This is a genomic window from Kitasatospora sp. NEAU-CNBT7 (genome assembly GCF_057220535.1).
Genome location: NZ_JBXQQB010000009.1, coordinates 170,817 through 227,504, shown reverse-complemented (window position 1 = coordinate 227,504; position 56,688 = coordinate 170,817). Strand labels below are relative to the sequence as shown.

Genomic DNA, 56,688 nt, shown 5'->3' with positions numbered 1-56,688 from the left:
AGCAGGTGGTGCGGGGTGACCTCGGCGGTGACGTCCCAGCCCTTGGCCTTGGCCCAGCGGACGATCTCCACCGAGCCGGCCGTGGACAGGTGGCAGACGTGCAGCCGGGAGCCGACGTGCGCGGCGAGCAGCACGTCGCGGGCGATGATCGCCTCCTCGGCGACGGCCGGCCAGCCGCCGAGGCCGAGCTCGCCGGAGACCTGGCCCTCGTTCATCTGGGCGCCCTCGGTGAGCCGGGGCTCCTGGGCGTGCTGGGCGACGACGCCGTCGAAGGCCTTCACGTACTCCAGCGCGCGGCGCATGATCACCGCGTCGTCGACGCACTTGCCGTCGTCGGAGAAGACCCGCACGCCCGCGGCGGAGTCGTGCATGGCACCGAGCTCGGCGAGCTTCTTGCCCTCCAGGCCGACCGTGACGGCGCCGACCGGCTGCACGTCGCAGTAGCCGGACTCCTGGCCGAGCCGCCAGACCTGCTCGACCACGCCGGCGGTGTCGGCGACCGGGAAGGTGTTGGCCATCGCGTGGACGGCGGTGTAGCCGCCCTTGGCCGCCGCCTGGGTGCCGGTGAGCACCGTCTCGGCGTCCTCGCGGCCGGGCTCGCGCAGGTGGGTGTGCAGGTCGACCAGGCCGGGCAGGGCGATCAGCCCGTGGCCGTCGATGTCGATGTCGGCCTCGGCGGTCAGGCCGGTGCCGATCTCCCGGAACACGCCGTCGGCGATGAGGATGTCCTGGGGCGCACCGCCGAGGATCTGGACGTTGCGGATCAGGTAGCTCGTCACTTGGCGGCCTCCGGGGAGTCGGTACGGGGTGCGTCGGCGGGGGCGTCGGCGAAGACCGCCCCGCCGAGCAGGAGGTAGAGCACGGCCATCCGGACGGAGACGCCGTTGGCGACCTGCTCGACCGCGGTGCAGCGCGGGGAGTCGGCGACCTCGGCGGTGATCTCCATGCCGCGGACCATCGGGCCGGGGTGCATCACGATGGCGTGCTCGGGCAGCTGGGCCATCCGGATGCCGTTCATGCCGTAGCGGCGGGAGTACTCGCGCTCGGTGGGGAAGAACGCGGCGTTCATCCGCTCCCGCTGGACCCGCAGCATCATCAGTGCGTCGGTCTTGGGCAGTACCGCGTCGAGGTCGTAGCTGACCTGGCAGGGCCAGTTCTCGATGCCGATCGGCAGCAGGGTCGGCGGGGCGACGAAGGTGACCTCGGCGCCGAGCGTGGTCAGCAGGTGGACGTTGGAGCGGGCGACCCGGCTGTGCAGGACGTCGCCGACGACGGTGACCCGGCGGCCGGCCAGGTCGTGCCCGGTGCCCGGGTTGAGGTGGCGGCGGATGGTGAAGGCGTCGAGCAGCGCCTGGGTGGGGTGCTCGTGGGTGCCGTCACCGGCGTTGATCACGCTGCCGTGCAGCCAGTCGGAGCCGGCCAGCCGGGCCGGCGCGCCGGAGGCGTGGTGGCGGATGACGACGGCGTCGGCGCCCATCGCCTGCAGGGTGAGTGCGGTGTCCTTGAGGCTCTCGCCCTTGGAGACCGAGGAGCCCTTGGCGGAGAAGTTGATGACGTCGGCGGACAGCCGCTTCTCGGCGACCTCGAAGGAGGTCTTGGTGCGGGTGGAGTCCTCGAAGAAGAGGTTGACGACGGTCCGCCCGCGCAGCGTGGGCAGCTTCTTGACGGAGCGTCCGGAGAGGTGGGCCAGCTCCTCGGCGGTGTCCAGGATGAGCAGGGCGTCGTCGCGGCTGAGGTCTGCGGTGGAGACGAGATGGCGCTTCACGCGGTCACTCCGGGAGGTGCGGGTCGGACGGCTGGGCGGCGAGCGCCTGGGAGGACCGGGCGGCGTAGTCGCGGTCGCCGACCAGGACGGCGTCGCGGCCGTCGGTGTCGGCGAGCTGGACCTGGACGGCCTCGCGCAGCGAGGTGGGCAGGTTCTTGCCCACGTAGTCGGCGCGGATCGGCAGCTCCCGGTGGCCGCGGTCGACCAGGACCGCGAGCTGGACGGCGCGCGGCCGGCCGATGTCGCTCAGGGCGTCCAGCGCGGCCCGGATGGTGCGGCCGGAGAACAGCACGTCGTCGACCAGGATGACCAGCTTGCCGTCGATGCCCTCGGCGGGGATCTCGGTGTGCTCCAGCGCCCGGGCGGGCTTCAGGCGCAGGTCGTCCCGGTACATGGTGATGTCGAGGGTGCCGAGCGGGATCTCGCGGCCGGCCACCTGGTTGAGCCGGGCCTGGAGCCTGCGGGCGAGGTGGACACCGCGGGTGTGGATGCCGAGCAGCACCACGTCGTCGGCGCCCTTGGCGCGTTCGACGATCTCGTGGGCGATCCGGGTGACGATCCGGGTGATGTCCCCGGCGTCGAGCACCTGGTGCGGCGGGCGCGGTGCGGATGCTGAGATGGGCGTGGTCATGCCGAAGCGGACCTCCTTCCCCGCCTCACTGGACGGGCCTTAAAGGATGTCTGGAATAGGGCTCCCGACCGTGGCGGAAGCCTCGCCCATGGTAGCAGTGCGCTCACCCGCGCCGAGGACCGACCCGTTCCGCTTCCCCCTTTCGCGCGTACCGCGGCGGCGCACGGACCGGCCGGGAGCTATTCGCACGACTGCCCCATTCGGCTTGACGCGACTACCTCACTCTACGTAACCTCACAGTGAGTTACGAGACCGCCGCTGTACCCACCGGTACCGTCGGCCGGATCCGCGGTCATCACCCGCCCGCTCGTGGCTCACCACTGAACGCGAAGCAATCTCGTCCGGGGAGATCTATGTCCAGCGACTACGCGAAGCAACTCGGGGCCAAGCTCCGGGCGATCCGCACTCAGCAGGGTCTCTCCCTGCACGGCGTCGAGGAGAAGTCCCAGGGTCGCTGGAAGGCAGTCGTCGTCGGCTCCTACGAGCGCGGCGACCGCGCGGTGACGGTGCAGCGCCTGGCCGAGCTGGCCGAGTTCTACGGCGTCCCGGTGCAGGAACTGCTCCCCGGCGGTACCCCGGGCGGCGCGGCCGAGCCGCCGCCGCGCCTGGTCCTCGACCTGGAGAGACTGACTCAGGTGCCGTCCGAGAAGGCCGGCCCGCTCCAGCGCTATGCGGCCACCATCCAGAGCCAGCGCGGCGACTACAACGGCAAGGTGCTCTCGATCCGCCAGGACGACCTGCGCACCCTCGCCGTGATCTACGACCAGTCGCCGTCGATCCTCACCGAGCAGCTGATCAGCTGGGGCGTGCTCAACCCGGACGCCCGTCGCGCGGTGCGCGAGGAGGACGCCGGCTGACGCTCCCCCGTCAGCAGAAACGTCACGGCGGGGTGTGTGGCCCCCGCCGCACACCCCACCGTCCCGCTTTCCGGAGCCGGGCACCGAGAACTGCGTTTACCTCCCCCCCGAAAAAGAAATTGTGGGGGGGGTGGTTCCCCCCCCCCCCCCCCCCCCCGCCGTCGCGCTGTCCGGGCCGGGGCCCGGAGCCGCCGTCAGCACACCGAGCCCAGGCTGAACCCCGGCCGCGCCTCCACCCCGTCCAGCTCGACCGCGGCCGGGGCGTAGCCGAAGCCGGTGCTCTGCCAGGCCCAGGCCACCTGCCGGTACTCCCCGCAGGAGCCCGCCGAGCCCTGCGAGCCGTGCAGCAGCGCCGCCCCCGGCAGCTCCCGGGCCAGGCCCACGCAGAGCACCGCGCACACCAGGTCGAGGTCCTCGTCGTGGATCCGCACCACGCCGTCGTCCCAGTGCAGCACCCGCGCGTCCGCCTGCAGCCGCCCGCCGGGCGCGTCGACCACCAGGTGGAACTGGAACGTCCCGGCGCCCGCGCCCACCAGCATCCGGCGGAAGATCTCCGAGGCCTGGTCGTGGGCCTGCCGCACCCGCGGTGGCAGCTGCTCCTGCGGCCCGCACAGCGCACCGTCCAGCAGCAGGTCGGCGTGGCGCAGCGTCAGCCCGTTCTCCCGGGCCCGGACCAGCCGCGGCAGGAAGTCGTCGGCCAGCTCCTCGCCCTGGTAGGGCAGCAGCTGGGTCTGCAGCGGCGGGTTGACCAGGTAGCGGTCGCGGGCCTGCTGCTCGGCCGGGTCGAGACCGTGCAGCAGGCAGAAGTCGGCGAAGTCCCCGGGGTGGAACATCCGGGCCTGGACGGTGCCGAAGACCCGCCGGGCCTCGGCCAGCAGGGCCGCGGTGTCCACCAGGTACGCCGCGTGGTCGGCCGCGTCGGTCAGGCCCCACGGGCGGGCCCGCTCGAAGTCCTCCGGGCAGGCCAGGATCCCGGTGACGAACGCCTCCTCGGGCCGGCGGGCGCTCCCGGGAGAGGTGCAGCGGGAGGACCGGGGGGTGCGGCTGTTCCGGGGCATCGCGGGCTCCTGGGGGACGGGGCTCGAAGGGGGCGGCCGGGGGTGGCCGCTGCCCCTGTTACTCCCCACCCCCACGCGCCGCACACGCACGCGGTGTCACAGACCTGTAACCGAGGGCAACACTCGCGCGCCCGGTGCTCACTGCGGGCGCGGCGCCCGGGCCAGCTGGCGGGACTGGGCGACCAGGCGGCCGGCGGAGTCCCAGATCTCGGCGTCCTCCTCGAAGTAGCCGCCGGCCAGGTTCCGGGTGGCGTGGCTGACCCGCAGCCAGCCCGGCGCCGGCTTCGCCCGCAGGTGGACCGTCAGTTCGACGGTGGGCGCCCAGCCGGGCAGGCCCAGGTCGAAGGTGACCGGCGGCAGCGCGTCGGCCACCAGCAGGAGCAGCAGCGGGTCCGGCTCCCGGCCGTCGGCCAGCTTGAACCAGCCCTGGATCCGGCCCTGCTTCGACGGCTCGCCGAGCGCCCAGCCGATGGTGGCCGGGTCGAGTCTCAGGTCGAAGCGCTCCAGCAGGGCGGCCTGCTCGACCAGCGACGGCGGCGCGTGCTCGACGCCGATGCACTGCTCCGGAGGCGGCATGACGGGCGGCTGCGCACTGGTGTGCACCTCGTCCCCGAACGCGGCCAGGTCGCCGTAGGTGGCGAGCACCCGCAGCCGCTCCTCGCCGTCCTGGACCAGCGAGGCGGTACCGGTGGACAGCGAGCGGCCCTCGCGGATCAGCTCGGTGCTGACGGTGGCGGGCCCCGGCCGGGCGGCGGAGAGGTAGTAGCCGCTGATGGAGACCGGGTCGGGGTGGGCCGGGCTGCGCAGCGACAGCGCGTGGCCGGCCACCGCGAGCAGCAGGCCCCCGTTGACCCCGCCGCCGATCTGCCAGCCGGCGCCGAGCTCGGCCCCGTGGCGGCCGGGCTCCCCGGGGTGCGGGGTCAGGGCGATGCCCCGGTCGAACTCACTGCGGACGGCGGTGGTCATGGCGGTGTCCTTCGCTGCGGCGGTCCTCGGCCCACTCTTGCTACTCGCCAGTAGCTTACGCTGCGGGCCGGGCCGGGGGCCAGGGACGCGTGAAGGCCGCCGGACCAGGGGTCCGGCGGCCTTCACGAGCGGGACGTCAGTCCCGGCGAATGGTCGGCTTCAGCTCCATGAAGCGGGCCAGCAGGCCGTTCACGAAGGCGGGCGACTCGTCCGTGGAGTACTCCTTGGCGATCTCGACGGCCTCGTCGACCACGACCGCGTCCGGGACACCGTCCTCCCAGATCAGCTCGTAGGCACCGAGGCGCAGGACGTTGCGGTCCGCGACCGGCATCCGGTCGATCGTCCAGCCGATCGCGTAGGTGGCGATCAGCTCGTCGATCCGGCGGGCGTACTGGGTGTAGCCCTCGACCAGCTGCATGGTGTACTCGGCCACCTGCGGGATGCCCTCGTCGGGCTTCGGGTCGCGGGCGCGGGCCACCCAGTCGGCGAGCACCTGCTCCGGGGAGACACCGCGGTGGTCGGCCTCGAAGAGGATCTGGAAGGCCCTGGTGCGGGCCTTGCTGCGTGCAGCCGCCACGGTTACTTGTTCACCCGGCCGAGGTAGCTGCCGTCGCGGGTGTCGACCTTGATCTTCTCACCGGTGACGATGAAGAGCGGGACCTGGATCTCGGCGCCGGTCTCCAGGGTGGCCGGCTTGGAGCCGCCGGTGGAGCGGTCGCCCTGCACGCCGGGCTCGGTGTGCTCGATCAGCAGCTCGACCGAGGCCGGGAGCTCGATGTACAGCGGGGCGCCCTCGTAGACGGCGACCAGGGCCTCGAAGCCCTCCAGCAGGTACTTGGCGGCGTCGCCGACGACCGCGGGGTCGATCGGGAGCTGGTCGTAGGTGTCCGTGTCCATGAACACGAACTGCTCGCCGTCCTTGTAGGAGAACTGCATGCCGCGCTTGTCGACGTTGGCGGTCTCCACCTTGGTGCCCGCGTTGAAGGTCTTGTCGACGACCTTGCCGGTCAGGACCTCCTTCAGCTTGGTGCGCACGAAGGCCGGGCCCTTGCCGGGCTTGACGTGCTGGAACTCGACGACGGACCAGAGCTTGCCGCCGTCAAGCTTGAGGACCATGCCGTTCTTGAGATCGTTCGTGGAAGCCACGGGCGCACTAACTCCTGGATATAGCTGTCAAGGAACCAAGAAGGGGCGCGTCCCGCCGTCCGCGGCCTGGGCCGCCGACTACAGGGCGAGGAGCTCCTTGGTCGTTATGGTGAGCAGCTCGGGCCCGCCCTCCTCAGGGGGGCGCACCACGAGCGTGTCCTCGATCCGGACCCCGCCCTTGCCCGGGAGATGGACCCCCGGACCGACGGTGACCGGCACGCGACTGTCCAGTTTACCCATGTCGGCGGGGCCCAGACGCGGCGCCTCCCGGATCTCCAGGCCGATTCCGTGTCCGACCGGATGTGCGGCGCGTTCGGCGTGACCGGCCGCCTGGAGGATCGAACGGGCCGCGTCGTCCGGCACGTGCTGCGGCACGCCCGGGCCCAGCGCCTCGCGGCCCGCCCGCTGGGCGTGGAACACCAGCCGGTGCAGTTCCACCTGCCAGGGCGCCGGGGCCGCGCCGATCACGAAGGTCCGGGCGGTGCAGATGCCGTACCCGCGGTACTGCGCGCCGAGCACCACGGTGAGGAAGTCGCCCTCCTCGACCCGGTGGTCGGTGGGCTGGTGGTGCTCCAGGCCGGAGTGCGCGCCGGTGCCGACGGAGACCGGGAAGGCGGCCCGGTCCGCACCGTGGTCGATCATGCGGCGTTCCAGCTCCATCGCCAGGTGCCGCTCGGTCCGGCCGACCAGGATCGACTCCAGCAGCTCGCCGAGCGCCTGGTCGGCGATCTCGGCGGCGATCCGCAGGTCGGCGATCTCGTGCTCGTCCTTGACCACCCGCAGCCGCTCGACCGCGAGGTCGAGGTCGAGCAGGCGGACCCCGGCCGCGGTCTGCGCCAGGGTGCGGTGCCGGCTGACCGTGAGGTCGTGCTCCTCCACCGCCAGGTCGCCGACCTTCAGCCGGACCGCCGCCTCGGCGAGGGCCGGCGCGGTGTCGGTCTGCGACAGCACCGGCAGCCGGGCGACGTCCTCGTCGATCAGGTGCTCACCGCTGTCGTCCGGCGGCAGGTCGTCCGGTACGGCCAGCAGCACCCGGTCCCGGGTGAGCAGCAGGCTCGCACCGCACGGCGGGCAGCCGGTGAGGTAGCGGACGTTGGCGGCGCGGGTGATCAGTGCGGCATCGGCGCCGGAGGCACTGCAGTACTCCCGGAGGCGTTCCCGTCGGGCCGCGTGCGCATCGGACATGGGTCGAGCGTACGGAGCCGGGCGGCCGGGCGCCCGTCGAGCACGCTCGGCCGGGGCCCGGCCCGGACCGGGGGCGGTGCTACTCGTGCCGCAGGGCGCCGGTCGCGGTGGTCCGGAGCAGCACCGGGAGGGTGAGCGCGGCGACGGCCAGGACCCCGGCCCCGGCGGCGCCCGCCATCGCGAGGACCCCGTCCCAGGCGATCCGCAGCGGCAGACCGGCCATCCGCAGCAGCATCCGGCCGACCACGCCGCCGACGCCGACCGCCAGCAGCAGCCCGATCCCGGTCGGCAGTGCACTCTGCCACAGCAGCGACAGGCCGAGCGTGCGCCGCGGTGTACCGAAGGCCAGCAGGCAGGCCAGCGACCGGCGGCGTTCGCGCAGCTGCTCCAGCAGGCTCACCAGCATGCTCAGCGCGATGAGCACCAAGGTGGCCACCACGGCGGCGGTGAGCGACCGGCGGACGCCGTCGAAGGCGCGGTCCGGGGCGAAGGCCCGTTCGTCGGAGAGCAGCAGCCGGGCCTGCGGGTCGATCCGCTGGACGGCGGTGCGCAGGACCTCCCGGGCGTCCGGCACCGCGGTGTCGAGCTCCAGGTCGATCCGGGCGTCCTGGCCGGCCGTCAGGGCGGCGGGGACGGCTGCGGGGGTCAGCAGCAGGTCCCCGGCCGGGCCGTCGGCCGGGGAGTGCGGACGCTGCACCGCGGGCAGCAGCGCCACCGGGAGCCGCCAGAGCAGTGCGGAGCCGTCGGCGGCCACCCGGTCCGCCGTCACCTCGGCGCCGGGTCGCAGGCCGGCACCGGCGGCCGCCGGGCCCGTCCCGGTGACCAGGAAGCCGTCGCCGTCGGTGCAGGAGGGCAGCTCGGCGAGCTCCTTGAGGTCGGCGCAGGAGCCGACCAGCGCCAGCGAGATCCGGTTCGGGTCCTGCGCGCCGCCGCGCAGGTAGACCGGGACGTAGCCGACGGCGGAGCGGGCGCCGTGGGCGGCCCGCAGCCGGGCGGCCAGCTCCGCCGCGGACCCGTCGGCGCCGGGGAAGGCGGCCCGGGCCTGGACGGCCCCGGCCCGGGGCCCGTCGGGGTCCGTGTAGCGGGCCCGGTGCTGCGCGGCGACGGCCCCGAACAGGCTCTGCAGCACGACGGCGCCCGCGACCGCGACCAGCGTGCCGGACGTGGCCCGGGCGGCCGCGCCGCCACTGAGCCGCAGGCGGCCGAGGGCGAGCTGCACCGACGGCGGCCCGAACGACAGGTCGCGGACGCTCAGTTCGAGCAGCGCCGGGAGGACCGCGGCGACACCGCTGAGCAGCAGCACCAGCCCGGCCACCACGACCGCCAGGTCGAACGGCGAGGCACCGAGGTCGACCCCGGGCGAGGTCTGGGAGAGCAGCAGGCCGCCGGTGACGGGCAGGGCCAGACGCCACCACAGCCGGCGGCGGGTGCGGTCGCTGCCGCGCACCACGCCGAGGGGCTCCGCGGTGATCCGCCGCATGGCGAGCAGGGCGGCCGCCACCGCGAGCAGCGGCACGGCCGCCATCACGGCGGCCGCCTGCCACGGGTCGGGGTCGATGTCGGCCGCGAAGACGCTGAGGCCCTCGATGGTCACCGACTCCACGAGCCGGCCGGCGAGCAGGAAGAGCAGCCAGCCGACCGCCAGCCCGGTCAGCGCGCCGGCCAGCGCCTCCCCGGCGGCGATCCGGGCGGTCATCGCCCGGTCGGCGCCGACCAGCCGCAGCGCGGCCAGCCTGCGGTCGCGGGCCTCGCCGCCGAACCGGGTCGCCGCGGCGACGAACACCGCGACCGGGGTCAGCAGCACCACGATGCCGGTCACGCTGAGCAGCACCAGTTCGGGTTCCAGTGCGCGCGGCGGGTAGGAGTCGCCGATGGAGTCGATCCGGACGGCGCCCCGCTCGGGGCTCAGATCGTCGGCGCCGAGGACGAAGGAGAGGTCGCCGGGGCCGACCAGGCCGCGGTCGGCGATCCGCCCGGCCACCGGGTGGCCGATCCGCTCCCGGAGCAGCCGGCCGTCCGGGGAGTCGAGCAGTTCCGCCAGGGCCGGGGAGACAGCCATCGTGCCCGGTGCCGGAAAGGCGGCCAGCCCGGGCGGCAGCGGGGCCCGCGGGCCTTCCGGCTGCACGATCCGGCCGCGCACCTCGGCTCCGTGGTAGGTGGTGGAGGCGTCGACCAGCAGGAGGGTGCCGGGGCCGGCGGCGAGGCCGTCGTCGGCGTGCATGGTGTCGACCAGGGCGTGGATCCGGTCGTCCCGGTGGTGCTTCATGGTCTGGAACGAGGACGCGAAGAGCAGCGTGGCGACGCCGAGGCCGACCCCGACGGCGGTCAGCAGGGTACGAGCCAGGCTGCCCCGGCCCCCGGTGAAGGCGAGCCGCAGGCCGATGCCGACCTGGCCCAGGCGGCGCAGCCGTACGGTCGGGGCCGGCCGGTCGGCGGGGGTGGGCGGGGCGGTCTGGTTCACGGTGCCCTCTCCGGGAATCGGGGGCCGCCTGCGGCGGGGCCGGGTGCGGTGGCGCGGTCGGGCGCGGTGTGGGGACCGGGCGCCGGTCCGCCGGCCCGGAGGGCGGTGGCGACCAGCACCAGGACGGCGGCCAGTCCGAGGAGGGGTCCGGCCACGGCGGGCCGCGCCGCCGCCGGCCGGTCGGCGGGGGTCACCGGCCCGCCTCCCGGCCGCCGGCGCGGCCGTCGCGCAGGACGACCTCGCGGTCGGTGTAGGCGGCGACCCGGGGTTCGTGGGTGACCAGCACCACGGCGGTGCCGGACTCCTGGACGGCGGCCCGCAGCAGTTGCAGCACGCGCTCGCCGTTGAGCGAGTCGAGCGCGCCGGTCGGCTCGTCGGCGAAGACCACCCGCGGGGCGGTGACCAGCGCCCGGGCGACCGCCACCCGCTGTCCCTGGCCGCCGGATATCTCGCCGGGTCGCTGGGCGGCGGTGTCGCCGACCTCCAGCTGGTCGAGCCAGGTACGGGCGTGCGCCTCGGCGACCCGGCGGCGCACGCCGTTCAGCCGCAGCGGCAGTGCGACGTTCTCCAGGCAGGACAGTTCGGGGACGAGCTGGCCGAACTGGAACAGGAAGCCGAAGTCGGTGCGGCGCAGCGCGCTCAGCCGGGAGTCCGAGAGGTCGGCAAGGTCCTGGCCGCGGTAGGTCACCGTCCCGGCGTCGGGGCGGACGATCCCGGCCAGGCACTGCAGCAGGGTGGACTTCCCGGAGCCGGAGGCGCCCATCACGGCGAGCAGTTCGCCCGGCATCAGGGAGAGCGTGACGCCGTCCAGGGCGCTGGTCGGTCCGTACCGCTTGACCAGGCCGGTGGCGGTGAGCAGTGCGCCGGGGCGGCCCGGGGGCTGCTCGGCGGGTTCGGCGCGGTGGTCGGCGCCGTCGGCGAGCTCGTCGGCGGCTTCGACGGGTGAGACGCTCATCGCTCGCCCACCTCCCGGGCCAGCTCGTCCAGGCGGGCGCCGGTCAGCTCCAGCCAGCGCAGGTCCGCCTCCAGGTGGAACAGCGCGTGGTCGCAGATCAGCTGGTCGGCGAGGTCCCCGGTGGCCTTGCGGCGGGTCAGCTCGCGCATCTGCCGCAGGTGCTCGGCGCGCTGCACGTCCAGCACCTCGTACGGCCGGCGGCCGGTCAGGACGGCCAGCACGACCTTGGTGTACAGGGTGTTCTGCAGGTACGGCTCCGGGCTCTCCGGCCGGGCGAGCCAGTCGGCGACGTCGGTCACGCCGGCTTCGGTGATGGCGTACCGCTTGCGCTCGGGGCCGTCGCCGGGCTCCACGCCCTCGACCTCGACCAGGCCGTTCTTCAGCAGCCGCGACAGGGTCGAGTAGACCTGGCCGTAGGCGAGCGAGCGGGTGCGGCCGAACCGGTCGTCGTAGGCGCGTTTGAGGTCGTAGCCGTGGCTGGGGTGGGACTCGAGGAGCCCGAGGATGGTGTGTCCGAGTGACATGCCGGTGACTACACCCCGCAGGTATACACCGAGTGCATAGCGCCCCGGAGGCGAAGGGCCCGGGTCCGCACGGCGGGCCGGGAATGAATCCCCCGGGGTGCCGGTTGTGATGCCATGACAATGACTTCCATTGCCACCTTGAGGAGGATCCGATGGCCCGCAGCGACCTGCGCCCGATCGTCACCCTGCGGTCGACGGCCGGCACCGGCTACACCTACGTGACCCGCAAGAGCCGCCGCAACGACCCGGACCGGCTGGAGATCCGCAAGTTCGACCCGGTCGCCGGGGCGCACGTGGTCTTCCGCGAACAGCGCTGACGCCCACCCCGCACCCGGCAGGACCCGCCCGGCAGTAGACCCGCACGCCAGCAGAGGAGATGCGAGAGATGAAGCACGCCATCCACCCCGAGTACCGCCCCGTGGTCTTCCGCGACCGCACCGGCGAGTTCGCCTTCCTCACCCGCTCGACGCTCGGCAGCGACCGGACCGTCGAGTGGGAGGACGGGCGCAGCTACCCCGTCATCGACGTCGAGACCTCCTCGGCCACCCACCCGGTGTACACCGGCAAGGCCCGGGTGCTGGACACCGCCGGACGGGTCGAGCTCTACCGGCGCCGCTACGGCCTGTCCTGACCGGGCGGCCGACTGCCCCGTCACCCGCACCCCGGGTGGCGGGGCAGTCGGCCGTTCCGGGCAGTCGGCCGTTCCGGGGCGGGCCGCCGGGAGCGGCCGCGGAGACGGTCGCGGGACCGGCCTGGAATTGGTCAACTCTCCCTGAGCAGAGCCTGGTTGACCGGAAATCGTCGCCGCGGCCGACCGGGCTCAACTACGCTCCCGCTCCGGGCCCGCCCACGCCGGGCAGCCTGGCACACCACCGCGCCCCGGGTACCGCCCGGCCCGGCGCGGCCGTGCCGTGCCGTGCACCACCGAGCCGCGGAGGCCGCCGTGCTGAACGGGACGACCGGATGAGCGCCGTGTTCGCCCTCACCGCCAGCCTGCTGTGGGGCGTGGCCGACTACGGCGGCGGCGCGATCACCCGGCGGCTGCCCGCCCTCACGGTGGTGGTCGTGTCGCAGAGCGCCGCCGCCACCCTGCTCGCGGTCGCGGTGACGGCCACCGGCGGCTGGTCCGGCGGCTCGGCGGCGCTCTGGTTCGCGGTGGCGGGCGGCGTGGTCGGGCCGTTCGCCCTGCTGGCGTTCTACCGGGCGCTGGCGCTCGGGCCGATGGGCGTGGTCTCGCCGCTGGCCACCGTCGGGGTGGCGGTACCGGTCGGCGTCGGGCTGGTGCTCGGCGAACGGCCCGGGCTCGCCCAGAGCGCGGGCATCGCGGTGGCCGTCGCCGGGGTGGCGCTGGCCGGCGGCCCGAAGCGCGGCGGGCAGGCGGTCGGCCGCCAGGCCGTCCTGCTGGCCCTCGGCGCGGCGCTCGGATTCGGTACCGTCCTCACCCTGACCGCACACGCGGCGGGCGGCGCCGGGCTGCTGCTCACCCTGTTCGTCCTGCGCGGCTGCAACGCGCTGGTCGGCGGCTGCCTGCTGCTGCGCGCCTCCCGGCGGCGGCCGGCCCGGCTGGCAGCCGCCGCCCGCAGTCTGCCCGTACTCGCCGCCGTGGGTCTGGCCGACGTCGGCGCCAACGGGATGTACGCCACCGCCGCCAACGCCGGTTCGCAGGCGGTGGCGGCGGTGCTGGCCTCGCTGTACCCCGTGGTCACCGCGCTGATGGCGCGCGGGCTGCTCAAGGAACGGCTGCTGCGGGTCCAGCTGCTCGGCGCGGGACTCGCGGTCCTCGGCACCCTGCTGCTCGCGGCCGGCGGGTAGGGCCCGGGGGCGCGGCGCCCTGGGCCCGGGGGCGCGAGAGCGCGGCCGAGGCGGCCCCCGGCGATCTGGTGCGCGGAGCCCTGGGCCCGGGGGCGCGAGGCCCTGGGCCCGCCCGGCGTACCTCAGGAGTGCGGGGTGCCTCAGGAGTGCGGGGTGCCTCAGGAGTAGCGGGTGACCAGGCCGCGGCGGCGGAAGGAGCGGAGCAGCCGGCCGAGCGCGAGGAGTCCGGCCGCCAGCACCACCGCCGTCCCGCCGGCGGCCAGCGTCAACTCCCGCCAGGGCATGGGGTGTCCGGCCGCGAGGGCGCGGCCCGCCGCGAACACGTGGGTGGTCGGCAGCAGTTCGGCGACCGGGCGCAGCGGCGCGGGCAGGGTGGCCACCGGGTAGAAGACACCGGACAGCGGCATGACCACCGACAGCGCGCCCCAGACCAGCGCCTCGGCGCCGCTGCCGTAGCGCAGGACCAGACCGACCACCGTCAGCGCGACCGCCCAGCCGCAGGCGAGCAGCAGGGCGGCGACCGGGACCAGCCCGAGGCCGAGCGCGGTGACGTCGAAGGCGTAGGCGGCGAACGCCAGCCCGGCGACCGCGGTGGTGCTCAGCGCCGTCCGCAGCAGGGCGAACAGGCCGACCCCGGCGAGGTACTCCCAGCCTCTCAGCGGGGTGGTGAGCAGGCCGAGGACGTTGCGCGACCAGGTCTCCTCCAGGAAACCGGTGGCCAGCGAGATCTGGGTCTGGTGCACCAGGTGCCACAGCACGGTCCCGCTGAGCAGGAACACCGCCAACTCGGCCGCGGGCCCGCCGGCCGGGTCGGCGGTGCCCGCCGCGAACAACCCGATCGAGCCGTACAGCAGGGTGTCGACGACCGGCCAGACCAGGACGTCGAAGAGGCGGTGCGGGCTGCGGCGCAGCACCAGCCAGTGGCGGCGGGCGACGGCACGGATCCGGTACAGGGACGCCTGGACGGGCGGACGGCGGGCGACCGCGGCGCGGGGGGCGGGGGCGGCGCCGGGGGCGGAGCCGGGGAACGAGGGCGGTGCTGCGGCGGTCATGCGGCGCTCCCCCGCGGCCGGTCGTCGGCGAGGTCCCGGCCCCGGGCCGCGGCGTCGCGTTCGGCGGCGAGGTGCAGGAAGACACCCTCCAGGTCGGCGCGGCGGTAGCGGCGGGCGATCTCGGCGGGCGCGCCGTCGGCCACCACCCGGCCGGCGGCGAGGAACACCACGCGCGGGCAGAGCCGTTCGACCTCCACCATGTCGTGGCTGGTGACCAGCAGCGCGGTGCCGTGCCCGGTCGAGAGCTCGAGCAGCGCGGTGCGCACCCGCAGGGCGATGTCGGGGTCGAGCGAGGCGGTCGGCTCGTCCAGCACCAGCAGCGCCGGGGCGTGCAGAGCGGCCTTGGCGATGCCGACCAGGGTGCGCTGGCCGCTGGAGAGTTCGGTGCCGATCGCGGCGGCGAGCCGGGTCAGGCCGAACCGTTCCAGGGCGGCGTCGACGGCCGCCCCGGCGCGCCGCAGGCCGTACAGGTCGGCGTAGAGCCGCAGGTACTCCCGGACCCGCAGGCGGTCCGGGAGCGGGAGGTAGCCGGCCACGAACCCGACCTCCTGCATCGCGGCGGAGCGGGCGGCGGGCAGGCGGTGGCCGAGGATGTCGACGGTGCCGGCGTCCGGTTCGACGGCGCCGAGGCACATCAGCAGCGTGGTGGTCTTCCCCGCGCCGTTCGGCCCGAGCAGGCCGACCCGCTCCCCCGCGTGCACGGTGAGATCCACCCCGTCGACGGCCCGGCCCCGGCGGAACTCCTTCACCAGGCCGCGGGCGGTGAGGATCCGGGCGGGACCGCTCATGCCGACGCCTCCAGCGACCAGACCAGCTCGGCGCGCAGCGGGCCGGTACGGGCCAGCAGGCTGCCGTGGTCCGCCGCGAGCGGGGCGAGCTGGGAGGCGTGGCAGAGCACGGCCTCGCGCTTGGCGGCCCACTGCTCGTCGGTCAGCCGCAAGTCGTGGCGGACCGCCGTGCGGTGGGTGAGCCTGAGGTCCTGATACGCGAGGCCGCACATCGGGCTGCGGGCGAGCGCCCGGTCGGCCTCGTCGGTGCCCCACTCCGGGAGGTGGCCGGTGTACGGGAGGTCGGCGTAGACGAGCGGCGGTGGCGCCCCCAGTGCGGCAAGGGCGGCCAGCGCCCGGTCCCGGACCCGCTGGTGGTCGGGCTGGTTCGACCCGACCGGGACCAGGACGGTCGCGCCGGAGGGCAGGTCGGCCAGGAGGCGGTCCACGCCGGAGGGTTCGGTGCCGTCCGCGTACGGTCCGTCCGGGTGGTCCAGGACCACCTGGTCGGCGCCGAGCAGGCGGCAGGCACGGGCGTCCTCGGCCCGGCGGGAGCGGTACGCCTCCTGGGCGGTGGAGAAACCGCAGGCGGAGTCCCACCAGGAGACCGGGCGGCCGGCGGCCGGGGCACCGCCGAAGACGGTCACCACGGCTACCGGGCCCGGGAGTTCGGGTATCAGGCCGGCCAGGGAGAGGGCGGCGTCGTCGAAGTGCGGGGACAGGACGACGGTGCGCCAGGCAGGGGGGTTCACGGGTGCGGGTCTCCGGGGGTTACTGGGCATGGGCTGAGCAGCTATGGGGAGCGGTGTGCGGCAGACTGCGGCTCGGGGATCGACGGCCGGCAGGGTGCAAACGGCCGCCGGAGCCCGGGTGCGGGTGGGTGGCCTTCCGGACTCGCGCAGTTCCCCGCGCCCCTGGGGGCACCCCGCAGGGCCGCGGGCGACGGCCAACGCGGTGCATGCGGCCGCCGGACGCCGGGTGCAGGTGGGTGGCCTTCCGGACTCGCGCAGTTCCCCGCGCCCCTGGGGGCACCCCGCAGGGCCGCGGGCGGCGGCTAACGCGGTACATGCCGCCGCCGGACGCCGGGTGCAGGTGGCTGGCCTTCCGGACTCGCGCAGTTCCCCGCGCCCCTGGGGGCACCCCGCAGGTCAGCGGGCGACGGCTAACGCGGTACATGCCGCCGCCGGACGCCGGGTGCAGGTGGCTGGCCTTCCGGACTCGCGCAGTTCCCCGCGCCCCTGGGGGGAGCGTGTGCGGCGAGGGCGCGGTCCCACTCGGTGTCGTCGCCCTGCCAGCGCCCCGGCGCCGCTGCGACGGTGTCCCAGGCGATGGCGGCCGGCAGCCGGTCGGCGTCCGTGGGCGGGGTGCGGCGCAGCCAGAGGAGCGCGAAGCGGTGGCCGGGGTGTTCGGCGGCGAGGACCGCGTGCAGGCGGCGCAGGTCGGCGGCGGTCAGTTCGTCGAAGGCGTCGTGGTGCACGTAGAGCACCCGCCGGGTGGACCCGGCGAGACTGCGCCATCGGCCTGCCAGCGCGGCGAACTTGGCTCTCACCGCCGGGAGTTGGCGGTCGATGTCGGCCTGGGTGAGGGGTCCGGGCGCGGCCGGGTGGAAGTCGTGGAAGAAGCGGATGTCACTGCCCCGGTCGAGCGCGCACCTGCCCTCGTCGAACGGCTCGACCAGGCCGGGGCGCAGCACGTTGGCGAAGCCGGCGGCCACCGTCTCCACCACGGACTCGAACTCCAGGTCCAGCCAGTCGAAGAAGTGCGCGCGGTCGTCGCCGGTGATCCGCCGTAGCTGGTAGGTGGACTCGCAGTGGTAGCCGAGGCCGACGTAGTGGTCGAACCCGGCGTGCGCGTCGGCGCCGCCCGCTCCCCCGGGCACCCCGGGCACCCCGGACTCCCCGGACACGGCTCAGGCCCGGCCGGGTCGCAGCGGGCCCTGCCAGCTGCGGCCGGACAGGTACTCGGCGGCGGCGGTGGCGTTGGCGAGACCGGCGCCTCTCGCCAGCAGGGTCGCGCCGTCCGGGGCCGGGTCCTGCGCGGCCAGCCCGAACTCGACCGTGACCAGGTCGGGTCGGCGGGCCCGCAGCGCCCGTAGGGTGTCCCGCTGCCAGAGGTCGCGGTGGGCGTCGCGGACGGCGACCACGAGCAGCTCGCCCGCACGGGACACGCCCGAGGAGTCGGCGTCACCGGCACCGCCGGCGCCGCCCGGGCGCCCGGCTGCGGGACGGTCGCCGGGCACGGGACGGTCGCCGGGCAGCGGGATCTCCGCCGGGTCGGTGCCGGGTTCCACCTCCGTGCTGCCTGCCAGGGCTCCGAGGGCGGCCAGCGGTCCGGCCGGCCCCCAGGGTGCTTCGCCGACCGCGAGGTTGGCGGTGGCGCCGAGCCGGACGGTGTGGACGCTCCGGGGCGCGCCGGGCGGCGTCAGCCCGTACGCGGTGAGCGCCCGGCGGGCGGCGGCCAGGCCGACGGCGGGGTCCGGCACGGGCGGGGTGGCCGCGGGCCGTGCCCAGGTGCGCAGGGCGGCGACCCGGGCGGCGGCCCCGGCGAGCCGCTGTTCGGTCAACCGGCCCTCCCGGAGGGCGAGTTCGACCTCCTGGTGGATCTCGGGGAGCAGCTTCTCGGCGTCCGGGGAGCCGAGCAGGACCAGGTCGGCGCCGGCGGCCAGGGCCGCCGCCGCGGCTCCGCCGAAGCCCCAGCGGTCCACGATCGGGGCCATGTCCAGGGCGTCCGTGACGATCACCCCGTCGAAGCCGAGCTGTTCCCGCAGCAGGCCGGTCAGGACGGAGTGGCTGAGCGTGGCGGGCAGTTGGTCGATCCTGGGCAGCCGGATGTGGCCGGTCATCACGAGCTTGGCGCCCGCGGCGATGCCTGCGGCGAACGGCGGCAGGTCGAGGGCGGCCAGCTGGTCGCGGTCGCGGTCGACGTCGGGCAGCGCGGTGTGCGAGTCGGTCCGGGTGTCGCCGTGGCCGGGGAAGTGCTTGAGGGTGGCGGCGATGCCGTGGCGCTGCAGGCCGGTCACGAAGGCCGCGGTGTGCCGGGCGACCAGCTCGGGTTCGACGCCGAACGAGCGGACGCCGATGATCGGGTTGTCCGGGCGGGAGTTGACGTCCGCGCACGGTGCCAGGCAGAGGTTGACCCCGGCGGCGGCCAGGTCGGCGGCGATGGCGGCGGCGACCCGGGTGGTCAGTTCGGGGTCGTCGACGGTGCCGAGCGCGTGGTTTCCGGGGTAGGCGCTGCCGGTGAGGTAGTCGAGGCGGGTCACGTCCCCGCCCTCCTCGTCCAGGGCGATCAGGAGGTCGGGGCGGACCGCGCGGAGCCGGTCGGTGATGTCCTCGCGCAGCGGGCCCCGGGCGTCGAGCAGGTTGGTGCCGAACAGGGCTACGCCGGCCAGGCCCTCGTCGGCGGCCCGCAGGATCCAGTCGGCGGGCGTGCGGCCGGCGTACGCGGGCAGCAGGCAGGAGTTGACGAGCGCCGCGAGGGCGGTGGCGGTGCGGTGGGGCATGGCGGTGCGGTGCCTTCCTGGGACCTGTCGGGTCGGTGTGGTCAGGGCGACCGGCGGCGGTCGGAGCGGTGGGGTACGGGGAACGGCCAGGGGGAACGGGAACGGACCGCCGGGCCCCGGGGTCAGCCCGGGGTCAGCCCCGGGTCCGGCGCAGCAGGACGCCCGTACTGCCGCGCTTGCTGAGGTAGGCCCGGCCGCCGCAGACCGGCTCGAGCCGGGGGCCGACCAGTTCGGTCTCCTCGGCGGGCCGCCAGTTCCGCGAGCCCGCCAGCCACGGGCGCAGCCGGGCGTCCAGCGTCGCGGGTTCCAGGGCCACCAGGACCCGTTCGGTCGGCAGCCGGTCGATCAGGTCGAGGTCCTGGCCGTAGTAGAGCATCTCGATCAGCAGGTGGGCCGGGGAGGCCGGGGCGTCCGGTCCGGTCAGTGCGGCGAGGTCGGCGTCGCCGATCCGGACCGCGGGGGTCCCGGCGAGTGCGGCGGCGAGGCGGACGCGGAACCGCGGGTTGGGCTCGGTGGCCAGCACCTGGTGCCCGGCGGCGGCCAGTCGCCGGGTCAACGCCCCTTCGCAGGCTCCCACTTCGACCAGTTGCCCGGACTGCGGCGGGCAGTGGCGGGCGATCCAGGCGGCGGTGGCGTCGAGCCGGTCGGCCTCGTACCGGGAGGAGTCGAACTCCCAGGGGTCGGCGACCGAGGCGGCTTCGTCGTCGAGGCTGGCGAGCAGGGCGAACAGCCGGTCGCGTTCGTCCTCGTCCGCCTCGAAGAAGCGCTCGGCGGACGGGACCCGGGCGGTGTGGAGCATGTGCTGCGGGTGGTCGCCGGCCAGCAGGTGGGCGCACCAGCGGTTGACGAACTCCAGCTTGGCCGAAACGAGTCGGCGGCCCAGCGGGTGGTCGAGGTCGCTGACGAACTGCAGGTACGGCGAGTAGCCCACGGCGTGCCGTACCGGCAGTGCGGCGCGCGCCGCCGCCCGGGCGGCCGACCGGCCGAGGGTGCCGCGGCTGCGGCGGTTGTCGGCCGGGGAGTGGGTCCAGATCCGGGCGGGACGGCCGGCCCCGGCCCGGGCGATCAGGGCGGCGGCGTCCGGTCCGGGCCCGGACGGCTCGTCGGCGGGACCGGCCGGGCGGACCAACGGGCCCAGCAGGGACAGGCGTTCGGCGATCGGGGCACCGGCGGGGAGGGTGAGTACCGTGCCGGATCCGGCGACGACCACCTCGGTCTGCGCCCTGCCGGGATCGGCGAGCACGGAGAGGAAGTCGAGGACCGCGTCCTCGGCCCGGAGCACCACCACGATGTCGATCACAGACGGGTCCCGTCGGATTGGCCGGCAGCAGGATCGGGCACGGAGTCCGCCGCTTCGACGTGGCGCCCGAGCAGGAACACTAGCCCTCCGTCAGGGCCGTGGTCCAGACCACTGGTTGACTCAATCCGGCACCTGCGGTCCGCCCGCTCCGACGCCTGCCGCCGATCGCAGCAGCCTCCGGCGGCCGCGGGATCCGGACGGCGGCGGACGCTCACCCCGAAGCATCCGCCAGTTCCTTGCCATGTCACCTTCCGTGCGCTCGAATGGTCGACGCTGGTCCCACCCGAACCCCGGCACCCCCCGCCCAGGAGGAACCTTGACCGTCCGTCGCACCCTCGCCGCCGCCGTGCTGGCACTGTCGGCCGCCGCCCTGATCCCCGCCCAGCAGGCGTCGGCCGCCGGCACCGGCGACCTCCCGTTCGGCTCCGCCACCACCGTCGGCCTGCACAACACCTATGACCCGGCGGCCTTCTCGTACCTGGCCCAGGCGCTCGACACCGGCACCGGCATGATCGAGCTGGACGCCTGGACGGACACCATCACCAAGGAGTGGAAGGTCAGCCACTCCAACCCGCTCGGCAACAGCAACAACTGCGTCAACGCGAGCTCCGCCGCCCAGCTCTACAGCGGCGGCGCCAACAAGAACCTGGAGTCCTGCTTCGACGACATCCGGGTCTGGCTCGCCGCCCACCCCACCGCCGGCCCGCTGGTGGTCAAGCTGGAGCTCAAGGGCGGTTTCGCCGCCAACCGCGGCATGGGCCCCAAGGAGCTGGACGCCCTGATAGCCGCCCACCTGGGCGCCGCCGCCTACCGGCCCGCCGACCTGCTGGCGAAGCCCGGCGGCGGCTCGTACCCGACCCTCGACGACGCGGCGCGGGCCGGGAACTGGCCGAGCCGGGCCGCGCTGGCCGGCCGGGCGATGGTCGAGGTGATCCCCGGTACCGTCGAGGAGAGCAACCCCTTCGACACCCTGCACACCGACGTCGAGTACGGCCGCTACCTGCGCGACCTCGCGGCCGCCGGAAAGCTCGGGCAGGCGCAGATCTTCCCGGCCGTGCACGGCGCGGCGGCGGCCGACCCGCGCACCCGCTACGAGAGCGCGATCCGGCCGTGGTTCGTCCTGTTCGACGGCGACGCGGCCGCCTACCTGAACGGGATCGACACCTCCTGGTACGACAGCCGCCACTACCTGGTGGTGATGACGGACGCCCAGAACGTCGCCCCGGCGATCAGCGGCACCGACCCGACCGCCGATCAGGCACGCGCCCGGGCCGTCCAGCTCGCCGCCGCCCACGCCTCCGTGGTCTCCAGCGACTGGCGTCACCTGCCGGAGGTCCAGTCCCTGGTCCTTCCCCGGGGCTGACCGCAGGTGCGGGGCCGGCCCGGGGCGACGGGCCGGCCCCGCACCGCGGGCCCGGGCTGTGTACGGCGGCTTCGGGGCGTGCGCCCCGCGGGCCCGGTCCTCGCCCGGCGACTTCAGGGCACCGGCCACCCGTCCCGGGTGGTGGCGCTGCGGTGGTAGGGGCCGTCGGGCCCGGTGGAGCGGTAGTCCTCGGTCGCCTCGGCGGTGCGGACGGTGGTGTCGCCGTCGTGCCGGTGGGCGGTGGGGGCGTAGGTGTGGTCGACGGTACTGCGGGCCAGGGTGAGCGGGCCGAGGCGCAGGCTGTCCTCCTGGTGGCGGCCGAGCGTCATGGCGGTCCGCTGGTCGGTGTTGCCGGCCGCGTCCCGGGCGTAGTGGTAGCCGACGTCCAGCGGGTCGCTCTCGTGGGCGGTGCGGGTGAGGGCGGGTCCGAGGCCGGCCCGGGTGGTGACGGCGCGGGTCAGGTCGGTCCGGTTGCGCAGGGTCAAGTCGTTCCCGCCGGAGGCGAGTTGCTGGTCGGAGGTGAAGGCCAGGTCGTCCCGGACCTCGGTGCTGACCCGGCCGTGGGAGGTCTGCACCCAGCCGGTGGCCGTGTCGTGCCGGGTGGCGGTGACCGTCCAGTGGCCGCTGCCGCCGCCCTGGTCGGTGAGGGTGGTGGTGACGGCGGCCTCGGGGGCGACCCGGTGGTCGGTGAGCCGCCCCTCGGTGCGGGCCCGGCCGTGGTCGACGGTGGCGAACAGGTTGACCTGGCCGGTCCACAGGTCGTTGCTCTGGCTCTCGGCCGCGTTGACGGCGATGCCGATGCTGTGCGGGCGGCCGTCGAGCAGCAGTCCGACGTACGGGGTCAGGTCGAGCCGGTAGGCGGGCAGGTCGAAGGCGGCGATGCCGGGGGTGGGCCGCCACAGCAGCGGGTCCCAGCCGCCGGTGTAGATCACGGGGTACGGCCAGACCGCGCCCGCGCTGCGGCCGTCCACCGACAGCCGCAGCTCCCGGAACGGGCCCTTCCCGCACAGGCCGAGGCCGGGGTTGGCGCTGACGTACGCGTCGGGCGCGGAGGCGTAGGCGAACTCCTCGCAGGCGCCGCCGCCGCGGGTGTACACCTCGGCGGTGAGGCGTTCCAGGTTCTGCGGGAAGACCAGCGGCACGGCGGCGGACGGCGCGGCGCCGGTGAGGCCGAACGGGCCGGTGGTGAGCACCCGGTCGGCGGTGGTGGCGGCCGGGTGCCGGGGGGAGGCGGTGTAGAAGGTGAGGCTCGCGGTGATCCGGAAGACGCCGGTGTAGGTGGCATCCGTGACGTTGGCGAGGTCGAGGGCGAAGGGCTGCGGGCGGTCGAGGAGCGGCGCGTAGCGGGTGAGGTCGCGCTCCACGCTCCACTCGATGCCGTCGGCGGAGGGTTCCGGGGTGGAGGAGAGCAGCACCTGCACCCCGCCGATCCGCACCGTGAACAGCCGGTCGAACTGCCGCCCGGCCACCCGCCCGTGCAGGTCGAGCACCACGGCGGACCAGGGGCCCCGGCAGGCCGCGGGCGGGGTGAGGGTGACGGTGTACGGGGTGTCCGGCGGGTTGCCGTAGCCGTTGCTGAACGGCTGGTCGTGCATCGTCTCCACCGTGCAGGAGCGGGTGTCCGGCCTGGTCAGCGGCTTGGCGACGCTGAACGGGTCGTGGTAGTCGGTGCCGAAGTCGGCACTGGCCGGGCCGGCCGCCAGCAGGGTGGCGGCGAGCGCGAGCACGGCGGCCAGCAGCCGTGCCGCGCGCCGGAACAGGGGACGAACGGCCATCGGGGTGCCTCTCCTCGCTGCCTGACGGTCGAGGCATCCTCCAGGCCATGGCATGGCCGGGTCAAGAGGGCGCACCCCCGCCTCCATCGCTCGTAAAATCTTGTCGACGACACGTCAAAAGGCTTCTGGCGCAGCCTGGTCCACGACTACCGTCAAAACCTGTGACAACCAGCCGAAAGCGCCTGTCCGCCCTCCTCACCGCCCTGCTCGCCCTCCTCGCCGCCGCCGCGCTGGGCCCGGCCGCCGCGCACGCGAGCACCGTCGGCACCGTCCGCAGCGGTGCCAGCCAGCCCGTCTACTCCTACGCCGACGCCGTCCGGGAGACCGTCTGGGTCGACACCGGACTCGACGGTGACGGCAACGGCCGCACCGACCGGGTCGCCGCCGACATCGTCCGCCCGCGCGAACCGGCCGCGGCCGGCCTCAAGGTCCCGGTCATCATGGACGCCAGCCCGTACTACTCCTGCTGCGGGCGCGGCAACGAGAGCCAGCTGAAGACCTACGACGCGCAGGGCGGGCCGGTGCAGTTCCCGCTCTTCTACGACAACTACTTCGTCCCGCGCGGCTACGCCGTGGTCCTGGTCGACCTGGCCGGCACCAACCGCTCGGACGGCTGCGTCGACGTCGGCGGCCCCTCCGACATCACCTCCGCCAAGGCGGTGGTCGACTGGCTGAACGGCCGCGCCGCCGGCTACACCTCCCGGACCGGCACCGGCACCGTCAAGGCGGGCTGGACCGACGGCTCGGTCGGCATGATCGGGAAGTCCTGGGACGGCACCATCGCCAACGGCGTGGCCGCGACCGGCGTACCGGGCCTGCGGACCGTGGTGCCGATCTCCGCGATCAGCTCCTGGTACGACTACTACCGCTCCGACGGCGCCCCGCTCTACAGCGGCACCCCGGCCGACCTGTCCGCCGCGGTGGAGAGCCGGGCCACCGTCGGGCGCTGCTCGACCGTGCAGAAGCAGCTCGCCGCCGGCTCCCCCGCCAACGGCAATTGGACCCCGCTGTGGCAGCAGCGCGACTACGTCGCCTCCGCCGCCAAGGTGCGCGCCAGCGTCTTCCTGGTGCACGGTCTGCAGGACCTGAACGTCCGGGACATCAACTTCTCCCAGTGGTGGTCGGCGCTGGCGCAGAACGGGGTGGAGCGCAAGATCTGGCTCTCCCAGACCGGCCACGTCGACCCGTTCGACTTCCGCCGGGCAGCGTGGGTGGACACCCTGCACGCCTGGTTCGACCACTACCTGCTGGGCGTCGCCAACGGCGTCCAGAACGGGCCGGTCGCCGACCTCGAGCGCGCCCCCGACCAGTGGACCCAGGACCAGAGCTGGCCCGCGCCGGGCACCGTGACCACCACCCTCGGCCTCCGCCCGGGCACCCTCACCACCGCCCAGGGCAGCGGTACCGCGGCCTTCACCGACGACCCGGCGCGCGACGAGAACGCCTGGGCCGCCGACGCCGACCGCACCACCCCGGACAAGACCGTCTTCGCCACCGGCGCGCTCACCCAGCCGCTGCGGATCTCCGGCGGCGGCTCGATCACCCTGACGGCCGAACCGTCCACCCGCAGCGCCCGGCTGAGCGCGGTGCTGGTCGACCTCGGCCCGGCCACGATCCGCGACTACCAGGCCGCGGGCGAAGGCATCACCACCCTCGGCACCCGCTCCTGCTGGGGTGACAGCACCGCGGGCGACAGCGCCTGCTTCTTGGACACCGCCGCCGACACCGCCCAGGTCGGCGCCACGGTCTTCAGCCGGGGCTGGGCCGACCTCGGCCACTACGCGGGGCTCGACCGGTCCCTCACGCTCACCCCGGGCACCGCGTACCCGATCACCTTCGACCTGGCCGGCACCGACCACGTGGTGCCCGCCGGCCATCGGCTCGCCCTGATCGTGGCCGGCACCGACCACGGGCTGATCGACCCGCCGTCCACCCGGCCGACCCTCACGCTCGACCTGGCACGTTCCTCGCTGCGGCTGCCGCTCACCGGCGGCACCGGCCCGCTCCCGCAGGCCGTACCGCACGAGGGCGCCGCGCTGCCCGCCCTGAGCGGCGGCGCGGGCGGCACCGCGGCCCGGCCGGAGACCTTCCGGTAGGCCCCGCCCGCCGGGCCCGCCTCCGGGCGGGCCCGGCCGGCCGGCGCCGCGCGGCCGTCAGCGCTGCTGGCAGGCCGGGCACCAGAAGAGGTTGCGGGCCGCGTGCTCCTCGGTGCGCACCGGCGTCCCGCAGACCAGGCACGGCTGGTCGGTGCGGCGGTAGACGTAGACCTCGCCGCCGTGGTCGTCCACCCGCGGCGGGCGGCCCATCGCCTCGGGGGTGTGCTCCGGACGGACGGTGTCGATCCGGCCGATCCCCGCGCCCTCGTGCATCAGGCCCACCAGGTCCGCCCAGATCGCGTCCCACTCCGCCCTGGACAGGTCCCGGCCGGCCCGGTGCGGGCTGATGCCGAGCCGGAACAGCACCTCGGCGCGGTAGACGTTCCCCACGCCCGCCAGCACCTTCTGGTCCATCAGCAGCGCGGCCACCGTGGTGGAGCTGCGGGAGATCCGCTGCCAGGCGGGCGCCGGGTCCGCGCCCGCGCGCAGCGGGTCCGGGCCGAGCCGGCGGTGCACCGCGGCCTTCTCCGCCGGGGTCAGCAGCTCGCAGGTGTTGGGGCCGCGCAGGTCGGCGTACGCCCGGTCGGACTCCATCCGCAGCCGGACCAGGCCGACCGGCTCGGGCGCCGGACCCTCGCCGAAGGTGAAGCCGCCGTACAGGCCCAGGTGGATGTGCAGCCACGCCTCGCCGAACCCGAGGAAGAGGTGCTTGCCGTGCGCCTCGGCCTCGTCCAGCCGGCGGCTGTCCAGCAGCGCCGCCCCCTCGGCGAACCGGCCCTGCGGGCTGGAGACGCGCACCGGCCGCTCCCCGAAGACCCGGAAGTTCTCGGTGGCCAGGCGGTGGATGATGTGGCCCTCGGGCACGGGCGTCAGCTCCTCGGCAGATCCGTTGCGACCCGTCCATTCTCGCAGCGGGGTACGACACCGCCGCCGGACCGGGGAACCGGGCCGGGGAACCGGGCCGGAGCGCCGGACCGAGGAACCGGGCGGCTCAGCCCGCGGGCCGGCCCGTCAGCCGGGACAGGATCGCGTGGTCCAGCGCGGCGGCCGTGGCGGCCACGTCCAGCTGGGAGTTGTCGATGATCGGCAGGCCGGAGGTGCGCCAGCCGGCCATCCGCCCGTGGATCCGGGCGACCTCCTCGTCGCTGAGCCGCCGGTTGCCGCTGCGCCGGGCGTTGCGGGCGAGCACCGAGTCAAGGCCCGGCAGCAGCACCACCGGGATCATCCCCGGGCCGATGTGCCGCTTCCAGCCGCCGAGCCCGATCGCCGGGCGGTCCGGGAAGACGGCGTCGTCGATGATGCAGGAGATGCCGTTGGCCAGGTAGTTGCGGCAGGCGAAGCCGCAGGTGCGGCGGGCCAGCCGGTACTGCGCCTCGGAGGCGGTGTTCCAGCCCGACTGCGGGTTGGCGAACCCGGCCTGCACCCACTCCCGGACGTCGTCCAGGCTGATGTGCGCGGTCGCGGTCGGCCGGCGCTCCGCCCAGTGCCGGGCGACGGTGGTCTTGCCCGCGCCGGCCGGGCCGATCAGCAGCACCGCGAGCGGCCCGGTGGGCAGGTGCTGCGGCGGGTGGGCGGGAAGCTGCACGGGCGCTCCGGTCGGCAGCACGAAGTGGCCGGTCGGCTGCGGCGGCGCGGCGGCGGGCGGCGGCCCGCCCGGGTGCGGCGGCCGGGCCGGGGTGTACGGCGGCGGCTGGTGGCCGCCCTGCGGGGCCGGGTACGGCGGCGCCAGCGGTCGCGGAGGCACTGGTCCTCCCCCTGCGTACTGCGTCACGGTCACCTCCCGACGGGGACACTACACGTCGGCCCGGCGGCGGACATAGTCCGCGGCCGGGCCGATGATCGCACGTCAGCGCGTGGTGAGCTGCTCCGCGAGGGCGCGCAGGGCCAGTTCGTACGAACCCAGCCCGAAGCCCGCGATGGTGCCGGAGGCGACCGCCGCGATGACCGAGTTGTGCCGGAACTCCTCCCGCGCGTACGGGTTGGAGATGTGCACCTCGATGAGCGGCGCGGTCCGCTGCGCGGCGGCGTCCCGCATCGCGTACGAGTAGTGCGTGAACGCGCCCGGGTTGATCACCACCGGGGTCTGCCGGTCGGCCGCCCAGTGCAGCCACTCGACCATCTGCTGCTCGGAGTTGGTCTCCTTGACCTCCACCTCGAAGCCGAGCTCCTTGCCGAGCGCGGTGCAGCGCTCGACCAGCCCGGCGTAGGAGGTGGCGCCGTAGACGTCCGGCTCCCGGCTGCCGAGGCGGCCGAGGTTGGGACCGTTGAGCACCAGCACCCGGCTCACGCCGACACCTCCCCGTACGCGCCGACCAGCAGCGTCGGGTCGGGGCCCTCCAGGATCGAGGTCTTGCCGAGGCCGTCCAGCACGACGAAGCGCAGCAGGTCGCCGCGGGACTTCTTGTCGATCTTCATGGCGTCCAGCAGCTTGGGCCAGGCGTCACCGCGGTAGGTCAGCGGCAGGCCGACCGAGCCGAGCACCGCCCTGTGGCGGTCGGCGGTCTCGTCGTCGAGCCGGCCCGCGAGCCGGCCGAGTTCGGCGGCGAACACCATGCCGATCGAGATCGCCGCGCCGTGCCGCCACTTGTAGCGCTCGTTGCGCTCGATGGCGTGGCCCAGGGTGTGGCCGTAGTTGAGGATCTCGCGGCGCCCGGCCTCCTTGAGGTCGCCGGAGACCACGTCGGCCTTGACCTGGATGGCCCGGCGGATCAGCTCCACGGTGTGCGGGCCCTGCGGGGTGGTGGCGCCCTGCGGGTCGGCCTCGATCAGGTCGAGGATCTCCGGGTCGGCGATGAACCCGCACTTGATCACCTCGGCCAGCCCGGAGACGTAGTCGTGCCGGGGCACGGTCTCCAGGGTGCCGAGGTCGGCCAGCACACCCGCGGGCGGGTGGAAGGCGCCGACCATGTTCTTGCCCTCGGCGATGTTGATGCCGGTCTTGCCGCCGACCGCCGCGTCCACCATGCCGAGCAGCGTGGTCGGCATGGCGATCCAGCGCACCCCGCGCAGCCAGCTCGCCGCGACGAAGCCCGCCAGGTCGGTGGTGGCACCGCCGCCCAGGCCGACGATCACATCGCTGCGGGTGAAGCCGGTCTGGCCGAGCACCGACCAGCAGTACGCGGCGACCTCGGCGCTCTTGGCCTCCTCGGCGTTGGGCACCTGCAGCGCGATGGCCTCGTAGCCCTCCGCGGCCAGGTCCTCGCGGATCGCCTCGCCGGTGGCCTCCAGCGCCTCCGGGTGGATGATCGCCACCCGCTTGGCCCGGTTGCCGATCAGCGGCGCCAGCTCGCCGAGCAGCTGATGCCCGATCAGCACGTCGTACGGGTCGTGGCCGGCGCTGCCGCCGACGCGGATCGTGACGGTGTCAGTCATGGGGTCTTCAGCTCCAGTGCTTCCAGTACGGCGTCGGCGGCCTGCTCGGGCGTGCGGCCCTCGGTGTCCACCACCGCGGTGGAGACCGCCAGGTAGACCGGGCGGCGCAGGTCCATCAGCTCCCGCCAGCGGGCCCGCGGGTTGATCGCGAGCAGCGGGCGCGGGGCGTCCAGGCCGACCCGCTTGACGGCGTCCCCGAGCGCGACGTCGAGGAAGACCACCGGCAGCCCGGCCAGTTCGGCCCGGGTGGCCTCGGCCATCACCGCGCCGCCGCCGAGCGCGAGCACCCCGTCGTGGTCGCGGACGGCGGCCGCGACGGCGGCCGCCTCCAGCTCCCGGAAGTGCGGCTCGCCCTCGTCCACGAAGATCTCGGGGATCGGCTTGCCCGCCGCCTGCTCGATGTCGGCGTCGGTGTCCCGGAAGCCCACGCCGAGCCGGGCGGCCAGCAGCCGCCCGACCGTGGACTTGCCGGCCCCCGGGGGGCCGACCAGCACGACCACCGGTGCGGTCATCGGACGATCAGGTTGTCGAGGTAGCCCTGCACGTTGCGGCGGGTCTCGGAGACGTTGTCGCCGCCGAACTTCTCCGCCACCGCGTCCGCCAGCACCAGCGCCACCATCGCCTCGGCGACGATCCCGGCGGCCGGCACCGCGCAGACGTCCGAGCGCTGGTGGTGCGCCTTGGCGGGCTCGCCGGTGCGCACGTCCAGGGTCTGTAGCGCCCGCGGCACGGTCGCGATCGGCTTCATCGCGGCCCGCACCCGCAGCAGCTCACCGGTGGACAGACCGCCCTCGGTACCGCCCGAGCGGCCCGAGGTGCGGCGGACGCCGTCCGGGGTGGGAACGATCTCGTCGTGCGCCTGCGAGCCCGGCACCCGGGCCAGGTCGAAGCCGTCGCCGACCTCGACGCCCTTGATCGCCTGGATGCCCATCAGCGCGGCGGCCAGCCGGGCGTCCAGCCGGCGGTCCCAGTGCACGTGCGAGCCGAGGCCCACCGGCACGCCGTACGCCAGCACCTCGACCACACCGCCGAGGGTGTCGCCGTCCTTGTGGGCCTGGTCGATCTCGGCGACCATCCGCTCGGAGGCCTCCGGGTCCAGGCAGCGCACCGGGTCCGCGTCGAGCCGGGCCTCGTCGGAGGGCAGCGGGTAGACGCCGGCCGGGGCCTTGGCGGCGGCCAGCTCCACCACGTGCGAGACGATCTCGATGCCGCAGGTCTCCTTGAGGTAGGAGCGGGCGACGGCGCCGAGCGCGACCCGGGCGGCGGTCTCGCGGGCGGAGGCGCGCTCCAGGATCGGGCGGGCCTCCTCGATCGAGTACTTCTGCATGCCGGCCAGGTCGGCGTGGCCCGGGCGGGGGCGGGTGAGCGGCTCGTTGCGGGCCAGGTTGGCCAGGATCTCCGGGTCCACCGGGTCGGCCGACATCACCTGCTCCCACTTGGGCCACTCGGTGTTGCCGACCATGACCGCCACCGGGCTGCCCATGGTGAGGCCGTGCCGGACGCCGCCGAGGAAGGTGACCTCGTCCTGCTCGAACTTCATCCGCGCGCCACGGCCGTACCCCAGCCGGCGGCGGGCCAGCGCGTCGGCCACCAGCTCGGTGGTGACCGGCACACCGGCCGGCAGGCCCTCCAGCGTCGCGACCAGAGCGGGACCGTGCGACTCCCCCGCCGTCAGCCAGCGCAACCTACCCAACGGAGCTCCTTCGTCAGCGGCCCGGACCGCAGCTGCGGGCCGGGCCGGGCGTCTTGGGCGGGCCCCGAGGAACCGGGTCCGCCGTCCGTCTCCGATCTTTTCACGTCCGGCGGCCGACCGGGCGCACGGTCCGGGTTCCGGACACCGCACGTCCGCTCCTCGGCCGCCGGCACCCCCGCTGACCTGCGGGATCAGCGGCCCGCCCGGGCCGGTGCCGCGGCCGGCACTAGCGAGCCAGCTCGGCCTCGCCGGCCGCCCGCATCGCGGCCAGCGGGCCAGCCGCCACCTTGGTGAACAGCTCGAACTGCAGCACCGCCTGGTGCACCAGCAGGTCGAGACCGCCCAGCACGGTGGCCCCGCGCTGCGCGCAGGCCGCCGCCAGCGGGGTCGGCCACGGGTGGTACAGCACGTCGAACAGGGCGCCCGGCCGCGCCGGGACCGCCGCCGCGACCTGGTCGGTGGCCCCGGCCGGCGTGGTCGAGATGGTCAGCGGGGTCTCCAGCGCCTCGGCGGCCCGCGCCCAGTCGGCGGTCCGCAGGTCGAGCCCGAGCCGCTCGCCGAGCGCCCGCATCTCGGCCGCCCGCTCGGGGCTGCGGACGTACGCCGTCACCGGGCCGTCGCAGATCAGGGCCAGCGCCGCCAGCGCGGAGGAGGCGGTCGCCCCCGCGCCCAGCACCGCCGCCGAGCCGACCTGGTCGATGCCGCGCTCGGCCAGCGCGTTCACCAGGCCGGGGATGTCGGTGTTGTGCCCGTGCAGACGCCGGTCCGGGCCGAACACCACGGTGTTCACCGCGTCGACCTGCACCGCCGCCGCGCTCACCTCGTCCAGCAGCGGGATGACCGCCCGCTTCAGCGGCATGGTCAGCGACAGCCCGGCCCACTCCGGGCCGAGCCCGGCCACGAACGCGGGCAGCGCGGCCTCGTCCAGCTCGAAGCGGTCGTAGTGCCAGCCGTCGGCCAGGCCCAGCGCGGCGTACCCCGCCCGGTGCAGCACCGGGGAGAGCGAGTGCGCGATGGGCGAGCCGAGTACGGCGGCCCGGTGGTGCGTCGTCACGGAGCTGGTCACCTTTCCCTCTGGATGACCGCCACCCTAGATCACCGCCGTCGCACCGGCGGGCCGGGACCGGCGACGGCGGTACCGACCCCGGGCGCCGCTGCCGGCACCGGCGGGGTCTCAGCGGGCGGGGGACTTGGCGGCGGCCCGGGCCGCCCAGCGGCCCTCACTGCGGGTGATCCGGATCGGGTGCCGGAAGCACGCGCTGACCAGCTCGGTGGTCAGCACCTGGTCGACCGGACCGGCCGCCACCGACTCGCCGTCGCGCAGCAGCAGCGCGTGGGTGGTGCTGGCGGGCAGCTCCTCCAGGTGGTGGGTGACCAGCACGCTGGCCAGCTCCGGGTGGCGCAGCCGCAGGTCGTCCAGGCTGTCCAGGAGCTGCTCGCGGGCGGTCAGGTCGAGGCCGGTGGCCGGTTCGTCGAGCAGCAGCAGGCGGGGTGCGGGCATCAGCGCGCGGGCGATCAGCGCCCGGCCGCGCTCGCCCTGGGAGAGCGTGGTCCACGGCGCCTCGGCGCGGTGGGCGATCCCCAGGGTGGCGATCAGCGACTCGGCGTGCGCGGCCTGGTCGGCGGTGGGCTGCCACCGCGGGTACAGCTCCACGCTGTTGGTGATGCCGGTGAGCACCACCTGCCGGACGGTCAGCGGCGAGCGCAGCGGGTGCCGCGGATTGACGTGCCCGAGGTACGAACGCAGCTCCCGCAGGTCCACCCGGCCGAGCTGCCGGCCCAGCACCCGCACCTGCCCCCGGGTGGGGTGGGAGAGGGCTCCGAGAAGGGCGAGCAGCGTGGTCTTGCCGGCGCCGTTGGCGCCCAGCACGGCCCAGTGCTCGCCCGGCCGGACGGTCAGCGAGACCTGGCGCAGCAGGTAGCGGCCGTCGCGGACGACGTCCACCTGCTGCGCCTGGAGCAGCGGCTGCGGTTCCTCGGTCGGCTCGGTCACTTGCAGAAGTTGCCCTGCTTGTCGAAGGCCTGGCCGTGCGCCGTGCAGTACTCCTCGACGTTCTTGGCGTGCTCGGCGCCGGTGGTCGCGAAGCGGGTCTCGGTCTTGGACATCGCGATGAAGAAGACCCAGTCGCCCGGCGTCGGGTTGAGCACGGCCTTGATCGCCTCGTCGCCCGGGTTGGAGATCGGGGTCGGCGGCAGGCCCGGGTTGACGTAGGTGTTGAACTTGTTGGACCCGTCGTTGATCTCCTTCTCGGTCAGCTTGGTGCGGCCGAGCGAGTACTGGAGCGTGGTGTCCATACCGAGCTTGTGCTGGGTGGCGTTGGTGTTGAGGCGGTTGTAGATGACCCGGGCCATCTTGCCGAAGTCCGCGTCGTTGTTGCCCTCGCGCTGCAGGATGCTGGCCTCGGTGATCACCTCGTAGGCGTTCTTCAGGCCGACCTTCTGCGCGTTCTCGTCGAGCTTGAGGTCCTGGTAGTGCTGGACGGCGTTGGTCACCATCTGCTTGAGCACGTCCTCGGGCTTCATGCCGTCGGCGATCGAGTAGCGGGTCGGGTAGAGGAAGCCCTCGATGTTGCCCTGCGCGTACGGCGGCAGGCCGAGGTTGGCCACCTGCGCCTTGGCGGCGGCGGCCGTGGTGCCCTTCTCGACCTTGAGCTTGGTGTCGATCGCGGTGTAGACCTCGGCGGCGGGCAGCCCCTCGGGGACCACCAGCACGTTGCCGCCGGCCGAGTCGACCAGGAACTTCACCGCGGCCTCGCCGGACATCTGGTGCTTCATGGTGAAGAAGCCCGGCTGGATGGTGCCCGCCTTGGGGTTCTTCTGGAAGGCGGCGGTGAAGGCCTCGACGCTCTTCACCACGTCGGCCTCCTTGAGCGCCTGGCCCATCGCGACGCCGCTGCCCGGCTTGATCTCGATGGTGACCGAGCCGGCGCCGTCGCCCTGGTAGTCCGGCGGCGGGCCGAAGTGGCTCTGGTAGAAGCCGTAGCCCCACCAGCCGGCGCCGACGACGCCGCCCATCAGCACCAGCGCGACCACCAGGCAGGCGCCGCGGTTGCGGCGGCCGGCCTTCTTGCCCTTCTCCTTGCGCTTGCGCTCGGCGTCCCGGGAGGTGTCCTGCTCGGCGCTGCCGAAGAAGGACTCGTCCTCGGCCGGAGCCTCCTCGCCGTGCTCGTCGAGGTACTCGTCCTCGGCGGCGGGGTCGACCCAGTCGTCGAACTCCGGTTCGGCCTGCGGGCCGTCCAGTGCGGCGGCCTCGGCCTCCCAGTCGATGCCGTCGGGCCCGGGGCCGGGGCCGGCGGGCTGCGGCGGCCGCGCCTGCCGCGGCGGCTGCTGCCGCGCCTGCTGCTGCTGCTGTTGTTGTTGCTGCTGTTGCTGCTGCTGCTGCTGCTGAACGTGCTGCTGCGGCGGCTGTTGCTGCTGCGGGATCTGCTGCTGGTACGGCTGCTGCTGCTGGTAGCCGGACCCGGACTGCGGCTGGCCGTACTGCGGCTGCTGGTAACCCTGTTGCTGCCCCTGCTGCTGCCCGTACTGGCCGCCCTGCTGGGGCCAGCCCTGCTGCTGCGGCTGCTGTTGCTGGGGGTACCCCTGCTGCTGCGGGTAGCCGCCCTGCGGGTAGCCCTGCTGCTGGGGATAGCCCTGCTGCTGCGGGTACCCCTGCTGCTGGCCGTACGGAACGCCCTGCGGGTTCTGCTGCTGCCAGGCGTCCGGCTGCCCGCCGGGCCGGGGCTGCTGTCCGCCTGTACCCGGGGACCCCGGGTACCACGGCTGGTCGCCCTGGGGGCGGTAGCCCCCACCCAGATCAGTCATCGATCCCCTTAACGCGTTCCTGCGCCCGTGGCGGACCGCAGACGTCTCGAACCGGCGTGCTAGGGACACGCCCGATGGGAGACGTTACCGTACCGCAGGGCGGGTCCCGGCCGGTCCGGTCGGTCCTCACGGTGAGGCCGGTGCAGGTGAGGCGGGGTGCTCGGCGCTGTAGGCGTTGAACTCGTCGACGTTCTTCTGGTGCTGCTCGGGGCTGTCGGTGAACCTGGTGTCCCCGGGGCTGACGGTGACGAAGAAGATCCAGTCCCCCTCCGCGGGGTGGGTGGCGGCGTGCAGGCCGTCCCGGCCGGGGTTGCCGATCGGACCGGGCGGCAGGCCCTTGTGCAGGTAGGTGTTGTAGGGCGAGTCCAGTTTGGTGTCGGTGGCCGTGGTGGTGAGGGTGGAGCGGCCGAGCGCGTAGTTGATGGTGGAGTCCAGCTGCAGCGGCATCCCCTTGGCCAGCCGGTTGTAGATGACCCGGGCCACCTTGGCCATGTCGTCGGGGTTGTCCGCCTCCGCCTCGGCCAGGCTCGCGACGATCATCATCTGGTACGCGGACTGGCCCTCGACCCCGACCACGCCGTTGGCCTCGGCGGCCTTCCCGGCCTCCTTCACCATCTCCTGGAGCAGCCCGAGCGGCGTGGTGTCCCCGGTGATCGGGTACGTCGACGGGTAGAGGTAGCCCTCCGGGTTGCCGTGCGCGTCGGGCGGCAGGCCCAGCTCGCCCGCACGCTGCTTGGCGATCGACTCGGTGGTGCCGGCCGGCAGGTTCAGCCGGGCGTCCACCGCCGCGTAGATCTGGGTGGTCCGGCGGCCCTCGGGGATGGTCAGCGCATTGGCGTTGCCCGGGTCCAGCAGGACGTTCAGCGCGGCGGCCGCGGACATCCGGTGGTGCAGGGTGTACGTGCCGGGCTGGATCCGGTTCCCGGCCGGGCTCTTGGCCGCCGCCTCGGTGAAGGCCCGGGCGCTGGCCACCACGTCGTTCTTGACCAGGGTCTGCCCGATCTGGGTCAGCGAGGCGCCCTGGCTCACCGACACCTGGACCGTCCCGCTGCCGTTGCCCGTGTAGTCGGCGGCCGGCGGCCGGCCCTTGGGCCACATCACGTAGACGGTCGCCATCACCACGGCCACCACCGCGACCAGCGCGACGGCGGTGAGCAGGCAGGCCAGCCCGGTGTGCCGCCGGCGCGGGTCCGGCGGTGGCGGCTGCTCGCCGCCGCCGAGCAGGGCGCGGGGCTCCGGCTCGAGGACCGGCGCACCGAGGTGGCCGGGGCTGAGTCCGGGCGTCAGACCTGGTGCGATGAACGGATCGGACACGACTGCCCTCTGGTCGGCGGGAACGGCCGGGGCCCGTACGGACTCACGTCCGCACGGGCCCCTCACCGCACGCTAGGCCAGAGTGATCAGCTGACCGGCTCGACGCTCTCACCGGGCGCCCGACCGCTCACCCGTTCGGTCTCAAGGGCGCTCTGCAGGATCACCACGGCAGCCGCCTGGTCGATCACCGAGCGGCCCTTCTTGCTGCTCCGTCCGGAGGCCCGCAGGCCCTGGCTCGCGGTGACCGTGGTCATCCGCTCGTCCACCAGCCGCACCGGCACCGGCGCGAGCAGCCCGGCCAGCCGGCCGGCGTACGCCCGGACCTTGGCCGCGGCCGGGCCCTCCTTGCCGCTCATCGAGCGGGGCAGGCCGACCACCACCTCGATCGCGTCGTACTCCTCGGCGATCTCCTTGAGGCGGGCCTGGGAGCGGCCCCCCGCGGGGACCGTCTCCACCGGCGTGGCGATCAGCCCGTCGGGGTCGCAGGAGGCGACCCCGATCCGGGCGTCGCCCACGTCGACGGCGATCCGGCGGCCCCGGCGGAAGACCTTCTCCGGCAGCTCCTCCATCAGGCGCTGCGCTCCGCCACCAGGCCGCGGACGGCGGCGATCGCCGCGTCCACGGCGGCCGGGTCGGTGCCGCCGCCCTGGGCGACGTCGTCCTTGCCGCCACCGCCGCCGCCGAGCGCCTTGGCGGCGGTGCGGACCAGCTCACCGGCCTTGACGCCGCGGGCGCGGGCGTCCTCGTTGGTGGCGATGACGGTCAGCGGACGGCCGTTCGCCACGGTGAATGCGGCGACCACGGCCGGACGCGAACCCAGCCGGGCCCGGACGTCCAGCACCAGCTTGCGCAGCTCGTCCGCACCGGCGCCGTCGGCGACCCGGGCGGCGACCAGCGCGACGCCCCGGACGTCCTCGGCCGCGTCGGCCAGGCCCGCGGCGGCGGCCAGCACCTTCTCGGCGCGGAAGCGCTCGATCTCCTTCTCGGCGTCCTTGAGCTTGGCGAGCATGCCGGAGATCTTCTCCGGCAGCTCCTCCGGGCGGCCCTTGACCAGCTCGGTGAGCTGGGAGACCACGGTGTGCTCACGGGCCAGGAACTTGTACGCGTCGACGCCGACCAGCGCCTCGACCCGGCGCACGCCGGAGCCGATCGAGGACTCGCCGAGCAGCTTCACCAGGCCCAGCTGGGCGGTGTTGCCGACGTGCGTGCCACCGCACAGCTCCTTGGAGAAGTCGCCAATGGTGACCACCCGGACCGAGTCGCCGTACTTCTCGCCGAACATCGCGATGGCGCCGGCCTTGCGGGCCTGATCCATCGTCATGACCTCGGCGGTGACGTCGAGTTCGCGGACCAGCACCTCGTTGATCTTCTGCTCGACGTCGGTCAGCACGCTGCCGGGCACGGCGGCGGGCGAGCCGAAGTCGAAGCGGAAGCGGCCCGGCGCGTTCTCCGAACCGGCCTGGGCGGCCGTCGGGCCGAGCGCGTCGCGCAGCGCCTGGTGGGTCAGGTGGGTGGCCGAGTGGGCCCGGGAGACGGCGCGGCGGCGGTCGGTGTCGATGGTGGCGTACGCGGACGCGCCGAGCACCACCTCGCCGAACAGCACCCCGCCGGAGTGCACGGTCACGCCCGGCACCGGCTGCTGGACGTCGCGGATCTCGACGACCGCGCCGGAGTCCAGCCGGATCCGGCCGTGGTCGGCGAGCTGGCCGCCGCCCTCGGCGTAGAACGGGGTGCGGTCGAGGATGATCTCGACCTCGTCGCCCTCGGTGGCGGCCGGCGCCGGGACGCCGTTCACCAGCAGGCCGACCACGGTGGCCTCGCCCTCGGTGGTGGTGTAGCCGGTGAAGACGGACGGGCCGGACTTGTCGGCGACCTCGCGGTACGCGGCGACGTCGGCGTGGCCCATCTTCTTCTTCTTGGCGTCCGCCTTGGCGCGGTCCCGCTGCTCCTGCATCAGGCGGCGGAAACCGGCCTCGTCGACCTGGAGGCCCTGCTCCTCGGCCATCTCCAGGGTCAGGTCGATCGGGAAGCCGTAGGTGTCGTGCAGCTTGAACGCCTGGTCGCCGGAGAGCACCGCGCCGCCGGACTGCTTGGTCTCGGTGACCGCGGCGTCCAGCAGGCTGGTGCCGGACTTCAGGGTCTGCAGGAAAGCGTTCTCCTCGGCGACCACGACCGTCTCGATGCGCTTGCGGTCGGCCTCCAGCTCCGGGTACTGCGGGGCCATCGCCTTGATCGAGATGTCGATGAGCTCCTTGGCCACCGGCTCGGTGGCGCCCAGCAGCCGCATGTTGCGGATCGCGCGGCGCAGGATGCGGCGCAGCACGTAGCCGCGGCCCTCGTTGCCGGGGGTGACGCCGTCGCCGACCAGCATCAGCGCGGTGCGGAAGTGGTCGGTGACCACGCGCAGCGAGACGTCCGACTTGTGGTCGGCGCCGTAGGCGTGGCCGGTCAGCTCGGCCGCCCGGTCGAGGATCATCCGGCTGGTGTCGATCTCGAAGAGGTTGTCGACGTCCTGCAGGATCGCGGCGAGCCGCTCGAGGCCGAGACCGGTGTCGATGTTCTTGCTCGGCAGGTCGCCGAGGATCTCGAAACCGTCCTTGCCGTCACCGTGGCCGCGCTCGTACTGCATGAAGACCAGGTTCCAGATCTCCAGGTAGCGCTCGCCGTTGACGGCCGGGCCGCCCTCCTCGCCGTACGCGGGGCCGCGGTCGTAGTTGATCTCCGAGCACGGGCCGCACGGGCCGGGGACGCCCATCGACCAGAAGTTGTCCTTCATGCCGAGGCGCTGGATGCGCTCGGACGGCACGCCGATGACGTCCCGCCAGATCTGCTCGGCCTCGTCGTCGTCCTGGTAGACGGTGATCCAGAGCTTCTCCTTCTCCAGGCCGTAGCCACCGTCCGCGACGGGCGTGGTGAGCAGGTCCCAGGCGAACTTGATGGCTCCTTCCTTGAAGTAGTCACCGAAGGAGAAGTTGCCGCACATCTGGAAGAACGACCCGTGCCGGGTGGTCTTGCCGACCTCTTCGATGTCCAGCGTGCGCACGCACTTCTGCACCGAGGTGGCCCGCGAGAACTGCGGCTTCACCTCGCCGAGGAAGTACGGCTTGAACGGCACCATGCCGGCGTTGACCAGCAGCAGGGTGGGGTCGTCGGCGACCAGGGACGCCGACGGAACGACGGTGTGGCCGCGCTCCTCGAAGAAGCGCAGCCAGCGGCGGCGGATCTCTGCCGACTCCATCAGTGGTCCTTCCGGTTGGGGCTTCCCGGCAGCTCGTCGAGCCGGCGGGAGGGCGAATCAATGGCTTGGGGGATGGTGCGGATGGTGCGAGGCGGGGGCAGGGCGGCGCCCGGGGAACCCGGGGCCGCCGGGATAGCTCGGTACGTCGGCTCGCCGCGCAGCGGCGCTCGGCGGCGCGGCGGCTCGAGGACCGCGGTGCCGTCCAGTCCGAGGTCGCCGCGCAGCTGCTCCTCGCGCTCGGCCATGCCGGCCCGCACGTCCCGGGCGAACCGCTTGGCGGCGTCGCCCAGGTGCAGGGCGCCGCGCGCCGCGGTGCCCGACAGGCTGTCAGGGGTGAGCCGGTGCACGGCCTCGTTGGCCTTGTTCATGGCCCAGACGGTGGCGCCCGCGCCGACCGCCATCCAGAAGATCCGTCGAACCATCGTCAGCCCCTCACGGCTCGCCGGACACGGGAGATCAGTCCGCCGCCGCGCGGCGCGGTGGCCGCGCGCACCTCGGCCCGGATCAGGCTGGCCAGCGCCTCCCGCTCGGCCGACTGCGGCGGGAGGGTGACGGTGCCCTGCTGGCGGCTGACGGCCTTTCGGACGCCGTAGCTGAAGGCCGCGACCTTGACCAGCGGGCCGCCGAGGGTGGCCGCGACGGTGGAGGAGAGCGCGTTGGCGTTGGCGGCGGCGTCCTGCACGTTGGCGGTGATCTCGTCCACCCGCTCGAGCTGCTCGTTGGCGCTGCGCACCGCGGTGCCCGCGTCGACCAGCAGCGGCACGGCCTGCTCGGTGACGGCGGACACCAGCACGGTGGCCTCCTTGAGCACCCGCGACAGCCGTACCAGGACGACCGCGAGCAGTGTGACCAGGACCGCCCAGAACACGGCCACCAGCAGGCCGGCCAGCTCTCCCACGGACACCGGTGCGCTCCCTCGCCTCGCCACGTCTGCAGATCTTCCTCAAAGGTGAACCCTATCGCGGCCGGACCCCTTCACCCGACCGGATATCGCCTGGTCGCCCGGCCGGTCGCGCGGAGGGCGGGCGTGACCTCGCCCGGGCCGCCTCGTTGGGCCGGGTGGGCCCGCGCGTCGCGGGCCGCCAGGGTGGCCGGCCGGTGTCCGGCCCGGCCGGACAGGGGGCGGCAGTTGTCGAGTGGGCCGACGCCGGCGCGGGGCGGTACACCGGCGGGCCGGCTGCTCGCCGACGTGACCAGCTTCGTCGGCCGCCGCGGTGAGCTGGCCGCGCTGACCGCGCTGATGGGCCCGGCCCGGCTGGTGACCGTCACCGGGCCCGGCGGGGTCGGCAAGACCCGGTTCGCGATGCGCGGGGCGGCCCGGCTGGCCGAGCGGACCGGCCTGTTCCCGGACGGTGTCCGGTGCGCCGAGGTGAGCGCCGTCCAGGACCCGCTGCTGCTCGGCCACGCGGTGCTCGAGGCGCTCGGGCTGACCGACTCCACCGCCCGCCCGCCGCACGAGGTGCTGGTCGAGCAGGTGCGCGAGCAGCGGCTGCTGCTGGTGCTGGACGGCTGCGAGCACCTGGTGGGCCCGTGCGCGGAGCTGGTCGACACCCTGCTGCGGGCGGCTCCGGGCCTGCGGGTGCTGGCCACCAGCCGGCAGTCGCTGGGGGCGGACGGCGAGCACCTGCTGCCGCTGGCCCCGCTGCCGGTCGACCCGCCGCCGGGCGGCGGCCCGCCGGACGCGGTCACGCTGTTCGCCGACCGGGCCGCCGCGGTGCTCCCGGGTTTCGAGCTGACCGAGCGCAACCGCGCCGAGGTGGCGGTGCTCTGCCGCCGCCTGGACGGCATCCCGCTGGCCGTGGAGCTGGCGGCGGGGCGGCTGCGGGCGCTGTCGGTGGCCCAGATCACCCTCCGGCTGGACGACCGGTTCCGGCTGCTCACCGGCGGTTCCCGGACGGCTCCGGCGCGGCACCAGACGCTGCGCACCACGATCGGCTGGAGCCACGAACTGTGCTCCATGAAGGAACGTTTGCTCTGGGCCAGGCTGTCGGTGTTCGCCGGGACGTTCGACCTGGACGCCGCCGAGTACGTCTGCGGCGGCGAGGGGATCGACCCGGACGAGGTGCTGGACCTGCTCGGGGAGCTGGTCGGCAAGTCGGTCCTGCTCCGCGAGGAGGGCCCGCAGCAGGTCAGGTTCCGGCTGCTGGACACCCTGCGCGAGTACGGCGCCCGGTGGCTGCGGGCAGGCGGCGACCAGCACCGGCTGCTGCGCCGGCACCGGGACTGGTACCTGGGGGTGGCGTCCTGGGGCGAGGTGGAGTGGTTCGGCCCGCGGCAGGCGGAGACCGCCGAGCGGACCCGGCTGGCCCATCCGAACCTGCGGGCGGCGCTGGAGTTCTCGCTCTCCGAGCCCGGCGAGGAGCAGCTGGCCCTGGTGCTGGCCGGGACGCTGTGGTTCTACTGGGTCGGCTCCGGGCACCTCGGCGAGGGACGGCACTGGCTGGACCGGGCGCTGGCGCTGGCCCCCGCGCCGACCGAGGCCCGGGCCAAGGCGCTCTGGGTGACCGGCTACATGGCCACCCTGCAGGGCGACCTGGCGCGGGCCCGGCCGACCCTGGAGGAGTGCCGCGAGCAGGCGCTGGCCACCGGCGACGACCGGGCGCTGGCGTACGCCGTCCACCGGCAGGGCTGCGCGGCGCTGATCGGGGACGAGCCGCAGCGGGCGGCCGAGCTGTTCGAGGAGGCGCTGTGGCACTACAAGACCATCGGCGAGCTGAACAGCAACGTCCTGATGGCGATGTTCGAGCTGGGCATCGCGTACCTGTTCCTGGGCGACGCCGAGCAGGGCGAGCACTGGATCTCGGAGGTCCGGGAGGTCGCCGAGCAGCACGGTGAGAAGTGGGCGTACGCGTACGGGCTGTACGCGCTGGCCTACGCCCGCTGGTCGTCGGGCGAGGTGCGGCTGGCGCGGGCGCACGCCCGGGAGTGCATGCGGCTGAACCACCTGTTCCGGGACCTGCTGGGGATCGTGCTGGCGATGGACGTGCTGGCGCTGCTGGAGACCGAGGCCCCGGACGGGGACCTGGTGGAGGCCCGGGTGCTGCAGGGCGCGGCGCACCAGATCTGGCAGGCGGTGGGCAAGCCGTTCTTCGGTTCGCGGTCGTTCAACGGGCCGCACCTGGAGTGCGAGCGGCGGGCCCGGGACGGACTGACCGAGCAGGAGTTCCACGAGGCGTTCCGGCTCGGCGGGCAGCTGGACCTGGACGCGGCGGTCTCCCGGGCGCTGGGCCGCGGCGGGCGGCCGGGGCCGGAGGGCCTGCCCGGGCCGCGGCCGGTGCGGCCGTCGCCGGTCCCGGCGTTCTGACGATCCCGGGTTCCGGTCCTCCGGCCTGGCCCGTTCCGGTGCCCGGAACGGGCCGAGCCCCGCAGCCGGGAGGCTGCGGGGCTCGGTGGGGTACGTGCTCGCGGGTCAGCGCGAGTAGTACTCGACGACCAGCTGCTCGTCGCAGATCACGGGGATCTCGCGGCGCTGCGGCTGGCGGTCCAGGCGGAAGGCCAGGGCCTTCAGGTTGACCTCGAGGTACTTCGGGGTCTGGCCCTCGCCGGCGTTGCCGCCCTCGCGAGCCACCTGGAAGGGGGTCTTCTCCTTGGACTTGTCCTTGACGGTCACGACAAAGCCCGGCTTCATCTGGAACGACGGCTTGTTGACCTTGCTGCCGTTGACCTCGATGTGGCCGTGCACGACCATCTGACGGGCCTGGTAGATGGTGCGGGCGATGCCCGAACGCAGGACCAGGGCGTCGAGACGGGTCTCCAGCTCGGCGATCAGCGCCTCACCGGTCTTGCCCTCGACCTTCTTGGCACGGTCGAACGCCCGCGCCATCTGCTTCTCGCTCAGGTCGTACTGCGCGCGCAGACGCTGCTTCTCGGTCAGACGGACCTTGTAGTCAGAGTTCTGCTTGCGGCCACGGCCGTGCTGGCCGGGCGGGTACGGGCGGGCCTCGAAGTACTTGACGGACTTCGGGGTCAGCGGGATGCCAAGGGCACGAGCGATCTTGACCTTGGGACGCTTCTGGTTCGCCATGAACCAAACCTTCCTTGCTTCACGAATACGGCTTCACCAGGTGTTGACGGAGGTCGCTCCTCGCGACCCGGAGAAAAACCACCCGCGAGGGGTGATCAGCCGCTCTCCGGAGCCGGGCACATCTGTGCATGCACACGAGAGGCCCACCGACCACGGAGGTGGTGGGCTGCCCGCGACACCGAAAGCCGGTGCGCGACGCTCCAAGGGCCGCTCCCGCAGGAGTGGCCACGGGCCGGTGCCCCGCTGGTGCGGCCGGTCGGCCGGATTCGCATCCGCCGCCGTGCCCGGGACATGGCACTTCGGGACAGTCTACCGTGCGATCAGTCGCCCTTGAGCCGCGCCCTGGTCCACTCCGCGATGTCGGCGTAGCGGGCCTCCCCGCCGCGCCGGGTCGGGCGGTAGTACTCCTTGCCGTGCACCGGGTCCGGCGCGTACTGCTGGGCGGCGATGCCCTCCGGCAGGTCGTGCGGGTACTGGTAGCCCTGGCCGTGCCCGAGCTTGCCCGCGCCGCCGTAGTGCGCGTCCCGCAGGTGCGGCGGCACCGCGCCGGCCAGGCCCTGGCGGACGTCGGCGAGGGCGGCATCGATCGCCAGGTAGGCGGCGTTGGACTTGGGCGCCAACGCCAGCGCGATGGCCGCCTGGGACAGGATGATCCGGGCCTCGGGGAAGCCGATCAGCGCCACCGCCTGGGCGGCCGCGACCGCCGTCGGCAGCGCCGTCGGGTCGGCCAGGCCGACGTCCTCGCTGGCGGAGATCATCAGCCGCCGGGCGATGAACCGGGGGTCCTCGCCGGCCTCGATCATCCGGGCCAGGTAGTGCAGGGTGGCGTCCACGTCGCTGCCGCGGATCGACTTGATCAGCGCGCTGGCCACGTCGTAGTGCTGGTCGCCGTCCTTGTCGTAGCGCACCGCGGCCTGGTCGACGGCGGTCTCGGTGGTGGCCAGGGTGAGCTCGGCCTCGCCCTTGTCCAGGGCCGCGCCGGCCGCGGCCTCGAGGGTGGTGAGCGCCCGCCGGGCGTCCCCGCCGGCCAGCCGGACCAGGTGGTCCTCGGCCTCGGCGGTCAGCTCGACGCTGCCGGCCAGGCCCCGCTCGTCGGCCACCGCGCGGCGCAGCAGGGCCCGTACGTCGTCGTCGGTGAGCGACTCCAGGGTGAGCAGCAGCGAGCGGGACATCAGCGGGGAGATCACCGAGAAGTACGGGTTCTCGGTGGTGGCGGCGATCAGGGTGACCCAGCGGTTCTCCACCGCGGGCAGCAGGGAGTCCTGCTGGGCCTTGGAGAAGCGGTGGATCTCGTCCAGGAAGAGGACCGTCTCGCGGCCGGACATGCCGACGGCCCGGCGGGCGCCGTCGATCACCGCGCGGACCTCCTTGACCCCGGCGGTGATCGCCGACAGTTCGACGAAGCGGCCCTCGACGGCTTGGCTGATCACATGGGCGAGGGTGGTCTTGCCGGTGCCGGGCGGCCCCCAGAGGATCACCGAACTGGTCGCCGCGGGCCCCTTGGCGCCGGAGACCAGCCGGCGCAGCGGCGAGCCGTCCTTGAGCAGCCGGCGCTGACCGGCCACCTCGTCCAGGGTGCGCGGGCGCATCCGCACGGCCAGCGGCGCCCGGCCGGGCTCGGTGGCCTGGCGCGCCTCGGCGGCGGCGGTGAACAGGTCCGGTTCTTCCACCTCTGAAGGGTATGCGAGAGCTCCGACAGCCCGGGGCGCCCGTCGGCCGGACCCCCGTAGTTCGAATTTGAACCAGAGGGGCGTAGGGTGGCGCCCATGTCCGTACGCCGACTCAACCACGCAGTGCTCTGGATCCGCGACGTCGACCGCTCGGTCGCCTTCTACCGCGAGGTCCTGGGCTTCGAGCTCGACCACCTGATGCCGGGCCGGGCGGCCTTCCTGAGCGCCGCCGGCAGCAGCAACGACCACGACCTCGGCCTGTTCGCGATCGGCGCGGACGCGCCCGGCCCCGAGCAGGGCCGGGTCGGCCTGTACCACCTGGCCTGGGAGGTCGGCACGCTCGGCGAGCTGGCCGAGCTGGGCCGGCGGCTGGCCGAACGCGGCGCCCTGGTCGGCTCCACCGACCACCTGGTGTCCAAGTCCTTCTACGCCAAGGACCCGGACGGCAACGAGTTCGAGCTGATGTGGCGCGTCCCCCGCGAGGACTGGCCGGCCGCCGACTCCGACGCCCGCCCGGGCCCGCTCGACCTCCCCGCCGCCATCGACCGCTGGGGCACCGACCGCCCCACCGGCGCCGCAGCCGGCTCCGCCACCTGACGCGGGCCCTCAGCCCTCCAGGGCCGCCGCGTGGTCCGGGACGTAGGTCTGCAGGTCGCGCGGCGGGCGCCGGTAGCCGTGGGAGGCCGGGCGGGGCGGGAGTTCGACCTCGGGGCGGCGGACCTCCCGGTAGGGGACCGAGGAGAGCAGGTGGGAGATCATGTTGATCCGGGAGCGCCGCTTGTCGTCGCTCTCCACCACGTACCAGGGCGACTCCGGGACGTCGGTGTGGACGAACATCTCGTCCTTGGCCCGGGAGTAGTCCTCCCAGCGGCTGATCGACTCGATGTCCATCGGGGAGAGCTTCCACTGCCGCATCGGGTCCGCCATCCGGTCCCGGAACCGCCGCTCCTGCTCCACGTCGCTGACCGAGAACCAGTACTTGCGCAGCAGGATCCCGGCCTCGATCAGCATCCGCTCGAAGGTCGGGCACTGGCGCAGGAACTGCTGGTGCTCCTCCGCGGTGCAGAAGCCCATCACCTTCTCCACCCCGGCCCGGTTGTACCAGCTGCGGTCGAACAGCACGATCTCCCCGGCCGCGGGCAGCTGCTCCACGTAGCGCTGGAAGTACCACTGGCCGCGCTGCCGCTCGGTCGGCGCCGGCAGTGCCGCGACCCGGGCGATGCGGGGGTTGAGGTACTCGGTCACCCGCTTGATCGCGCCGCCCTTGCCGGCCGCGTCCCGCCCCTCGAAGACGACCACCAGCCGCACGCCCTCGGCGCGCACCCACTCCTGGAGCTTCACCAGCTCGTACTGCAGGCGCAGCAGCTCCGCCTCGTACGGCTTCCTCGGCAGTCGTTCCCTGCGCTTCCCCGCCACCGGGCCCTCCGTTCACACGTGCGGCTGACGGTCACTCACGCTACGGGGCTTCGCCGCCCGGCGCAGGTCGGCGCGGGGTGGCGCGGGCGGACGACGGGGTACGGCAGGCCGGGCGGGCCCGGTTCCGGCACTCCCCTGTGCTGCCGGGGGCCGGGCCCGCCCGACGAGTGATCAACTGTCCCCCGGACCCCGCCGTTACGGCAAATTACCGCTTCCATAACCTTGCGGCATGGACATCGACACCCGCCTGCTGCGCTCCTTCGCCGCGGTCTGCGAGGAGGGCCAGCTGACCGGGGCGGCCGCCCGCCTGTTCGTGAGCCAACCGACCCTGACCAAGCAGATCCGCCAGCTGGAGACCCAGCTCGGGGTACGGCTGTTCCAGCGCTCCCGGGAGGGCATGACCCCGACCGCCGCGGGCCGGGCGCTGGCGGACCGGGTGCCCGCGCTGCTGACCGGCTGGGAGGACGCGCTGCGGGCCACCCGCCGGGCCGAGGTCGAGGCGCAGGGCACCCTGCGGGTCGGGTTCGAGGGCAGCACCATCAACGCGGTCGGCCTGGCCACCGTCGAGGACTTCGGGCGCCGGATGCCCGGCTGGCAGGTCCAGATGCGGCAGAACAACTGGTTCGACCCCACCTCGGGGCTGGCCTCCGGCGAGATCGACCTGGCGCTGTGGCACGCGCCCGCCGCCATTGCGGCCGCGTACAACTGCGCCGAGCTCGGCGTGGAGGAGCGCTGCGCGGTGCTGCCGGCCGGCCACCGGCTGGCCGGCCGCGAGGTGGTGGACCTCGCGGAGCTGCTGGACGAGGACTTCGTCGCGATCCCGCGGGAGGCCGGGTTCTGGCGGGACTACTGGCTGGCGGTCGAGGAGCGCGGCGGCCACCCGGTCCGGATCGGCGCGGTCGCGCACAACGCGGACGAGTGGCTGACCGCGATCGCCTGCGGGCAGGGCATCGGCTTCGCGCCCGTGACGATGAGCCGGCTGGCCTCCCGGCCCGGCGTGGTCTACCGGCCGCTGCGCGGGGTCAGCGCCAGCCGGGTCGGCCTGTACTGGCCGCTGGACCGGCCGCTCACGCCCGCGATGGCGGCGTTCGTGCGCAGCTGCCGGGAGACCGTGCGGATCGGCCCTGCCTGCCCCGGGCCTTCGCCGCTGGACACGGTGCCCGCCCAGCGGCGCCCCGGCGGCGCGACGGCGCCCGCCGGGCCCGCTCCGGCCCCGTCGTCCGCCCCGGCCCCGGCCGGCCGGGCCTCGGCCGGTCAGACCTCTGCGAACGGCGCCGGGTAGCGGCACACGCCGTGCGGGCCGCCGTCGTACCCGGGCAGCGGCAGCGCCTGGAAGTACGCGTCGGGCGCCTCGAACGGGCCGCTGACCCGGTGCCGGGAGGCCGGCTCGAAGCCGAAGCGGCCGTAGTAGTCCGGGTCGCCGAGCACCACCACCAGCCGCTCCCCCGCGGTCTCGGCGGCCGCCAGCGCGGCCCGGACCAGGGCGGCGCCGACGCCCTTGCGCTGCCACTCCGGGGCGACCGCGACCGGCGCCATGGACAGGCCGTCGCCGTCGCCGACCCGGAGCCGGGTGAGCAGCACGTGCCCGACGATGAGGTCCCGGTCGTCCACCGCGACCAGGGAGAGAGCCGGGATCCAGGCGGAGTCCCGGCGGAGCGCGTCCACCAGGTCCGCCTCCTCGGGGCCGGGGAAGGCCGCCATGTGGACACGTCTGGTGGCGGGGGCGTCCGCCGGGTTCTCGACTCTGGTTCGGATGGTCATCCTCGACCCCTCTGCTGTGGCACGCCGTTGTGCACCGGCCCCGGGCGGGGCGAGCCTACCCTGAGGCGGATCGCACCGGCCGGGGCCGTGAGCATGGTGTTACTGACCGGGTGTCAGGCCTTGACCTCGGACGCCGCGGCGGCGTCCGTGCCCTTCGGCTTGGCGTCGACGCCCGCCTCGCGGCGCTGGGCCGGGGTGATCGGGGTCGGCGCACCGGTGAGCGGGTCACCGCCGGTGCTGGTCTTCGGGAAGGCGATCACGTCACGGATGGTGTCGTACCCGCCCAGCAGGGTGACGATGCGGTCCAGGCCGAAGGCGACCCCGCCGTGCGGCGGCGGGCCGTAGTTGAACGCGTCCAGCAGGAAGCCGAACTGCGACTGCGCCTCCTCCTCGGACAGGCCGATCGCGTCGAAGGCCCGCTTCTGGACGTCGCGCTGGTGGATACGGATCGAGCCGCCGCCCAGCTCGGAGCCGTTGAGCACCAGGTCGTAGGCGTTGGACAGGGCCGCACCCGGGTCGGTGTCGAAGGTCGCCAGCGACTCGGCGGTCGGCGCCGTGAACGGGTGGTGCACCGCGTGCCAGCCCTGGAACGCGCCCTTGTCGTCCTCGATGGGCTCGAACATCGGGAAGTCGACGACCCACAGGAAGGCCCAGGCCGACTCGTCGATCAGCTCGCAGCGGCGGCCGATCTCCAGGCGGGCCGCGCCGAGCAGCTCCTGCGAGGCGGTCTTCTTGCCGGCCGCGAAGAACACCGCGTCGCCCGGCTTGGCGCCGGCCGCGGCGGCCAGGCCCGCCAGGTGCTCCTCGGAGAGGTTCTTGGCGACCGGGCCGCGCAGCTCGCCGGTCTCGGCGTCGACCAGCACGTAGGCCAGGCCGCGGGCGCCGCGCGCCTTGGCCCAGTCCTGCCAGGCGTCCAGCTGCTTGCGCGGCTGGGAGGCGCCGCCGGGCATCACGACCGCGCCGACGTAGGGGGCCTGGAAGACCCGGAACTCGGTGCCCTGGAAGTACTCGGTCAGGTCGGTGAGCTCCTGGCCGAAGCGGACGTCCGGCTTGTCGGAGCCGTAGCGGTTCATCGCGTCCGCGTAGGTCATCCGGGGCAGCGGGTTGGGGATCTCGTACCCGTGCACCTCGCGCCAGATGGCACCGACGATCTTCTCGCCGAGGGCCAGGATGTCCTCCTGGTCGACGAAGGAGGCCTCGATGTCCAGCTGGGTGAACTCCGGCTGCCGGTCGGCGCGGAAGTCCTCGTCGCGGAAGCAGCGGGCGATCTGGTAGTAGCGCTCCATGCCGGCCACCATCAGCAGCTGCTTGAACAGCTGGGGCGACTGCGGCAGGGCGTACCAGTGGCCGGGCTGCAGGCGGACCGGGACGAGGAAGTCGCGGGCGCCCTCGGGGGTGGAGCGGGTGAGGTACGGCGTCTCGATGTCGAGGTAGTCGTTCTCCTCCATCACCGTGCGGATGATGTGGTTGACCTTGGAGCGCAGGCGCAGCGCGCGGGCCGGGCCCTCACGGCGGAGGTCCAGGTAGCGGTAGCGCAGGCGCACCTCCTCGTTGACCGTGCCGGGCTCGTACTCGGCGACCGGGAACGGCACCGGGGCGGCCTCGGAGAGCACCTCGAGCTCGTTGACCACGACCTCGATCGCGCCGGTCGCGATGTCCGGGTTCTCGTTGCCCTCCGGGCGGACCCGGACCTCGCCGGTGACCTTGACGCAGTACTCGGCGCGCAGGCTGCCGATGGCCTCCAGGTCGCGGGCCACGATCTGCACGGTGCCGGAGGCGTCGCGGAGGTCGATGAACGCGACTCCGCCGTGGTCACGGCGGCGGGCGACCCAGCCGGCCAGGATGACGGTGGTGCCGGCGTGCTCCGCGCGGAGCGTGCCCGCGTCGTGCGTGCGGATCACAGCTGCTTCTCCTTCAGGGTGGTGACGAGTGCTTCGAGGGCGACGGGCGCCTGCTCGCCGGTGGTCATGTCCTTGAGCTGGACGACGCCTTCGGCGAGGTCCCGGTCGCCGGCCACGAGGGCGTAGCGGGCGCCGGAGCGGTCGGCGGACTTCATGGCGTTCTTGATGCCCTTGACGCCGAACGCCAGGTCGGTGGCGACGCCGGCCCGGCGCAGCTCCACCACCTTGGCGAACAGGACGTTCTTGGCCGTCTCGCCGAGCGCGACGGCGTAGACGGAGGTGGCGGCGGGCAGGTCGAGGACGACGCCCTCGGCCTCCATCGCCAGGAAGGTGCGGTCCACCCCGAGGCCCCAGCCGACCGACGGCAGCGCCGGGCCGCCGAGCATCTCGGAGAGGCCGTCGTAGCGGCCGCCGCCGCCGATCGCGGACTGGGCGCCGAGGCCGTTGTGCACGAACTCGAAGGTGGTCCGGGTGTAGTAGTCCAGGCCGCGGACCAGCTTCGGGTCGTCGACGAAGGCGACGCCGGCGGCGGTCAGCAGCTCGCGGACCTGCTCGTCGTACGCCTTGCAGTCCTCGCAGAGGTAGTCGCGCAGCCGGGGGGCGTCGGTGAGCTGGGCCTGGACGGACTCGCGCTTGTCGTCGAGGACCCGCAGCGGGTTGATCTCGGCGCGGCGGCGGGTGTCCTCGTCGAGGTCGAGGCCGGCCAGGAACTCGACCAGGGCGGCCCGGTAGACGGGCCGGCACTGCTTGTCGCCGAGGCTGTTGAGCAGCAGCGAGTACTCGCGCAGGCCCAGCGAGCGGAAGGCGTCGTCGGCCAGGATGATCAGCTCGGCGTCCAGCGCCGGGTCCTCGGCGCCGATCGCCTCGGCGCCGACCTGGGCGAACTGGCGGTAGCGGCCCTTCTGGGCCCGCTCGTAGCGGTAGAAGGAGCCGGAGTACCAGAGCTTGACCGGCAGGTTGCCCTGCTTGTGCAGGTTGGCCTGGAGGGCGGCGCGGACCACCGACGCGGTGCCCTCGGGGCGCAGCGCCAGCTCGTCGCCGCCCTTGGTGGTGAGGGTGTACATCTCCTTGGTGACGATGTCGGTGGACTCACCGACGCCGCGGGAGAAGAGCTTGACGTCCTCGAAGACCGGCGTCTCGATGTAGCCGTACCCGGCCCGGCGCGCGGGGCCGGAGAGCCGCTCGCGGATCGCCAGGTAGGTCGCGGAGCTCGGCGGCAGCAGGTCGTAGGTGCCCTTGGGGGCGCTGAAGGTGCTCAACTTCTCTTCCGTCACATTCCTCGTCGCGGGAAGGCCGGAGCATCGAGCGCTCCCGCCGCCTGCTGGAGGTAGGGGTTGGTGGCGCGCTCACGGCCGATGGTGGTCTGGGAGCCGTGGCCGGAGAGGACCACGGTCGCGTCGTCGAGGGGCAGGCACACCCGGGCCAGCGACTGCATGATCGCCGCGCTGTCCCCGCCCGGGAGGTCGGTACGCCCGATGGAGCCGGCGAACAGCAGGTCGCCCGAGAAGAGCACCGGCGGGATCTGATCCGATGCGGGCGTCCGGAAGGTCACCGACCCCTTGGTATGGCCGGGCGCGTGGTCGACGGTGAGCTGCAGTCCGGCCAGCTCCAGCAGGCTTCCGTCGCCCAGCTCGCGGACGTCGTCCGGCTCGCCGACGGTGAGGCTGCCCATCAGCTGCTGCCCGAGCGAGCGGCCGAGCGCCCGCTCCGGGTCGGCCATCATGTAGCGGTCCTCGGGGTGGATCCAGGCGGGCACGCCGCGGGCGCCGCAGATCGGCATCACCGAGGCGATGTGGTCGATGTGTCCGTGGGTGAGGACCACCGCGACCGGCTTCAGCCGGTGCTCGCGGATCAGGTCCTCGACGCCCTGGGTGGCCTCGTGACCGGGATCGACGATCACGCACTCCTCACCGGCGGCCGGCGCTACCAGGTAGCAGTTGGTGCCCCAGGCCCCGGCTGGAAATCCGGCGACGAACAACGCGAGTCCTCTACGGTCGGGGGCGGGCACTCGGGTCTCACCGCCTGGTCGCACCAGAGCCTACCGGCGGGACACCACCGCGGGCGAACCCGTTACCACGCGCCCCTGCGGGTCGATCCGGTCCCGTGCACATCGCGTTTGACCTCGAACTTACGCACAGACTCCTTACACTTGGCCGCCAACGGATGCGATGATCCGCATCGGCACTTTTCCCCAGACGTCCAGCGCATACGTAGGAGACACGGCCGGTGGCCAGCAACGAACAGCGGCGGCGACAGCTCGCCCGCGAGAAGTACGAGCGCCAGATGGCGCGCCGGGCCCAGGCGCACAAGCGCCGGAAGCAGCGGAACGCGATCATCGGCGGCGCGCTCGCGGTCGTGGTGGTCGCCGCCGGCGGTGCGTGGGCGGGCGGCGTGTTCGACTCCGCCGACAAGTCCAAGACCCCGCAGGCCGCCCCGACCGCCCCGGTCACCCAGGTCAAGGGCTGCAACCCGCCCGCCGCGGGCCAGCCGAACGGCAAGCAGTGGAAGACCGAGCCGGCCATGACGGTCGACGGCAAGTCCGCCTACACGGGGACCCTGCAGACCAGCTGCGGCACGGTGACGGTGTCGCTGGACGCGGCCAAGGCGCCGCACACGGTGAACTCCTTCGCCTTCCTCGCCGGCGAGCAGTACTTCGACCACGTCAAGTGCCACCGGCTCACCACGGAGGGCATCTACGTGCTCCAGTGCGGTGACCCGACCGGCACCGGTTCCGGCGGCCCGGGCTACCAGTTCGCGGACGAGAACCTGACCGGCGCGACCTACCCGGCCGGCACCCTGGCGATGGCCAACGCGGGCCCGGGCACCAACGGCAGCCAGTTCTTCCTGGTCTACAAGGACACCCAGCTGCCGCCGAACTACACCCCCTTCGGCAAGATCACCGGCGGTCTGGACGTGCTCCAGAACATCGCCGCCGGCGGGGTCCAGGGCGGTGGCGGCGACGGCGCCCCGACCGCCGACGTGGTCCTCGACAAGGTGACGGTCGCCAAGGGCTGACCGGCGGCGGCGCCGCGGCCCCCGAGCGGGCCGCGGCGCCGGCGGAAATCGCCCGGCCCGGATGCGGACAGCACCGGCGCTGGTCGCCTATGTTGCTGTTGTATAGGGTGCCCTGACCGTCGGCCGTCACCCTCGGCGCAACAACGGACGGTCCGGACGGCGGACTTCATCGGTCCGCCGCACATCAACTGTGGACGACGCGCGCGCCCCGCACTGAGCGGGCCGCGGCGTCATGTGGAGGAGGCGCTGTGAGCAGCGACCCGTGGGGCCGTGTCGACGAGCAGGGGACCGTGTACGTCAGGACCGCGGACGGCGAACGCGCCGTCGGCTCCTGGCAGGCGGGCTCCCCGGAGGAGGCCCTCGCCTACTTCGAGCGGAAGTACCAGGGCCTGGAGGCCGAGATCGGCCTGCTGGAGCACCGCGTCCGCAAGACCGACCTGGCCGCCAAGGAGGCCCAGGTCGCCCTCGACCACCTGCGCGCCCAGGTCGTCGAGGCGCACGCGGTGGGCGACCTGGACGCGCTGGCCAAGCGCCTCGACACGCTGGCCGGCGAGATCGAGACCCGGCAGACCGAGCGCCGCGCGGCCCGGGCCAAGGCCCAGGAGGAGACCCGTGCGGCCAAGGAGGCACTGGTCGCCGAGGCCGAGCGGCTGGCCGAGTCCACCCAGTGGCGGGAGGCCGGCGACCGGCTGCGCGCCCTGGTGGACAACTGGAAGGCGCTGCCGCGGCTGGACCGCAAGAGCGACGACGAGCTGTGGCACCGCTTCTCGCACGCCCGGTCGGTCTTCTCCAAGCACCGCAAGGCGCACTTCGCCGCGCTGGACGTCGAGCGCGACCAGGCCCGTGCGGTGAAGGAGAAGCTGGTCATCGAGGCCGAGGCGCTCTCGGACTCCACCGAGTGGGGTGCGACCGCCGCCGCGTACCGCGACCTGATGACGCAGTGGAAGGCGGCCGGCCGCGCCCAGCGGGACGCGGAGGAGGAGCTGTGGGCCCGGTTCCGGGGCGCGCAGGACGTCTTCTTCCAGGCCCGCTCCGCGACCTTCAGCGAGCGTGACGCCGAGCAGGGCGAGAACCAGAAGCTCAAGGAGGCCCTGCTGGTCGAGGCGGAGGCGATCCTGCCGATCACCGACCTCAAGGCCGCCAAGGCCGCGCTGCGGGACATCAACGAGCGCTGGGAGGCCATCGGCCACGTGCCGCGGGACGCCCGGCCGAAGCTGGACGCCCGGCTGAACACCGTCGAGCGGGCGATCCGCGAGGCGGAGGACGCCGAGTGGCAGCGTTCCAACCCGGAGGCCAAGGCCCGGGCGGCCGGCATGACCGGGCTGCTGCAGTCCGCGGTGGACAAGCTCCAGGCCGACCTCGACAAGGCCCGCGCGGCCGGCAACGCGAGCAAGGTCGCCAAGCTGGAGAGCGAGCTGGCGGGCCGTCAGGCGCTGCTGGACCAGGCGCTGAAGAGCCTGCAGGAGTTCAGCGGCTGACGCCGCCCCCGGCAGCCGACGGGCAGGGCCCCCTCCGCGGAGGGGGCCCTGCCCGTTCGCCGTTCCGGGTCCGCGGGATCAGACCGGGCTGGCCGCGCCGGTGGCACCGGACTCGCGCTGCAGCTCGTCCAGGTCGAGGGTCCGGTCGGCGGGCGGGGCGGTGGCGGCGACCTGGGCGCCGAAGTCCTTGAAGTCGAGCCGGCCGCCCTCGGTGCCGCCGTTCGTCTCCAGCCGGACGGGATAGGGCCGGCCCTGGACCGCCACATACAGGGTCCCGGGGCTGTCCCCCTGGGTGGTCTGCACGGTGACGACCGGGGTGCCGTCGACCGTGGTGCGGCTGCCCTGGCCGAGCGGGCCGTTGTCGGTGCCGATCAGGTCGGCGATGGTGTTCAGGTCGCAGAGCGAGCCGACGTCGGCGAAGTCGGTGTTGGCGGTGGTGGTCCGCAGGTACTTGTCGCCGACCAGGGCGGCGATGGCCGGGCCGCCGTGGGTCTCCAGGAAGGTCTGGTCGGGCTTGATCCAGAGCTGCTCGCCGAGCTGGACCACGCCGAAGCCGCCCTCGCCGTCCAGGCTCATCGAGCCGGCGCAGTGCGCGTCGCCGTCCATCGCGAGGTCGATGGTGACCACCGAGCCCGACGAGCTCACCTGGCCGGCCACGTGCACGCTGTGGCTCTCCTTGAGCGCCTGGACCGACTTGTCGACGATCTCGCGCGGGGCCAGCGCCTCCACCCCGTTCGGTGCGGACGGATCGGCCGAGGACGCCGCGGCCGGCCGGGCCGAGGACCCGCCACCGCCCGCTCCCCCGCCTCCGCAACCCGTGGCGGCGGTCAGCCCGGCACCCACCAGCACGGCCACGACGATCTGCCTGCCACCCATGGCGGCCTCCGCGAGTCGACACCCAGCACCGCATCGGACGGTGACATTCTGTGCCGCTCGCGAAGGCCCCGCATCCGCAGCCGCCGCGCCGGTCGGCCCGCCGGAGCTACTTGCGGGCCGAGGTCACCCGGTACACGTCGTAGACGCCCTCCACGCCGCGGACCGCCTTCAGCACGTGGCCGAGGTGCTTCGGGTCGCCCATCTCGAAGGTGAACCGGCTCATCGCCACCCGGTCGCGGGAGGTCTGCACCGCCGCGGAGAGGATGTTGACGTGCTGGTCGGAGAGCACCCGGGTGACGTCCGACAGCAGCCGCGAGCGGTCCAGCGCCTCGACCTGGATGGCGACCAGGAACACCGAGGACTGGGTGGCCGCCCACTCGACCTCGATCATCCGCTCCGGCTGCTGGGTCAGCGCCTCGACGTTGACGCAGTCCGAGCGGTGCACCGAGACGCCGTTGCCGCGGGTGATGAAGCCGACGATCGGGTCGCCGGGCACCGGGGTGCAGCAGCGCGACAGCTTCACCCAGACGTCCTCGACGCCCTTGACGATCACGCCGGGGTCGCCCTTGGCCCGGCGGCGCACCGCCCGGCTCTGGTGGGTCGGGGTGGTGGTCTCGGAGAGGTCCTCGACCGCGCCCTCCTCGCCGCCGAGCGCCTGGACCAGCTTCTGCACGATCGACTGGGCCGTGACGTGGCCCTCGCCGATCGCCGCGTACAGCGAGGAGATGTCCGGGTAGCGCATCTCGTGCGCCAGGGTGACCAGCGAGTCGCCGGTGAGGATCCGCTGGATCGGCAGGCCCTGCTTGCGCATCGCGCGGGCGATGGCCTCCTTGCCCTGCTCGATCGCCTCCTCGCGGCGCTCCTTGGAGAACCAGGCGCGGATCTTGTTGCGGGCCCGCGGCGACTTGACGAAGGTCAGCCAGTCCCGCGACGGCCCGGCGTTCTCCGCCTTGGAGGTGAAGACCTCGACCGCGTCGCCGTTCTCCAGGGTGGACTCCAGCGGCACCAGCCGGCCGTTGACCCGGGCCCCTATGCAGCGGTAGCCGACCTCGGTGTGCACCGCGAAGGCGAAGTCCACCGGGGTGGAGCTGGCCGGCAGCGCTATCACGTCACCCTTGGGGGTGAAGACGAAGACCTCGTTGTTGGACAGGTCGAAGCGCAGCGACTCGAGGAACTCGCTCGGGTCCTCGGTCTCCTTCTGCCAGTCCAGCAGCTGCCGCAGCCAGGCCATCTCGTTGACCGCGTCGGCCTTGTCGTGCTGGCGCCCGTGGGTGGGCGTGTCGGTGCGGACCTTGGAGGCGCCGGCCACCGCGCGCTGCTTGTACTTCCAGTGCGCCGCGATGCCGTACTCCGCCCGGCGGTGCATGTCGAAGGTCCGGATCTGCAGCTCGACCGGCTTGCCGCCGGGGCCGATCACCGTGGTGTGCAGCGACTGGTACATGTTGAACTTGGGCATCGCGATGTAGTCCTTGAACCGCCCCGGCACCGGGTTCCACCGCGCGTGGATGGTGCCCAGTGCCGCGTAGCAGTCGCGGACGGTGTCGACCAGGACCCGGATGCCCACCAGGTCGTAGATCTCGGCGAAGTCGCGGCCCCGCACGATCATCTTCTGGTAGACCGAGTAGTAGTGCTTGGGCCGGCCGGTGGTCTGGGCGGTGATCCGGGCCCCGCGCAGGTCGCCCTGGACCTGGTCGATCACGGTGGCCAGGTACTCGTCCCGCTTGGGCGCGCGCTCGGCGACCAGCCGGACGATCTCGTCGTACATCTTGGGGTAGAGGATCGCGAAGGCGAGGTCCTCCAGCTCCCACTTGATGGTGTTCATGCCCAGCCGGTGCGCCAGCGGGGCGTAGATCTCCAGCGTCTCGCGGGCCTTCTTCTCCTGCTTCTCCCGCTTGAGGTAGCGCATGGTGC

53 protein-coding genes (2 of these 53 running past the window's edge) are annotated in these 56,688 nt (G+C 73.9%); 11 read left to right on the top strand and 42 right to left on the bottom strand.

Annotation, left to right across the window (positions count from 1 at the left end; all coding sequences use genetic code 11):
* The 3 genes in view from AC2TEW_RS15365 to pyrR are tightly spaced (at most 4 nt apart) and all read right to left on the bottom strand, a layout consistent with a single transcriptional unit that may run on beyond the window.
* Positions 1-779, bottom strand: the 5' portion of a protein-coding gene (locus AC2TEW_RS15365; RefSeq protein WP_033819209.1) for a dihydroorotase. Its footprint begins 526 nt before the window's first position; the window shows 779 of its 1,305 coding nt (coding positions 1-779); the start codon lies at positions 777-779; the stop codon falls past the left edge of the window.
* Entirely contained in the window at positions 776-1,765 is a 990-nt protein-coding gene (locus tag AC2TEW_RS15360) for an aspartate carbamoyltransferase catalytic subunit (protein WP_484623876.1), read from the bottom strand. Before AC2TEW_RS15360 ends, AC2TEW_RS15365 begins: the two co-directional genes overlap by 4 nt.
* 4 nt (positions 1,766-1,769) lie before the next feature.
* Positions 1,770-2,396, bottom strand: coding sequence for a bifunctional pyr operon transcriptional regulator/uracil phosphoribosyltransferase PyrR (gene pyrR / locus AC2TEW_RS15355; protein ID WP_033819211.1), 627 nt, complete (start codon positions 2,394-2,396; stop codon positions 1,770-1,772).
* A 353-nt stretch (positions 2,397-2,749) separates the two neighbouring features.
* On the opposite strand from pyrR, the gene bldD reads away from it, so the two are divergent.
* Positions 2,750-3,253, top strand: coding sequence for a transcriptional regulator BldD (gene bldD, locus AC2TEW_RS15350; protein ID WP_014134541.1), 504 nt, complete (start codon positions 2,750-2,752; stop codon positions 3,251-3,253).
* A 194-nt stretch (positions 3,254-3,447) separates the two neighbouring features.
* Here bldD and AC2TEW_RS15345 read toward each other — a convergent pair whose 3' ends face one another.
* From AC2TEW_RS15345 to AC2TEW_RS15305, 9 genes are all read right to left on the bottom strand, one after another.
* Positions 3,448-4,311, bottom strand: a complete 864-nt coding sequence (locus tag AC2TEW_RS15345; RefSeq protein ID WP_484623875.1) for a DUF8829 domain-containing protein — start codon at positions 4,309-4,311, stop codon at positions 3,448-3,450.
* A gap of 138 nt (positions 4,312-4,449) precedes the next feature.
* A complete protein-coding gene (locus AC2TEW_RS15340; protein ID WP_484623874.1) occupies positions 4,450-5,277 on the bottom strand; it encodes a thioesterase family protein in 828 nt (275 codons plus the stop codon).
* Positions 5,278-5,413: 136 nt separating this feature from the next.
* Positions 5,414-5,854 (bottom strand): transcription antitermination factor NusB, encoded by a 441-nt coding sequence (nusB, locus tag AC2TEW_RS15335; RefSeq protein WP_484623873.1) that lies wholly within the window; start codon positions 5,852-5,854, stop codon positions 5,414-5,416.
* Between the two features lie 2 nt (positions 5,855-5,856).
* Positions 5,857-6,423 (bottom strand): elongation factor P, encoded by a 567-nt coding sequence (efp, locus tag AC2TEW_RS15330; protein ID WP_033819215.1) that lies wholly within the window; start codon positions 6,421-6,423, stop codon positions 5,857-5,859.
* Positions 6,424-6,501: 78 nt separating this feature from the next.
* Positions 6,502-7,608, bottom strand: a complete 1,107-nt coding sequence (locus tag AC2TEW_RS15325) for an aminopeptidase P family protein (RefSeq protein ID WP_484623872.1) — start codon at positions 7,606-7,608, stop codon at positions 6,502-6,504.
* A gap of 79 nt (positions 7,609-7,687) precedes the next feature.
* Positions 7,688-10,069, bottom strand: a complete 2,382-nt coding sequence (locus AC2TEW_RS15320; protein ID WP_484623871.1) for an FtsX-like permease family protein — start codon at positions 10,067-10,069, stop codon at positions 7,688-7,690.
* Positions 10,066-10,263 carry a hypothetical protein gene (locus AC2TEW_RS15315; RefSeq protein ID WP_484623870.1) on the bottom strand — a complete coding sequence of 66 codons (198 nt, stop codon included), beginning with the start codon at positions 10,261-10,263 and terminating at the stop codon, positions 10,066-10,068. The genes AC2TEW_RS15320 and AC2TEW_RS15315 overlap by 4 nt, the downstream gene beginning before the upstream one ends.
* Entirely contained in the window at positions 10,260-11,024 is a 765-nt protein-coding gene (locus AC2TEW_RS15310; protein WP_484623869.1) for an ABC transporter ATP-binding protein, read from the bottom strand. The genes AC2TEW_RS15315 and AC2TEW_RS15310 overlap by 4 nt, the downstream gene beginning before the upstream one ends.
* On the bottom strand, positions 11,021-11,548 hold the full coding sequence (locus tag AC2TEW_RS15305; protein ID WP_033823399.1) for a PadR family transcriptional regulator: 528 nt from the start codon (positions 11,546-11,548) through the stop codon (positions 11,021-11,023). Before AC2TEW_RS15305 ends, AC2TEW_RS15310 begins: the two co-directional genes overlap by 4 nt.
* Before the next feature lie 152 nt (positions 11,549-11,700).
* Between AC2TEW_RS15305 and rpmG the strand changes: the two genes are divergently transcribed.
* From rpmG to AC2TEW_RS15290, 3 genes are all read left to right on the top strand, one after another.
* On the top strand, positions 11,701-11,865 hold the full coding sequence (rpmG, locus tag AC2TEW_RS15300; RefSeq protein WP_051813707.1) for a 50S ribosomal protein L33: 165 nt from the start codon (positions 11,701-11,703) through the stop codon (positions 11,863-11,865).
* 68 nt (positions 11,866-11,933) lie between these two features.
* A complete protein-coding gene (locus AC2TEW_RS15295; RefSeq protein WP_484623868.1) occupies positions 11,934-12,179 on the top strand; it encodes a type B 50S ribosomal protein L31 in 246 nt (81 codons plus the stop codon).
* Between the two features lie 332 nt (positions 12,180-12,511).
* Positions 12,512-13,360 carry an EamA family transporter gene (locus AC2TEW_RS15290; protein WP_484623867.1) on the top strand — a complete coding sequence of 283 codons (849 nt, stop codon included), beginning with the start codon at positions 12,512-12,514 and terminating at the stop codon, positions 13,358-13,360.
* A gap of 158 nt (positions 13,361-13,518) precedes the next feature.
* Here the strand turns inward: AC2TEW_RS15290 and AC2TEW_RS15285 are convergent, their stop codons facing one another.
* The 6 genes from AC2TEW_RS15285 to AC2TEW_RS15260 form a co-directional block, all read right to left on the bottom strand.
* The gene (locus AC2TEW_RS15285) at positions 13,519-14,412 is read right to left on the bottom strand and encodes an ABC transporter permease (RefSeq protein ID WP_484623866.1); all 894 of its coding nucleotides are present in this window, start codon (positions 14,410-14,412) and stop codon (positions 13,519-13,521) included.
* The gene (locus AC2TEW_RS15280; protein WP_484623865.1) at positions 14,409-15,200 is read right to left on the bottom strand and encodes an ABC transporter ATP-binding protein; all 792 of its coding nucleotides are present in this window, start codon (positions 15,198-15,200) and stop codon (positions 14,409-14,411) included. The genes AC2TEW_RS15285 and AC2TEW_RS15280 overlap by 4 nt, the downstream gene beginning before the upstream one ends.
* Entirely contained in the window at positions 15,197-15,961 is a 765-nt protein-coding gene (locus AC2TEW_RS15275) for a PIG-L deacetylase family protein (protein WP_484623864.1), read from the bottom strand. Before AC2TEW_RS15275 ends, AC2TEW_RS15280 begins: the two co-directional genes overlap by 4 nt.
* Before the next feature lie 380 nt (positions 15,962-16,341).
* Positions 16,342-17,067 carry a DUF1796 family putative cysteine peptidase gene (locus AC2TEW_RS15270; RefSeq protein WP_484623863.1) on the bottom strand — a complete coding sequence of 242 codons (726 nt, stop codon included), beginning with the start codon at positions 17,065-17,067 and terminating at the stop codon, positions 16,342-16,344.
* Positions 17,068-17,088: 21 nt separating this feature from the next.
* Positions 17,089-18,681, bottom strand: coding sequence for a glycoside hydrolase family 3 N-terminal domain-containing protein (locus tag AC2TEW_RS15265; protein ID WP_484623862.1), 1,593 nt, complete (start codon positions 18,679-18,681; stop codon positions 17,089-17,091).
* A 133-nt stretch (positions 18,682-18,814) separates the two neighbouring features.
* On the bottom strand, positions 18,815-19,981 hold the full coding sequence (locus AC2TEW_RS15260; RefSeq protein WP_484623861.1) for a hypothetical protein: 1,167 nt from the start codon (positions 19,979-19,981) through the stop codon (positions 18,815-18,817).
* 316 nt (positions 19,982-20,297) lie between these two features.
* Between AC2TEW_RS15260 and AC2TEW_RS15255 the strand changes: the two genes are divergently transcribed.
* Positions 20,298-21,344, top strand: a complete 1,047-nt coding sequence (locus AC2TEW_RS15255; protein ID WP_484623860.1) for a phosphatidylinositol-specific phospholipase C domain-containing protein — start codon at positions 20,298-20,300, stop codon at positions 21,342-21,344.
* A 113-nt stretch (positions 21,345-21,457) separates the two neighbouring features.
* On the opposite strand, the gene AC2TEW_RS15250 is transcribed toward AC2TEW_RS15255, so the two are convergent.
* Positions 21,458-23,119 carry a peptide-N4-asparagine amidase gene (locus AC2TEW_RS15250; protein ID WP_484623859.1) on the bottom strand — a complete coding sequence of 554 codons (1,662 nt, stop codon included), beginning with the start codon at positions 23,117-23,119 and terminating at the stop codon, positions 21,458-21,460.
* A gap of 161 nt (positions 23,120-23,280) precedes the next feature.
* Between AC2TEW_RS15250 and AC2TEW_RS15245 the strand changes: the two genes are divergently transcribed.
* A complete protein-coding gene (locus tag AC2TEW_RS15245; RefSeq protein WP_484623858.1) occupies positions 23,281-25,215 on the top strand; it encodes a Xaa-Pro dipeptidyl-peptidase in 1,935 nt (644 codons plus the stop codon).
* 57 nt (positions 25,216-25,272) lie between these two features.
* Here the strand turns inward: AC2TEW_RS15245 and AC2TEW_RS15240 are convergent, their stop codons facing one another.
* From AC2TEW_RS15240 to AC2TEW_RS15175, 14 genes are all read right to left on the bottom strand, one after another.
* Positions 25,273-26,079, bottom strand: coding sequence for an Fpg/Nei family DNA glycosylase (locus AC2TEW_RS15240; protein WP_484623857.1), 807 nt, complete (start codon positions 26,077-26,079; stop codon positions 25,273-25,275).
* A 127-nt stretch (positions 26,080-26,206) separates the two neighbouring features.
* Positions 26,207-26,992 (bottom strand): AAA family ATPase, encoded by a 786-nt coding sequence (locus AC2TEW_RS15235; RefSeq protein WP_033823006.1) that lies wholly within the window; start codon positions 26,990-26,992, stop codon positions 26,207-26,209.
* 69 nt (positions 26,993-27,061) lie between these two features.
* A complete protein-coding gene (aroQ, locus tag AC2TEW_RS15230; RefSeq protein ID WP_033823007.1) occupies positions 27,062-27,502 on the bottom strand; it encodes a type II 3-dehydroquinate dehydratase in 441 nt (146 codons plus the stop codon).
* Positions 27,499-28,587, bottom strand: a complete 1,089-nt coding sequence (gene aroB, locus AC2TEW_RS15225) for a 3-dehydroquinate synthase (RefSeq protein ID WP_033823008.1) — start codon at positions 28,585-28,587, stop codon at positions 27,499-27,501. The genes aroQ and aroB overlap by 4 nt, the downstream gene beginning before the upstream one ends.
* The gene (locus AC2TEW_RS15220) at positions 28,584-29,099 is read right to left on the bottom strand and encodes a shikimate kinase (RefSeq protein ID WP_484623856.1); all 516 of its coding nucleotides are present in this window, start codon (positions 29,097-29,099) and stop codon (positions 28,584-28,586) included. The genes aroB and AC2TEW_RS15220 overlap by 4 nt, the downstream gene beginning before the upstream one ends.
* The gene (gene aroC / locus AC2TEW_RS15215; protein WP_484623855.1) at positions 29,096-30,280 is read right to left on the bottom strand and encodes a chorismate synthase; all 1,185 of its coding nucleotides are present in this window, start codon (positions 30,278-30,280) and stop codon (positions 29,096-29,098) included. The genes AC2TEW_RS15220 and aroC overlap by 4 nt, the downstream gene beginning before the upstream one ends.
* Positions 30,281-30,506: 226 nt before the next feature.
* Positions 30,507-31,334, bottom strand: coding sequence for a shikimate dehydrogenase (locus tag AC2TEW_RS15210; protein ID WP_484623854.1), 828 nt, complete (start codon positions 31,332-31,334; stop codon positions 30,507-30,509).
* A gap of 120 nt (positions 31,335-31,454) precedes the next feature.
* Positions 31,455-32,273, bottom strand: coding sequence for an ABC transporter ATP-binding protein (locus AC2TEW_RS15205; protein ID WP_484623853.1), 819 nt, complete (start codon positions 32,271-32,273; stop codon positions 31,455-31,457).
* Positions 32,270-34,084, bottom strand: coding sequence for an endolytic transglycosylase MltG (gene mltG, locus AC2TEW_RS15200; protein ID WP_484623852.1), 1,815 nt, complete (start codon positions 34,082-34,084; stop codon positions 32,270-32,272). The genes AC2TEW_RS15205 and mltG (AC2TEW_RS15200) overlap by 4 nt, the downstream gene beginning before the upstream one ends.
* 126 nt (positions 34,085-34,210) lie before the next feature.
* Positions 34,211-35,398 (bottom strand): endolytic transglycosylase MltG, encoded by a 1,188-nt coding sequence (gene mltG, locus AC2TEW_RS15195; protein ID WP_484623851.1) that lies wholly within the window; start codon positions 35,396-35,398, stop codon positions 34,211-34,213.
* Between the two features lie 86 nt (positions 35,399-35,484).
* Positions 35,485-35,967: a Holliday junction resolvase RuvX gene (ruvX, locus tag AC2TEW_RS15190; protein WP_359887108.1), complete on the bottom strand. Its 483-nt coding sequence runs from the start codon at positions 35,965-35,967 to the stop codon at positions 35,485-35,487.
* On the bottom strand, positions 35,967-38,636 hold the full coding sequence (gene alaS, locus AC2TEW_RS15185; RefSeq protein ID WP_484623850.1) for an alanine--tRNA ligase: 2,670 nt from the start codon (positions 38,634-38,636) through the stop codon (positions 35,967-35,969). The genes ruvX and alaS overlap by 1 nt, the downstream gene beginning before the upstream one ends.
* Positions 38,636-39,058 carry a DUF6167 family protein gene (locus AC2TEW_RS15180; protein ID WP_055731255.1) on the bottom strand — a complete coding sequence of 141 codons (423 nt, stop codon included), beginning with the start codon at positions 39,056-39,058 and terminating at the stop codon, positions 38,636-38,638. The genes alaS and AC2TEW_RS15180 overlap by 1 nt, the downstream gene beginning before the upstream one ends.
* 2 nt (positions 39,059-39,060) lie before the next feature.
* Positions 39,061-39,540, bottom strand: coding sequence for a DUF948 domain-containing protein (locus AC2TEW_RS15175; RefSeq protein WP_484623849.1), 480 nt, complete (start codon positions 39,538-39,540; stop codon positions 39,061-39,063).
* A gap of 285 nt (positions 39,541-39,825) precedes the next feature.
* On the opposite strand from AC2TEW_RS15175, the gene AC2TEW_RS15170 reads away from it, so the two are divergent.
* Positions 39,826-41,940, top strand: coding sequence for an ATP-binding protein (locus AC2TEW_RS15170; RefSeq protein WP_484623848.1), 2,115 nt, complete (start codon positions 39,826-39,828; stop codon positions 41,938-41,940).
* Between the two features lie 105 nt (positions 41,941-42,045).
* Here AC2TEW_RS15170 and rpsD read toward each other — a convergent pair whose 3' ends face one another.
* Together rpsD and AC2TEW_RS15160 are read right to left on the bottom strand one after the other, a co-directional pair.
* Positions 42,046-42,660: a 30S ribosomal protein S4 gene (gene rpsD / locus AC2TEW_RS15165; RefSeq protein WP_033823015.1), complete on the bottom strand. Its 615-nt coding sequence runs from the start codon at positions 42,658-42,660 to the stop codon at positions 42,046-42,048.
* Positions 42,661-42,980: 320 nt separating this feature from the next.
* Positions 42,981-44,330, bottom strand: coding sequence for a replication-associated recombination protein A (locus AC2TEW_RS15160; protein WP_484623847.1), 1,350 nt, complete (start codon positions 44,328-44,330; stop codon positions 42,981-42,983).
* 96 nt (positions 44,331-44,426) lie between these two features.
* Between AC2TEW_RS15160 and AC2TEW_RS15155 the strand changes: the two genes are divergently transcribed.
* Positions 44,427-44,927 carry a VOC family protein gene (locus AC2TEW_RS15155; protein WP_484623846.1) on the top strand — a complete coding sequence of 167 codons (501 nt, stop codon included), beginning with the start codon at positions 44,427-44,429 and terminating at the stop codon, positions 44,925-44,927.
* A 9-nt stretch (positions 44,928-44,936) separates the two neighbouring features.
* Here the strand turns inward: AC2TEW_RS15155 and ppk2 are convergent, their stop codons facing one another.
* Positions 44,937-45,746: a polyphosphate kinase 2 gene (ppk2, locus tag AC2TEW_RS15150; RefSeq protein WP_484623845.1), complete on the bottom strand. Its 810-nt coding sequence runs from the start codon at positions 45,744-45,746 to the stop codon at positions 44,937-44,939.
* A gap of 229 nt (positions 45,747-45,975) precedes the next feature.
* Between ppk2 and AC2TEW_RS15145 the strand changes: the two genes are divergently transcribed.
* On the top strand, positions 45,976-47,028 hold the full coding sequence (locus tag AC2TEW_RS15145; RefSeq protein ID WP_484623844.1) for a LysR family transcriptional regulator: 1,053 nt from the start codon (positions 45,976-45,978) through the stop codon (positions 47,026-47,028).
* Here AC2TEW_RS15145 and AC2TEW_RS15140 read toward each other — a convergent pair.
* The 4 genes from AC2TEW_RS15140 to AC2TEW_RS15125 form a co-directional block, all read right to left on the bottom strand.
* On the bottom strand, positions 47,001-47,507 hold the full coding sequence (locus tag AC2TEW_RS15140; protein ID WP_484623843.1) for a GNAT family N-acetyltransferase: 507 nt from the start codon (positions 47,505-47,507) through the stop codon (positions 47,001-47,003). The genes AC2TEW_RS15145 and AC2TEW_RS15140 overlap by 28 nt on opposite strands.
* Positions 47,508-47,620: 113 nt before the next feature.
* Positions 47,621-49,408 (bottom strand): aspartate--tRNA ligase, encoded by a 1,788-nt coding sequence (aspS, locus tag AC2TEW_RS15135; RefSeq protein ID WP_484623842.1) that lies wholly within the window; start codon positions 49,406-49,408, stop codon positions 47,621-47,623.
* Complete coding sequence (gene hisS, locus AC2TEW_RS15130; protein ID WP_484623841.1) at positions 49,405-50,667, bottom strand: histidine--tRNA ligase; 1,263 nt, start codon at positions 50,665-50,667, stop codon at positions 49,405-49,407. Before hisS ends, aspS begins: the two co-directional genes overlap by 4 nt.
* An 11-nt stretch (positions 50,668-50,678) precedes the next feature.
* Positions 50,679-51,386, bottom strand: a complete 708-nt coding sequence (locus AC2TEW_RS15125; protein ID WP_484623840.1) for an MBL fold metallo-hydrolase — start codon at positions 51,384-51,386, stop codon at positions 50,679-50,681.
* Positions 51,387-51,634: 248 nt separating this feature from the next.
* On the opposite strand from AC2TEW_RS15125, the gene AC2TEW_RS15120 reads away from it, so the two are divergent.
* Both AC2TEW_RS15120 and AC2TEW_RS15115 read left to right on the top strand, forming a co-directional pair.
* Positions 51,635-52,423, top strand: coding sequence for a peptidylprolyl isomerase (locus AC2TEW_RS15120; RefSeq protein ID WP_484623839.1), 789 nt, complete (start codon positions 51,635-51,637; stop codon positions 52,421-52,423).
* A gap of 248 nt (positions 52,424-52,671) precedes the next feature.
* Entirely contained in the window at positions 52,672-53,901 is a 1,230-nt protein-coding gene (locus tag AC2TEW_RS15115) for a DUF349 domain-containing protein (protein ID WP_484623838.1), read from the top strand.
* A 78-nt stretch (positions 53,902-53,979) separates the two neighbouring features.
* On the opposite strand, the gene AC2TEW_RS15110 is transcribed toward AC2TEW_RS15115, so the two are convergent.
* Complete coding sequence (locus AC2TEW_RS15110; RefSeq protein ID WP_484623837.1) at positions 53,980-54,777, bottom strand: hypothetical protein; 798 nt, start codon at positions 54,775-54,777, stop codon at positions 53,980-53,982.
* 106 nt (positions 54,778-54,883) lie between these two features.
* Positions 54,884-56,688, bottom strand: partial view of a RelA/SpoT family protein gene (locus tag AC2TEW_RS15105; protein ID WP_484623836.1) — the 3' portion only. The gene runs 592 nt beyond the window's last position; only the last 1,805 of its 2,397 coding nucleotides appear in the window; its start codon lies beyond the right edge, outside the window; the stop codon is at positions 54,884-54,886.

Coding starts and splice junctions, on each gene's coding strand:
- pyrR (WP_033819211.1), bottom strand. CDS start 2,396: ATGACCACGCCCATCTCAGCATCCGCACCGCGCCCGCCGCACCAGGTG.
- bldD (WP_014134541.1), top strand. CDS start 2,750: ATGTCCAGCGACTACGCGAAGCAACTCGGGGCCAAGCTCCGGGCGATC.
- AC2TEW_RS15345 (WP_484623875.1), bottom strand. CDS start 4,311: ATGCCCCGGAACAGCCGCACCCCCCGGTCCTCCCGCTGCACCTCTCCC.
- AC2TEW_RS15340 (WP_484623874.1), bottom strand. CDS start 5,277: ATGACCACCGCCGTCCGCAGTGAGTTCGACCGGGGCATCGCCCTGACC.
- AC2TEW_RS15325 (WP_484623872.1), bottom strand. CDS start 7,608: ATGTCCGATGCGCACGCGGCCCGACGGGAACGCCTCCGGGAGTACTGC.
- AC2TEW_RS15310 (WP_484623869.1), bottom strand. CDS start 11,024: ATGAGCGTCTCACCCGTCGAAGCCGCCGACGAGCTCGCCGACGGCGCC.
- AC2TEW_RS15305 (WP_033823399.1), bottom strand. CDS start 11,548: ATGTCACTCGGACACACCATCCTCGGGCTCCTCGAGTCCCACCCCAGC.
- rpmG (WP_051813707.1), top strand. CDS start 11,701: ATGGCCCGCAGCGACCTGCGCCCGATCGTCACCCTGCGGTCGACGGCC.
- AC2TEW_RS15295 (WP_484623868.1), top strand. CDS start 11,934: ATGAAGCACGCCATCCACCCCGAGTACCGCCCCGTGGTCTTCCGCGAC.
- AC2TEW_RS15290 (WP_484623867.1), top strand. CDS start 12,512: ATGAGCGCCGTGTTCGCCCTCACCGCCAGCCTGCTGTGGGGCGTGGCC.
- AC2TEW_RS15285 (WP_484623866.1), bottom strand. CDS start 14,412: ATGACCGCCGCAGCACCGCCCTCGTTCCCCGGCTCCGCCCCCGGCGCC.
- AC2TEW_RS15280 (WP_484623865.1), bottom strand. CDS start 15,200: ATGAGCGGTCCCGCCCGGATCCTCACCGCCCGCGGCCTGGTGAAGGAG.
- AC2TEW_RS15275 (WP_484623864.1), bottom strand. CDS start 15,961: ATGCCCAGTAACCCCCGGAGACCCGCACCCGTGAACCCCCCTGCCTGG.
- AC2TEW_RS15265 (WP_484623862.1), bottom strand. CDS start 18,681: ATGCCCCACCGCACCGCCACCGCCCTCGCGGCGCTCGTCAACTCCTGC.
- AC2TEW_RS15250 (WP_484623859.1), bottom strand. CDS start 23,119: ATGGCCGTTCGTCCCCTGTTCCGGCGCGCGGCACGGCTGCTGGCCGCC.
- aroB (WP_033823008.1), bottom strand. CDS start 28,587: ATGACTGACACCGTCACGATCCGCGTCGGCGGCAGCGCCGGCCACGAC.
- AC2TEW_RS15220 (WP_484623856.1), bottom strand. CDS start 29,099: ATGACCGCACCGGTGGTCGTGCTGGTCGGCCCCCCGGGGGCCGGCAAG.
- mltG (WP_484623852.1), bottom strand. CDS start 34,084: ATGACTGATCTGGGTGGGGGCTACCGCCCCCAGGGCGACCAGCCGTGG.
- ruvX (WP_359887108.1), bottom strand. CDS start 35,967: ATGGAGGAGCTGCCGGAGAAGGTCTTCCGCCGGGGCCGCCGGATCGCC.
- alaS (WP_484623850.1), bottom strand. CDS start 38,636: ATGGAGTCGGCAGAGATCCGCCGCCGCTGGCTGCGCTTCTTCGAGGAG.
- AC2TEW_RS15180 (WP_055731255.1), bottom strand. CDS start 39,058: ATGGTTCGACGGATCTTCTGGATGGCGGTCGGCGCGGGCGCCACCGTC.
- rpsD (WP_033823015.1), bottom strand. CDS start 42,660: ATGGCGAACCAGAAGCGTCCCAAGGTCAAGATCGCTCGTGCCCTTGGC.
- AC2TEW_RS15155 (WP_484623846.1), top strand. CDS start 44,427: ATGTCCGTACGCCGACTCAACCACGCAGTGCTCTGGATCCGCGACGTC.
- AC2TEW_RS15145 (WP_484623844.1), top strand. CDS start 45,976: ATGGACATCGACACCCGCCTGCTGCGCTCCTTCGCCGCGGTCTGCGAG.
- AC2TEW_RS15140 (WP_484623843.1), bottom strand. CDS start 47,507: ATGACCATCCGAACCAGAGTCGAGAACCCGGCGGACGCCCCCGCCACC.
- AC2TEW_RS15110 (WP_484623837.1), bottom strand. CDS start 54,777: ATGGGTGGCAGGCAGATCGTCGTGGCCGTGCTGGTGGGTGCCGGGCTG.